Origin of the sequence: Bradyrhizobium sp. ORS 111 (assembly GCF_045571485.1) — a bacterium.
Taxonomy (GTDB): domain Bacteria; phylum Pseudomonadota; class Alphaproteobacteria; order Rhizobiales; family Xanthobacteraceae; genus Bradyrhizobium.
Genome location: NZ_CP120701.1, coordinates 2174578 through 2232248 on the forward strand (window position 1 = coordinate 2174578; position 57671 = coordinate 2232248).

Here is a 57671-nt window from a genome sequence, read left to right on the forward strand (position 1 = left end):
TTACGACGAAGCTTGGATGTTGGATCCCGAATGGCCGCCCGGCTTCCGTACGCAGGGGCCCCACTCGTCGCCTGCACGAACCGGACGTCGTCTATACTTGGTCCCTTAATCTGTTTCGTGAGGGCCGCACGGCTCCAGACGATCGGTGCGATCCTTCGTATCGCCGAAACGGCCGTTTTCGCGCTACTGGAAGAGATCGGCGTAGGCCTAGCCGAATCGTGGCAAATGGGGCAATTCGGGTTCTCACAGCGTGTCAGGAGCGCGGCGGGGCGAGCTTTTATCCTCGTTGAGCAATTCCTGTTCGGCGAGCCGCCAGAATTCTTCGTCCCGTCCCTCCGGCTTGCCCGCCTTCTCCCAGAGCTGATAGGCACGTGCCGCTACCGCTTCGTCAATCCGTCTGTTCATCAGACTACTCCTGACCACTCAACGAATGGGAACTTGATGCGTTCCTACGTTTTGGACTGGCCATTGAACGAACCGCCGGTACCAGCTCTTTGGGCGCCCAGCAGCCAGCGGAATTGGCTGGACACCGTTCACGACCAGCCGGTGCGGATCTTCCCCTTCAAGCACATCGATCATGGCACAACGCTCAATGACGCTCGGCAAGGACAACGTTACTCGGAGTGTTTTGAAGCCGACGATCGGCATCAGGGAGCGCCCGTCCATAACGATCATCTCAGCTGCGCGATGATCTCATCGCCGGGCACTGTGCAGGGCTCGATGTCGGCAACGGACGAGCGCGCCAGTTCGGGCGAGGTCTCGACTCGGCTTTTCGTTTGAGCATGCCGGAAGATGGTCTATCCCGGATGCTACCGCAAATCCGTCAGCGCGCCCGCCACTGGCCTCCAACAAGCCTCTGCTTTACGTATTCGGCCTGCTCCTTCGTCAGCTTCTCAGCGAAGCCGTCCTCGAACCGAGCTGGGCCCTTGCATTCTCGATCATAAACCATCCAGCCTGTGGCTCCTTGCCGAACGAGGAACCGAGCCTGCAGAGGTGCTGGGTCTTCCAAGATGGCCTCCAACTAGCGGGTGCAATTTGCCATCCAGCTTCCGTGCTGCCGTCCCTGGATTGACGGAATTTACCGGCTGTAGTCACGATGTTAGAGAGCTTCACAGGAATAGGAGGTCTCAACATTATGGTGCAGTTCGTCCTTTTCATCGTGGCGGGGACATCTCTGTTCAGCCTGGCCGGATCTCCTTCGCGGTCAGATCACGCGCAGGGATTGATCCAAGACTGTCGGCGGCTCTTTGGTTTTGGTCCCTAAGAACGCGTCAACCTTTCCGGCGCGCTTGCCTCGGCCATCTACCGTCCTTGCGGCGCGTCATCCATGCTCTAGAGACGATCGTTGATCAGGCAGCTTGCTTTCTGGTCGTGCAGCATGTCCCTGGACTGGCGGGTCGCGCGAAGGGCGAGGCAGGCGATTAGAACGATCGTGAGGAGCGCGTAGTACCGTCATTCCATGTATCGACCTTGGGTCTGAAGAACTGCGGGCTCGACAAGATCGGATAGGGTTGTAGCCTTTCAGGGCGCCTGACGATGACGGGATACTCGATTGCAACACCTTCGGCGCGCGTTCCTCAAGCCAGTGTTCGGCGGGCCTCATTGGAGGCAAATACCTTGAGGTATTCTCCATCACCGACTTTCTTGCTTGCATCTACATGGATCCAAACCGTTTCATCGGTCTCTCTCGCGATTGTGCCTGCCCCCAATTGGGATCTGAGCTAAACTCGTGAACGTTGCGCGGGTTCAACGTTTGCGTGAGGACGCGGGGCAGGCCTAGTCGGTCCGGTACGAGAGCCGACAGGCCCGGACTGCGAAACTCCCAAACGACCCCCGGCGGAAAGAGCGCCAAGGGTCGCCAACCTGGTTTGGGGACAGGTCTTCTCCCGGTTTAGGGGCAGGGGCAACCGAGAGCAAGGAATCGACTCTACAGGCGCAATGAGGTTCCTAATCGGGCCGCGTGCCAATTTCCCGAGTTGTCAGGGACCGAAGCCGATTTCGGCGAGCCACTGTCTCCGACCTGCCCGTCGAAGGCGGGACTCCCAGATGACAGAACCCGAGACGTTTCCGGAGAAGAAAGCCGAACGGGCGTGGGCAACGGCGCAAAAAACCATGGCGGCAAGAAGAATGGGTCCGGTCAGGCACCGACGAGAGCCCGTCGCCGTCACGAAAGGGCGGCAGGCCTGACGGAAAATGTCGGCGACCCGACCGACCGCTGAGCGTTCCAGATCTGCCAAGAAGGCTGCCAGAAATAGCGAAGCCGTGCGGCATGAAGGAAACCACAATACCGACTTGCGAAACCTGCAGCAACGGCGCGCGTTTCATCAATAAGCTTGGACGCGCCCCTTGGTGTCCGTCCGGAGTACGAAGGACTGCTGTGCTGTTTTGACAGGCTCGCAGGTAGACGCTGGCGTCGGCCATCGACTCGTCTCCCGCCACCCAAATCGTCGGGACCTGTCCATATTGTCGCACTTTCTATGATGCTCAATGCTGTCTCTTCGCGTCACGAACGGCTGAAGTCACCAATTGCGCTCCGAGGGGTCCTGAGTTCGGTTTCGGGAGCATCCCAATTTCAGTTTCGACGGGCAGGACGACAAGAAGAACTCCGATGTGGATCTCCGACGAACTGGAAGTCCCGGCTGACGATATGGGCCGCCGTCCAGAGCAGGCGACCGCCGGGACCGAATACGCGCGTTGTGCTCGTTCGAGCGTGTGAGCAACTCAAACATTCGCGAAAGCGCTGAGACGAAACTCGGCACAACGCCGGCGACTTGGCCAAAGCCGCCACAAAGCAAGTTAAGGCCGAAACGCCCTTGGCGACGCGGGGCTCTCGCAGCGCGCGAAAAGCGGGGCGCGTGCCCTGCAGTGGAAGCTTCCGCTGCGGATCGGTTGACGTCGCCGGCGCGCGGCCGCAATCAGGACTGTGCTCTGGTCGCCAGTGCAGGACTATGAGGTGAGGTACGAATCAACAAACGGGCGGTCCGCAGGGGCCAGTGAAGCAGGCGGTGAGGAAAGTTGGCAATAGCCGCGAGCGGGTGGAGCGACGTCTGGACTCCCGCATGAAGGAGCGCAGCCGCTAGTTTCTCAATCCGCGAATTCGGTCACCGCTTGGCGTCGGGATGAGCGTCAATATTCGCTCTTGCCGCAGCCAGCGCCTCCTGACTGGTTTGGTAAGTCATTGTCCGGATGGTCTGCCCGCCGGTCAGAGGCGTGATCTCGACCAACGAGCCGCCGCCTGGTTGCTCGATGTGCCTACAGCGGCTCTCCCTACAAAGGAAAAGGCCGCCAACCGAGGCGGCCTTACAAGGCCGATATCAGAAGAGCGAACGAGGCGATGAGGATTGCCGTACTGATGGCCACCACGACCAAGGCTCTTTCACTGCTGCTCTGTAAATCTTCGTCATCCATTGCAGCGAAACGGCTGGTTCGCGCATGCCGTTCCTGTCGGGAGTCGTTTTATGCGCGGGTCGAACTGAGACGGCCTATCGCCTATCGTAGAGCGATGCGGGCTACGGCCGTTTCCGCGATGTCTTTCGGCTCGCCAATGCACGTCCTGCTGGCCTCGACAACCTTGCGGGCCACCATCTCGCAAAGCGGATCGTTACGATCAACCAGGCCCATCGAGCGTAGAGCGAGGTTGAAGGCCTCGTTTAAGATCTCAATTTCTTCCGGCGTATATTTGCCGCCTTCTAGCACGCGATTGATTGGCATTGGCCGTCCCCCGGCCAGAACGTAAGTTCCGTTTGTGGCATGGATCTCCGATCAGGATCGGAGCAGTTGCCGCCCGATCGGAATTGCCGATTCCAGGCGGGCGGAGGGGAGGAAGATTGCCCACGTTCGTGGGGCATTCGCTTTGTCTGCCTTAGACTCCTTTTTTCCCAGGACGGGTTTTCGGTGAGGCCGGGGGGCGGCGGTGGTCGCCGCCCGTGATGGCCTCCTCTATTGCGTGCTGATCGCGATGCGCTTGACGCCCGCTCGCGGATTCTCGGACTTCGGCAGTGAGATGGTCAGGATGCCGTTCTTGAACGACGCCTCGGCCTTGTCCTCCTCGACGTTCTCAAGCGCAATCTGCCGCTGGAACGAGCCGTAGTAGCGCTCGCTGAAGTATCTGCCTTCATCCTTGCGTTCGCTCTTCTTCTCGCCGCGGATCGTCAGCACCCCATTCGCGATTTCGACCTGGACGTCGTTCTCGGTCATACCGGGAAGCTCGGCCGATATCGTCAGCGCCTTGTCAGTCTCGCTGAGTTCAATCCGGGGCCAGCCGAATTGCCCTTCCATCAGCGGGGACAGGCCCGTTCCGCCGAAGCCGCGGAAGACATCGTCGAACAGTCGGTTCATTTCGCGATGAAGCGTCATGAACGGATCGCGGGTGCCGCGGGCCGGCGCGAGCTCCTGGTTTCTTGACCAGGGAATGAGATCACGAACTGCCATGGTTTTCTCCTTCGTTGCATGAGCCATGGAACGCGGCCACGCACACGCGCCGCGTTCCGCTGTCGCACCTCAATTAGGTGTCAGGCCGCCTTCTGCTCGATCGGCGAGGCGAAAGCGGCGCCGCTTCCGATCTGAATCCGGCGCGGCTTCATGGCCTCCGGCACCTCGCGGACGAGGTCGATGATCAGTAGTCCGTCGCGGAAGGAGGCCTCCTTCACCTGGACATAGTCGGCGAGATTGAACACGCGCCGGAACGGACGGGCGGAGATGCCCCGGTACAGGAACTCGCCGGCCGCGTTCTCGGGCTTTCTGCCCTCGACGGCGAGTGCGTTCTGCTCGGCCGTCACTGTGATGTCGTCGGCCGCGAAGCCGGCAACCGCAAGCGAGATCCGATAGTGGTCGTCGCCGAAGCGTTCGATATTGTAGGGGGGATAGTGGTCTTCGCCTGCCTGCCGCAGCGTGCTGTCCACGAGATCGACCAAGTGATCGAAGCCGATCGTGGAGCGCCACAGGGGCGCGAAATCAAAGGTGGTCCTCATAGCCAAGTCCTCCAAAGAGCAAGATGGATACAAGGAGCGCAAGGCAGGAGTCAGAGCGGGTCCGATACCCAGCCCGGCGCCCGCGCCGGACCCGTAAAGGCGTCCGGCACACCGCTCTCGCGGCGAAAAATGAGTTAGGAAAACGCAAGGGCGTTTCAAGGGGTGCGCAAAAAAAATTGCAAGGCGGCGACGTGATCTGTCGGAAGCACCCGCCGCCGCGATGGAGTGCGCCAGGTAGCCATTCCGGCCTGAATATATTGTGCAGGGTGAGATCCTCGCTGTCTCAACACCGAAAAGGACCGTGACGCCTGTCAGGAGTAACGACCCTGCTTGATGAAGATTTACTCGCATCCGCGCTCGCCGCAACACCGTCCAGCGCTATCATCGGCTGCTGGAGACGGGCCTGTCGGACATCGAGCGCCAGTTTGTCAAACAGCGGGTGGCACTCGACGCGCCTGCTGCGATATTTCTATGAGCCGATTGGGGATGTGCTGTACGTTGAGGACGAGTATCGCAAGCCGGCTATGCTCGATTCGAACGAGCGGAAGGCGATGTGTTGACGGGCGTTCTACCTCTGGTCTGGTTTGGCGTCTGAGCGTTGGATCCGGAAAATCTTCGGTCGGAGACTTGCATCTCCTTCCCGGAGAATAGGACGCGTGCGGCAGACCGAAGGCGCCCGTTTGCCTCACCACAATCCTGCCGTCCGTTTCGGGACGCTAGCATTCTTGTGGCGGTTGTGCGGTGTTTGGAATTTCCAAGTCCATCTAGACAAAGCCGCCGGTATCGGCGGGCTCTTAAGGATCGCCGTCACCGCCGATGCCGGCAGAGCTTGACAGCGCAGATCCTTATGGCGGTCTGCCTGCGAGGCAGAACAAGATCGCCCTAATCCACTGCAGCTTACTATCGCCCACCTAACGCGGGCATCCCTCATCGCGGCCGCTAGCACCACCGCGGCTATCGCGGAACTGGAGCCCACGGTGATTCTGATTTTCTTGTTCATCGACGGGAATGCCCTTCGTCAGCTGCTCGTCAGCCAGGAGACCTATCCAGACAGGGCGCGCATTCTCGACCATATCGGAGTTGGAATATGACGGGCATTGATCGATCTGGCCAATCGCACGGTGAGGCTGCACCCGCGAACAGCGCCCGGGGATCCTCCAGCCTCGTCCCCGGGGAAGGCAGCCAATTTTTCGACGCCGCCTTGGAGCGGATGCATTCTGGGCGGCAAGATCGAGCGACACCACATGCTAGCCACCCGCCAAGTTCGGCTGTGGCCGCCCCAAGAATCGGCGAAATCAAGGCAGCGAAGCGAAAGATTGGCCGCCTGCTTGAGAACTTTGATGTCAGCCGCAATGCGGCCATGCAAGCCCAAAGCCCTGAGCAGGCGCAAGAGCTGATCGATCAAGTCGTTGGCGCAGGATCGGAAGTTCTGGACTACTACGCAAGCCTGCGGCCGGATTTGGCGCGTCGCATCCTGCCCGACGATCAGGCTCGCCGACTCCGCGACGGGACGCTGGATGCGGGGAACCAATGTAACGTCGTGGCCACCCCGATTATCTACGGCTTTGAGAAGAGCAGGAAGAAGGCGGCTGAAGTTCTCGAAGATACGCGCAAAAGTAATGCGCCGTCCCATCAGCTGAGCCGAGTCGTCGCCGGTGTGTCGAAGCACTATATCGACTGCATGGAGTGGTGGGGAAAGAAGGCATTGCGCTCGGAGCGGATGCAGTCCGTCTGTGCAGCCACCGCTGACTTACCAAGCGCCTCGCCCGAAATGCGACAGGCCGAAGAGTCTACGCTACGGCTGCATACAGGCTGGGCACTGTATACGAAGTGCATGTATCTGCAATCGCGGATTGCTCTTGCGCAGGTCTTGATTGGGCCGCTGGCGAGCACGTTCCAACCAGCCGTGCGCGAGGCCCTCGTGGGTGAGGACGGGCGGGTACGTCTGCTCGGGACCTTCATTGAGGATGTCTTTCCGGCATTCCTCTCGGCGTCCGACGCTGTTCTGAACGGCGGAGGACGGCCACTCGATGCAGAGCACTGCGCTGTCCTTGAAGGGGTCATGGAGCGGCTTTCGGAGTTTGCTTTAGGCGTGCACGGCATCGTTGTCGGTCTAAAGGATGCCGGAACGGCGGGCGACCTGCCGTTGGAACTATTGGACCAGATCGTCGAAGGTGCGTGGGTCACGGCGCACGAAGTCATGCGGCTGATGGCAGTGCAGCCAAAGACGCCAGCCATGATTGAACCGCTGGCCGAGGCTGCGATAGCGCAAAATACTGCAGCGGCTGAAGGGAGTGCAGGGCGCAGAAAGGGGAAGGGCAAGCGCGCACCGGCCGCAGGCGAGGGCAGTTCGACGGGGCGGCCCGAGCCGCAGCTCGCCAAGCCCGACGCCGGCAGGGCCCCGACAGCCAAAGTTGTCGTGCTCTCGGATCTGGGCACGAAGAAACTCGCGAGCGTGGAGGAAGCACACGCGATCGCGTCTTCGTCGGCAACCGCACACCTGGCGATGTGGCAGGCTCCACCCTCTAGGAAGGCACTGACCGGACTGCTCTCTCGATTGGACGAACTCTTGGAGTTCGACCTGCCCGGTCAGCAAAGTGCCGTCTCGCAAACCCGCCAGATGAAACCCGAAGATGCCGACCACGTCGTTGGCACCGTCATTGAGCGCCTGCAGAGGCAGGCCGCTGAGAGTGAGGCCTGTGTGGCCGCGCTGGAGGAGCTCCGTCGCAGTGGCCTCCTCACGCCTTTGCAGGTGCGCGAAGTGCACAGCAAAATAGTACGACTCAAGGCGATGTTGTCTGAGGTGCAGGGTCAAGCAAACGCTTTGAACGCGCAAAGGACGGCGATCACAGTCGATTGCATGAAAACCTATGCGTTTCCCTCGCAGAATTACCTTGAACAATTGCAAGCGGCGGGGGAGTTGGCGCCTCCGGATCAACCGCGCGCGTTGAACGGCGATCCGGGGACGTTGTTCGAGATCAAGCTGCAGCCCAAGGCGTTGCGCAACCGCGCGATGCCGAGTCCGATGTGGGTGCACATCCATACAACGCGGCCGGTATCTGCGTGGCAGTTGGCGATGCTGGGTGACGCCGACTTCGCCGCTTGCCATGTGAAGTCCCATGAACAGCGCGGCTACAATCGGCACTGGCAGAACGCGCGAGCCGCGATGGGACACGAAAACGTCGTGATCCACCGCGGCAAGCTCACACCTGCATTCTGTAGATCTTTGTTGAATAACGCAGTTGGCGCCAACCCGTGGTATCGGTCTGCCGAGGCAGAATACGCGTCGATGCGGTTCTCTCGCCTCGGGATCTAGTTACCTGGCCGTCTCGCGGCAGAGTGCCACTTGTGGGCAGCCGTGATCACAGTATCCGGCGGCTATGCCGGGCTTCGCTTGTTCGCGGCGATCTGAGTTGTCGGCGGTGCGGTCTCGGGCATCATGAGCATGGCAAAGAGCCCGGCCGCGCTGGCGACAAGCATATACCAGGCGGGCGCCAGCGCGTTCCCGGTCACGTGGATCAGCCCGGCGACGACGGGCTGAGCTGTGCCCCCAAAGATCGCTATCGCAAAGGCATAAATCGTCGCGAAGGCGCCGCCGCGAATGTTCTTGGGTAAACCTTCGACGAGACTCACATAGAAGGCGCTATACGGAATGGTTCCGATGAGGGTGAGCGCGCCGAGACCTCCAAGAAGTGCGACGGCACTGCGGCTCTCTGCGATCCACAAGAACACGGGATAAGTCATCAGCAACGCAGTGATCTGCGGCCATATCATGACGTGCCGACGTCCGGCCCGATCCGCAAGCCAACCGCCCAGCAATGCGGCAGCGATTCCGACCGCATTACTGATGAGCGTGGTGGCAAAGGCGAGAGGCGCAGAAACTTGCAGGGTGTGCAGCGCATAGGTGGTCATATACTCCGTGACGTAGGTGATAATCGTGCAGCTCGCCAAAATGACGAATCCAAGGCTCATGATGCGGCGAGCGGCAGGCGATCTCTTGACAGACTGGACGACGGGAGCCGCCGCTTCGGGGCGGTGCAACGTTTCGGGCAAGGCGCTCCGCAGCCAAAATCCGAACGGCAGCGTAGCGGCGCCGAGCAGGAGCGCGATCCGCCATCCGTACGCATTGAGCGCCTCGCTTGTCATGGTCAGGGAGAGTATTTCTCCGACAAGCGCGCCGGCCGTTGCGGCGATCTGTTGGCTGGCAGGCTGAAACGAGACAGCAAGACCGCGCCCTTCGACCGGCGCCGCCTCCAGCAAATAGGCAGTCGTCGGGCCAACTTCACCGCCCAGCGCAAAGCCCTGCACCAAACGTGCGAAAATGACCAGCAATGGAGCGGCAATTCCCACTGCCTCGTACGAGGGCGTAAGCGCCAACACTAGGATCGCCGCGCTCATCATGGCAAAGCTGATGGTCATCGCGGGCCGCCGACCGGCCCGATCCGAGTAGGAGCCGAGCACCATAGCCCCGATCGGTCTGGTCACAAAACCCGCGCCGAACGTTGCGAGCGACAACATGAGGCTGGCGAACGAGTCGCTTGCCGGGAAGAACGCCTGGCCGATCTGGATCGCGAAAAAGCTATAGGTCCCGAAGTCGTAGAATTCCAGAATATTGCCGATAGTTGCTCCCCACACGGCGCGGCCGGTCAAGCGTTCGTCTGCCGGAACCAGGACCGGCTCCGGCTTCTCCCGAGTAAATTGGCTAGCCATCCTCGATCCGTCTGAAGCTCTAGTCGCGGCCGAACATTTCGACCAGTCAGGTCGCGCGCGTTGCATTTCACTTGCTCTACACGTCGTCTAGCTTGAGGTGGCCGGGCTCGGCGTTCCGGTGCGCGACACCTGGCTGACGCATGCCAGGACGAAGCTCACGGCGATGAGTGCAACAAAAATGCCCAGCTCTTGCGCCCCATTCAGACCTTGAACCGATCGCGGCGATCGCCAGCAAAAATGAATAGGAAAGGCGCTCTAATTGTCGGGCGGGGCAGTCGTTGTGCTCCCGCGCAATGGCGAGTTTGCGACAAAATTGTTGGGCGACGAACAGGCAGCGCCTGTTTTCACACAGAAGGGCCGCCGCGTGGTTGCAGCGTTCAACTGGTGGCGCACGGTGAACGCATCGCGCGATTTGGTCCGGTTTTTGCTCCGCTGCTTGCTAGTTGCGCGCAGGCCGCCTGCTTTGTCGGGTTGGTCCGCTGCAGAATGAAGGGGCTGTGTGCGATCAAAGACCATAGGAGCTCGCATTTTTTGACGGTACCATGAAAACGATCAACCTCGCCCGGTGCCGCAGGGATCAGGCGATAATGTTCGGTCAGGCTCGGCGGGTCGCTAAGGGACAAGCGTGATGCGCCAGGGGGTGAGCTCCAGGACGTTGAAAATCAAAGTTACGAGCAATGGGGGCGCGCCTCCGTGAGTGGATTTGGTTTCATCACGGCCGACCCAAGGGGAAATAGCCTTCCTTTCGTATTGAGTTCTGCCATCAGGTCTGACCGCCAGGGCGAGCGGCCGACGTCTGGGCAATGACGGCTTTGCTTCGCTCGCGCATCTGCGTGCACGCGCGTTCGAAATTGGATGGCAAAGCACGCTCGCAATCAAACGCCTCCAATAGGAGGTGTAGTATGAAGACGAAGACAACTTACGACCATCTTGCTTGCGGATAATGCGTTGCTGAGCTCGCCCGGTAGGGCGGTTGAAACTTGCGATGTCAGCGATTCCAACGGCGTGCCGGAGCGTTCACTGCGGAATTTGGTGCAATGGGAAACAGACCATTCCCTTGCGGCGATACGGCATTGGGCCGCGGCTCAAGCCGGACTCAAACATCATCTGAAGGGAGCACTCAGGAACAGGTCACTGGAGACAAAAGGCCGACGATGGCCTTACTCAAGCGGCCAATGGGGACGCATGTCTGCAGCACAACTTAAACCAAATTGCCTCCGGCAAACTTGGAGCGCTTCACTCGGTCGTTAGGTACAGATCCTAGGATGTTCCAGAAAATCGAATACAATACTGATGCGCTCGGCAGCACGTTTGAGCGTTTGACGCGAATTGAAGCCCTCGCCCGTCGCGGAGACTCTAATGCTGAATCTCTGAAGATCGATGCCAAGGCGTTCGAGCGCGCAATAATAAGCTCATTGCAGCGTTCGGGAGACCAGCTGGTAACCAATCTTTCGTCAAAGGCAGTGAATCGCGTGCTGCGGAACGAGCGCTTGGGGGAGATTGGTCCCGCGGCGCTGATTTGTGAAGTGGTGACCGAAAAGTCTATTCGAAAAGGCTTCATCAGCGAGGCGGGCCGATACGAGCGATGCTGCCAAATCTCTCGTGTAATTGAACGAAATGGCGAGGTCGAGTTCGCAATTTTGCTCCTCCCATTTCGGACGTCAACGCCGCTGAAGAACCGTGGAACACTTCCCGACATGGGAGAGTTTTATACTCTGATGTTCCTCTACAGCTTGTCACGTGCGTGCCACGTCGCGCAGAAGAAGATGGCAAAGCTGATCGAAGATGTCGCCAAACGGGTAGGAGACGGCGCCCGCGAATGCGCTCAATCGGCTGCGACAGACGAGAAGTGCGGCGTAAAGCATCTCTTTGAAGCAGCCATCCAGGAATGTGAGAAGCTTATTAAAAACCCAAAAGAATGCGCTGCGACTCGAAAGTTCCTTCGGAAGGCTGCGGCGAATCCTCCGATCCTTCAAGTAAACCATGAACCCACTTTTGTTCGTCTACTCGTCGAGCTTGCGGTATCGTCCATTCCAATACGCAGCTGGTTCTCGTTTAAAGACGCTCCTGTCATACCGGTGCGAATTCTTGCATGTCGTGATGCCGGGCGCTATCCCTGCTTCGACACAGTTTCGTTGGAACAAATCGCTGAATATCGCGAAGTCCTATCTGATGCGTTAGAGGCATTCTCGATTGATCAACGATTCTTCCGTCTTATTGATTACGCGGAAATTAAGAAAAGCATCCAAGACACATCTGGTCACAAAGCGGCCATGCGTTACTACGCTAAACGCAAAGCTGCCTTCCTATCGGATGTCGAGAGAATTCTACCCGCTATATGGTCCACGCGCGGACGCGATGAAATGCACAAAGAACTATCCGAAATTGATGAGGAGGGAGTGTTAAGACCTCTCTTCGAGCCAATTTTATTTTCTCTCGAACATTCTTGCATATCTGATGCTGCGCGCCAAACCGGGCTGGACGAGAAGCGGCTCTACGTCGAAGCCATGCAGACAATATACCTGCCTCAGGATGATGAGAAGCTCGAGCGATTGCGTCGGCGGTTGATTGACGAATCCTTGCGGGGAGCCGCTTTATATTGCTCGGCATATGAGGCCAATACAGGTTCGAAAAATCCGGTAGGCTTCGATGATGTCGCCGCGGTGTTTCCGAATGCACTGCGTATGTCAATCCACCAAAAACCGGAATCTTCTGGCCATTTTACCGTTCACGTGAGTCCAACGAGGAAGCGTACTCCTTGGCACGGCACGGCCACCCTTACGACCGGCCGAACCCCAGATGAGACCTGTATCGCAATTGATCTAGCGGAGTACCTCGAATCAGCAGGTGCACGCGGCGTGGTCGTATGTGGCAATGAAGAAGGCTTGCTGGCTCGACACATCCGCGCCAAGCAGCCGGTCGTTTACCTATCTCCAACGATCTCTGCATCTGACGCTCAAGCGCTCGTGGAGCTCTTAGAGGGCACGTCCCTTGTTGCGAATGGATGATCAGATAAGTGGACTGAAGTGGGTCTGGGACTTACCGCTGAAGAACTCGATGAAGGCGTTATCCGGCATGATGTGGCCGATGTCCCGGTTTCCAGACTCGATCTGGCCCATTAGCGTAGACCGATCCGGGCCTCGGGCCACCGGGAGCACGCACGTGCGGGCAAGCCGTCGCACTGACATGAACTGCGAGTGCGAGGTCGTTATTTGGCCGCCCCTGCGACTAGCCCGGATGCGCTGCGAGCGTGGATCCGTAATTGTCGTGTTGCCGGCAGCTCCCTGTCGCACTGACCATGGAGGGAGAGATGCGCATCATTGGCATGGACATCCATCGCGTGGCAGCCGAGGCCGTGGCGCTGCTCGAGAGTCATCTAACCAGCTCGGCCGCATTCCCATAACCCGTGACAGCTTGGAGGCTTTCGCCAGGAAGAACTCACCCATGACGATCACGTGGTTGTCGAGGCGACCGGCAGTGCCGCGGCCGTTGTCGTAGTTCTGGCACCGTATGTCGACCGTATTGTCATAGCCAGCCCGATGCAGATGCGGTTGATCGCACGCGCGAAGGTCAAGAGGGATGCGATTGATGCTACCGGGCTCGCACAGTTGTACGCCACCGGATCTCTTCCGGAGGTCTGGGTACCCGATGAGCGCACTATGGCCCTGCGACGGCGAGTGGCGCGCCGTACGCAGCTCGTGCGTCAGCGGGTGCGCTTGAAGAACCTCATTCAGTCGATCCTTCACGCCCACCTCATTCGGCCCTGTCCGCACCTCAACCTTGGAAGGATTGGCGGTCGCAGGTGGATCGCCGCCCAGGTAGGACCTGCCGACGAGCGTGCCGCAATCAAGCGGCACCTGGCGCAGATCGACCTGGTCCAGGGGGCGTAGAAGGAGGTCGAGGCGGATATCGCGCGTGAAGCGATGTTCGATCGGGTCGTCCGGCGGCTGATGATGCTGTCGGGTGTGGATATGTCGGTGGCTTCGGGCGTGGCCGCTGCCGTCGGTGACATTCGGCGCGTTGCCGATCCGACCAGACTGGTGAGCTACCTGGGGCTAAACCCGGTTGTGAGGCAGTCTGGCGAGGGCCGCTTACCATGGCAGGATCACCAAGCAGGGCCGCCGCCAAGCTCGCGGAATGCGCGTCGAAGCAGCATGGGCTGTCGCCCGTTCGCCGGGACCGCTACGTGCATTCTTCCAGCGTGTGGCTTCACGACGCGGCAAGCACATCGCGGCAGTCGCGACGGCGCGGAAGCTTGCGATGATCATCTGGCATATGCTGACCAGTAGCGCTGATTACATCTAGACGAGGCCGGCCTGCTGGCACGCAAGTTCGGAACATCGAACTGCGCGCTGGGCTACCCACCAGCCATGCCCAGCGTGGATCGTATTATGATTACAACATCCCCCCGAAGAGGGCTGAGGAACGAGGACGCGACGCCGAGAAGGAGTATACGCGGTGGCGGGCAAAGCCGCGATCCCGACAAAGCAAGGCTTTTGCGACATGGGGCTTGTCGACAACGTCCGTGTCGGTTGGCTTGCCGGGCCGCGAGAAGTCCAGCGTGACGACGCGCTGGTAGGCCCACATGTCAAGATCGCGCGACACGAACTCGCTGCCTTGATCGAGGCGGATCGTCGCCGGGAAGCCCGCTTCCTTGCAGGCCCTTTTCCAGCACCGCAACGACGTCGGCGCCGCGGAAGGTGAACCGTGGCGCCAGCGCCGGTGAGAACCGCGACAAGATATCGATGATCGTAAGCACGCGAAGCTTGTATCCTGTTGCCACTGGTTATGGACGAAGTCCATCGCCTAGGTCTCGCTGGATCGCGTCGCCGGCTTGCGGTCATCGTGCAGCTTGGCCTTGACGAGGCGCTTGGGCGCTTTGTAGCGCAATTGCAGAGCCCAACTTGCGGTAGACGCGCCGGGTCTTGTTCTAGCCGTCGCGCCATCCTTCACGACGCAGCAGCACGTGAACGCGGCGATAGCCGTAGCGAATGCGGGCATGACAAATCTCCTTGATCTTCTGTTCGAGGGCAGCCTGTCTGGAACGACGGGACTTGTATTGGTAGGTCGAGCGGTCAAACTCCGGCGCCGCGCAGGCTCTGCGGATCGAGACCTGCCACTCGCCACAGACCTCGTCGACCAGCTTGCGCTTCCGGCCAAGCCTCATAGCCTTCGGCGGATCACGTCCTGTAGCATCTCTTTATCGAGCGACAGGTCCGCCACCAGCTTCTTCAGTTTGCCGTTCTCTCCTCGAGCTGTTTCAGCCGTCGCATCTCCGTCGGCAGCTGTCCGAAGGGGCGACGGGCAATGCGTTCAACCAAATTGCGGCCGATGGAAGAGAAGGACGCGGCCTTCGGATAGGCTTTCGGCCGTATAGGGCTGACCGTGGATCAAAAAGCGGGTCATTGGGACATCCCGGCTCGGCAGAAGGTCCAAGTTTCGGAGCATGTCGATCACGATAGGCGAAGCCTCTCGGGGGCCGTGCCTCCAGTCGTCGCCGAACAACTCTCCGAGTTCAGGCAGTTGCGGGGACGGTTGATGGCCCGATCCCGATGCGGCAGACGGCGGTGGAAGATTCGGTGCCAGCGGAGAAGGAGCGTCCCTTCGCAATTCGAACGACACGGGCGGATCAAACCCGGGTGCAAGGGCGCGGTAGATATGCTGGGTAGCCGTCCGCCCCACAAGTGCAGCGTCACCCGAAAAAGCGAGCCTGGGGTGATGAATGAGTTGAACGTCGTTGGATCCTCTCGGCCCCAACACAGCCGTGTAGCGTTCGCCGGCAATCTCATAGTTCATCACCGGATGTTCCGCAACAGGCAAGAAGTCCCACTTGCCCAACGTGGAAAGCATCATGTCGGGGGCCAGTTGCGTGCAATGGCGAAAATCCTTGGGCACGGCGAACGAAACATCAAATGTATCACCAACAGCAGGAGACCGCAGATGGATGAGCTGAACATCGCTGCGCCCACGCGGTCCTAACACGGCCGTATAGCGTTCACCGTGAATGTCGTAGGTTTTTACGCGCTGTGCTGCATCCGGTAGCAGACCCCAGCGGCCGAGCTTGGAGCGCATCATGTCCGGCGCAGGCTGTGTGCCATGGGAGAAATCCTCGGGAACGGTCAAGGACGCATCAAAGCTCTCGCTGGCTACGGCGGAGGTCGGATCAAGCGTGGCCGGGACCGCAGCATCTCGATCCATCATCCGTCCAAAGTCTTCTTCAAAGAGAGGATTCTGCGGCCGTGAGCTGGGCTGCCAGATCGCGGCATCGAAAAGATCCGCTCGAAGAACGCTTTGCACGGGCAGTTGGGTGGCTGGTCCCATCGCCGCCCAAACCTCGGATGCATCGAGACCGAGAGCAGGCACAGCGCCGTTCCGATCCGCGGCATCGAACAGCTCTCCTTGAGCGACACTTTGTGCGGGAGGGCAGGCAGCTGAGTTGGTCCCTGGCCAAAGCCCACGAGCGCCTGGTTGATTGAACGGCGTGGCTGGCAGCAGGCCCTCGCGATCTGCGGCATCGAAAAGCTCGTCCTGGGCGACACTTTGCACGGGCGAGTGGGTGGCGTAACGCATTCCCTGCCAAGGGACCGGCGCATCGAAGGTAGCGTCCGGAAGCACGCTGCTCCGATCCACAGCGTTGAAAAGCACATCCCGGGCGCCACGTTGCGCGGGAGAATGAGCGGCTAAATCCATTCCCTGCCAAGCCTGCGGAGCATTGAAATCGTCGGCCAGCATGGGGCCGTCTTGGTCTGCAGCGTCCCCCGAAGACTGCGCACGATCAAAAAGCTGCACGGGCAAATCGGCGGTAGGCTGCATTGGCAGGCGCGAGACGCCTCCTTCGCCACCCAAATTGTCCGGTCCGGCGATCGCGCGGTACTCGCTCAGCCTATTCAACGCGTAGATGACTTTCTTGTCATTCGGAAATAAAGCGTCGGCATGGCCGAGCAGCGCTTTGTCGCTGAGCTTGGCAATTGACAAAGGTCGAAGGGCTGCTGCTAGCTTCCGAAGGCAGCTAGCATAATTTCCGGCAGTCTTTGCGTCGATGGTTCGACCAAAGCCTGCTGCGGTCGCCTCTCTGATGAGCCGAGCGTCTTCCTTGGACGGACGGTAATGTGTTGCGAGAGCGCTGGCGCTCCGCTCGCGGTACTTGCTAACCAGCGACAATGCGGCAACGATGACCTTGTCTGTTGGCAGTAGCTTCTTGGAGCACTCAAGCAACGTATCGTCATCGAGCCCAGCAATCGACTGGCCAGACTGCTTCAGCGCCTCGGCCAATTTGCGAAGCCGACGGTCGTAAATTTCGACGGTGGTCGCATTCGGCGGTGGCCCTCGCTTGAGAGCAGCGCCAGAGGCTGCTTGGATGAGGCGATCGTCTTCTTCAGTGATGTCATGAAGCTCCCTATGAGGATATATCGGGCCGAGCTGTCGCGCCTCTCCCAAGTGTTGCTCAAACGCCACTTGCGGTCGTTGCGACTGTTCCACGGTGGCATCGGACGCAACGGAATCGTTATCGGCAGGATTGATCGTGTTGTATCGGTCCATGGTGCATTCAGTCCGCTGGCATCGCTTCCTCGTTCTTTCGCTACTCACGTTAGCTTTCCAAAACCTGACGTGGCCGAGCGGAAAGATAGAATGAATGATGGCCAGCAAGTGCCTTCTCCAAAGCGTAGCAGCATCGTGCGTGCCGCCAGAAAAAGCGCCAGCTGCCAAAAGAGCGTCTTCAACTGAAGATTTGAGGCATTGGCTCCTGACGATGGCGATCGCCTTGATCTCGATTGCGGCGATCACAGGGCTATGATCGCGACGACTGGGATGTCACTCGGCGGGCTTTCGAGTGGTCGGAGGTCCGGGCGGGGCGACGTATCGCTCGCGCCTTCAAATGAATTAGATATTCATTCCGGTGGCATCGGAACCGTGAATTGAGCGCACTCTTGTGCGCTCCTGACCAGTTTTCGTAGAAATGTGAGTTTTCAATGAAGCTCGCAAATTCCGCTTTCTGGTCGATGGCCGCGAGAATAGTCGCGTAACGAAGCCATTCTTATACCAAGTCGGTCATTACGTGTTCGGTTTTTGACGCCGGTGCCGACACACAGGGCAGAACGGCAGCAGCCATCGGAGCAGTCTCCGCGGCGGCCAACCTCGGGCCTCTCTCGACCTCCAACCCGCCGCAAAGCCGGCGCAGCCTCCCTCTTTCTTTTTCCGGCGGCTTTACAAAATCACGGCGAAGACACGCGTTACTTTGGGAGGCCTCGGACCGAGTTTGCAGCAAGCGGTTGAAGGTGATTGTTCCGGTGCTGATCGAGGCGATGGAACGACATGGTCAGCTAGTCGAAAATCCGGCGTGTGAAGACCGGCGTCTCCATCGAGGAGCTGGCAGAATATCCCCCGCTGTACCTTGCTCCACGCTACTCGCCATCTTCACCATCGGCTTGTTCTGTTGGCTGGTGTTCCTGTTTGCTGCTTTCGCACTACCAGCAACGGTGTGTTGATCGGAGGCCGGAAATGAGCCTGATCCCCTATTCCCAGAAAGATACGCCGCCGGGCTCGAAATACGTTGTCCCGACGGCGCCCTGTTTCAAAGCTGGACGTGCAATTCCAGCAGCGAGAGATTCAGCAAGGGATATGCCACGCGTTAACTTCGCCTGATGTGAGGGCTGGCGGGTCAGAACGTTTGCTTGCGTCAGGCTGGAACGAAGTACCGCGCGAGTGCAGTCTCGGCTCTGGCCCCAAGCCACGCAAACTCTCCTGGCGACGATAGAATCTACTGCCGAGGTCCGGGGTTCAGGCGGCCAATGAGAGCGTTTCAGGTTTGATAGAAGCGTATCCTGCATTTTGGAAATAGTTGCTGCATTCGTTGGGCTGGATGGTTGAGATAAGGCCGCCGATATGGCGGCAAATATCGTCGATCGCGAGCTTCTGGGCGGAACGCATCCAGTGCTTGATCTTGGCGAGGGTCTGTTCGATCGGATCGAGGTCTGGCGAGTATGGCGGCTGGTACCAGAGTCTGGCGGCGGCGGTTTGATCAGGCTGCGCAGGACAGCGGACTTCTGGCTGCCGAGTTGTCTGAGAGGGCAGCCAGATCGGTTCCGGAGCGAGATCGTAGCCGCAACCGGTCCTGCGGACGCTGCTGAGTACCATTGAACAGAGCAGACCAGCGCGTCTCGGGCAGGCGGGCAAAGCGAAGATCAAGGACGTCTACGACATCCAGGCATTAGGGGGCTACTACAAGATTCGGTAGATGGCTAAGGCCAACTTGAGGTCCTAGGGTCCGGCCGCCTTCCCCGCCGATCATCATCGATGAACAGAGTGAAGGCAACTGCACGTGAAGCCGCTGCCCGTAGCGCCTGCCGGTCACCTTCCGCCCTTCGACCGCTTAGAGAGTGAAGTGCCACCGTGTCCGAACAACCCTTGCCGACGCTGCCGATGTGGCGCGTCGATCACATCGAGCCCTCGCCCGAGATGTTGGCGCTACGCGCCAACGGTCCGATCCATCGCGTGCGTTTCCCGTCCGGGCACGAAGGCTGGTGGGTGACAGGCTACGACGAAGCCAAGGCGGCGCTATCCGACGCGGCGTTCCGGCCGGCGGGAATGCCGCCGGCGGCATTCACCCCGGATTCGGTGATTCTCGGCTCGCCGGGGTGGCTGGTCTCGCACGAGGGGGACGAGCATGTCCGGTTACGCACGATCGTGGCGCCGGCCTTCAGCAACCGCAGGGTAAAGCTGCTGGCGCAGCATGTCGAAGCGATCGCCGCGCAATTGTTCGAGAACCTGGCGGACCAGCGCCAGCCCGCCGACCTAAAGCGCCACGTCTCGTTTCCGCTTCCGGCCATGGTCATCAGCGCGCTGATGGGCGTGCTCTACGAGGATCACGCCTTTTTCGCCCGGCTATCCGACGAGGTGATGACGCATCAGCATGAAAGCGGCCCGCGCAGCGCGTCGCGCTTGGCCTGGGACGAACTGCGCGCCTACATTCGCGGCAAGATGCGGGACAAGCGCCAGGATCCGGGCGACGACCTGCTGACGGATCTGCTCACGGCGGTCGACCAGGGCAAGGCAACCGAGGAAGAAGCGATCGGCCTGGCGGCGGGCATGCTGGTGGCGGGGCACGAGAGCACCGTCGCGCAAATCGAATTCGGCCTGCTGGCCATGTTCCGCCATCCGCAAGAGCGCGAACGCCTGGTCGGCGATCCATCCCTGGCGGATAAGGCGGTGGAGGAAATCCTGCGCATGTACCCGCCGGGCGCGGGCTGGGACGGCATCATGCGCTATCCGAGGACCGACGTGACCATCGCGGGCGTGCATATTCCCGCGGAGAGCAAGGTGCTGGTCGGCCTGCCGGCAACGTCGTTCGATCCGCGCCATTTCGACGACCCGGAAATGTTCGACATCGGCCGCGAAGAAAAGCCGCATCTGGCGTTCTCCTACGGGCCGCACTCCTGTATCGGCGGGGCGCTGGCCAGGCTGGAACTCAAGGCGGTGTTCGGTTCGATCTTCCAGCGCTTTCCCGCGCTGCGCCTGGCCGTGGCGCCCGAAGAACTGAAGTTGCGCAAGGAGATCATCACTGGCGGGTTCGAGGAGCTCCCGGTGCTCTGGTGATGCGCGGACGCCGCCGGGGATCGCGATCTTCTCAGCGATTTGCCGGCGCGCCTGCCGTGCGCCGGTCAGACCAGCCAGCCAACAGATAACCAAGATGGACGTGCAAGAAACCACGGCAGCATGCGCCGACGCCTTCGCCGAACTGGCGTCGCCGGCGCGCATCCAGGACCCCTATCCATTCATGCGGTGGTTGCGCGAGCACGATCCGGTGCATCGCGCGGCGTCGGGCCTCTTTCTGTTGAGCCGCCACGCCGACATCTACTGGGCGCTCAAGGCAACGGGCGATGCGTTTCGGGGACCGGCGCCGGGCGAACTGGCGCGCTATTTCCCGCGTGCGGCGACCAGCCTGTCGCTCAATCTGCTGGCCTCCACGCTAGCGATGCAGGACCCACCGACGCATACGCGTCTGCGCCGGCTGATCTCACGCGATTTCACCATGGGCCAGATCGACAACCTGCGGCCGAGCATCGCGCGCATCGTCTCAGCGCGCCTGGATGGCATGGCGCCCGCGCTGGAGCGCGGGGAGGCAGTGGACCTGCATCGGGAATTCGCGCTGGCCTTGCCCATGCTGGTCTTCGCCGAACTGTTCGGCATGCCCCAGGACGACATGTTCGCCCTCGCCGCCGGCATCGGCGCCATTCTGGAAGGCCTGAGCCCGCACGCCAGCGATCCCCAGCTCGCCGCGGCGGACGCGGCCAGTGCCAGGGTGAAGGCCTACTTCGGCGGCCTCATACAGCACAAGCGCACCGATCCCCGCCACGACATCGTGTCGATGCTGGTCGGCACACACGACGATGATGCCGACATGCTGTCGGATGCGGAGTTGATCAGCATGTTGTGGGGCATGCTGCTGGGCGGCTTCGCCACCACTGCTGCGACCATCGACCATGCGGTCCTGGCGATGCTGGCGTATCCCGAACAGCGACACTGGCTGCAGGGAGACGCCGTGGGGGTGAAGGCGTTCGTCGAAGAAGTCCTGCGCTGCGACGCGCCCGCCATGTTCAGCTCCATTCCGCGTATCGCCCAGCGCGACATCGAACTGGGCGGCGTGGTGATCCCGAAGAACGCGGACGTGCGCGTGCTGATCGCGTCCGGCAATCGTGACCCGGACGCTTTCGCCGATCCCGACCGCTTCGATCCCGCGCGGTTCTACGGCACCAGTCCTGGCATGTCGACCGACGGGAAGATCATGCTGAGCTTCGGCCACGGCATCCACTTCTGCCTCGGTGCGCAACTGGCCCGAGTGCAGTTGGCCGAGAGCTTGCCGCAAATTCAGGCGCGCTTCCCCACGCTGGCATTGGCCGAGCAGCCGACGCGGGAGCCCTCCGCGTTCCTTAGGACGTTCCGCGCGCTGCCGGTGCGGCTGCGTGCGCAGGGGGCTGAGATGCGCGTCATGGTCGACCAGGATCTGTGCGGAACCAGCGGGCAGTGCGTGCTGACGCTGCCGGGCACCTTTCGCCAGCGCGAATCGGACGGCGTGGCCGAAGTGCGCGGGGCGACAGTCCCGCAGGCGCTGCACGCCGCCGTGCGGCTCGCAGCCAGCCAGTGCCCGGTCGCCGCCATTCGGGTCATCGAAAGCGATGCTGGCGATGACGAGCGCGCCAGCGCCAACAATGCGCCTTCTCCGACGAAGGCCGAGCGGCATGCCGCGAGAGACCAACGCAATCTGGAAGGACATGATGGGACGATTTGAAGGCAAGGTGGCCGTGGTGACCGGCGCCGGCGCCGGCATCGGCAAGGCATGCGCCCTCGCCATCGCGCGCGAGGGCGGCAGAGTTGTGGTCGCCGACATCGATGGCTCGGCGGCCACCGCCTGCACCGCGCAGATTGCGACCGAAGCGGGCCACGCGCTGGCTCTCGCCATCGACATCGCTGATGCGCAGGCGGTGGCAGCGCTGTTCGAGAGGGCGGAGCGGCACTTCGGTGGGGTCGACCTATTGGTGAACAACGCGAGCGCCATGCATCTGACCCCGCGCGACCGCGCAATCCTCGACCTGGATCTGGCGGTCTGGGATCAGACCATGGCGACCAATCTGCGCGGCACGTTGCTCTGCTGCCGGCAGGCCATCCCACGCATGATCGCCCGCGGCGGTGGCGCGATCGTCAACATGTCGTCGTGCCAGGGGCTTAGCGGTGACACTGCGCAGACGTCCTACGCCGCGTCGAAGGCGGCGATGAACATGCTATCGACCTCGCTCGCCACCCAGTACGGTCATGCGCAGATCCGCTGCAACGCGGTTGCGCCGGGTCTCATCATGACCGAGCGTCTCCTCGCCAAGCTGGACGAGTGCATGCAACGGCATCTGCGCCGGCACCAGCTCCTGCCGCGCGTCGGCCGCCCCGAGGACGTATCCGCGCTGGTGGCGTTCCTGCTCTCCGACGATGCTGCGTTCATCACCGGCCAGGTCGTGTGCATCGACGGCGGCATGCTGGCACATGTGCCGACATACGCCGACGGTGGCAACAGCCGCGCCGCGCGGCCTTCCGGCGAGACCGCCGAAGCGGCCGCCTCGCCGCGCTGCTGATGGACATGCTGCTCAACCCGCTGAACCGCCGGCATCGGCTGCGGCACGACATCCCCGTCCTGCCCGGCGCTTTCCCCCTGGTCGGGCATCTTCCCGCCATCGTCTGCGACTTGCCGCGCCTGCTCCGGCGCGCGGAACGGACGCTGGGCAGCCACTTCTGGCTTGATTTCGGCCCAGCCGGACAGCTGATGACCTGTCTGGATCCGGATGCGTTCGCAGTGCTCCGCCACAAGGACGTGTCCTCGGCGCTGATCGAAGACATCGCGCCCGAATTGTTTGGCGGAACGTTGGTCGCCCAGGACGGCGGCGCGCACCGGCAGGCGCGCGATGCGATCCAGGCGCCGTTCCTGCCCACGGGGCTGACCCAGGCCGGCATCGGCGAGCTGCTCGCACCTGTCATCCAGGCGCGGGTGCAGAGGTGGCGCGACCGCGGCGACGTAACCATCCTGCGCGAAACCGGCGATCTGATGCTCAAGCTCATCTTCAGCCTCATGGGAATCACCGCGCAGGATCTGCCGGGATGGCGTCGCAAGTACCGGCAACTGCTGCAGTTGATCGTCGCGCCCCCGGTCGACCTGCCCGGACTGCCCTTGCGGCGCGGCCGCGCCGCCCGCGACTGGATCGATGCGCGGTTGCGTGAGTTCGTCCGCGACGCGCGCGAACATGCCGCGCGCACCGGATTGATCACCGACATGGTGAGTGCCTTCGATCGCAGCGACGATGCGCTCTCCGACGACGTCCTGGTCGCCAATATCCGCTTGCTGTTGCTTGGTGGTCACGACACCACCGCCTCGACGATGGCCTGGATGGTGATCGAGCTGGCGCGGCAGCCTGTCCTGTGGGACGCCCTGGTCGAGGAGGCGCAACGCGTGGGCACGGTGCCGACCCGGCACGCGGACCTGGCGCAGTATCCGGTCGCCGAGGCGCTGTTCCGCGAGACGCTGCGCGTGCATCCGGCGACGCCGCTCCTGGTGCGTCGTGCACGGCGTGAATTGCAACTCGGCCACCGGCGCATTCCCACGGGCACCGATCTGTGCATCCCGATTCTGCATTTCTCGACCTCGGCGCTGCTGCACGATGAGCCTGATCAGTTTCGCCTGGCGCGATGGCTGCAACGCACCGAGCCGATCCGGCCGGTGGACATGCTGCAGTTCGGTGCCGGCCCACACCTGTGCATCGGCTACCACCTGGCATGGCTGGAACTGGTGCAGTTCAGCATCACCTTGGCGCTGACCATGCACGAGGCCGGGGCGCGGCCGCGGTTGCTGAGCGACGCCGAAAAAGGCCGGCGCTATTACCCGACGGCGCATCCGTCCATGACTATCCGCGTCGGATTCTCATGAGCTGGCATCGCAATGCCCTCTGGCGAGGCAGCGGCGCCGGCGATGCGCGGCATTGCTGCACTCGGCGTGCGCGGTGTGACGCCGACAACACCGCGGCGGCTCGCCTGTCAGGGACAAGGACATGATGCAGACCGGTTCGACGCCACAGGACGACAGAACTGGTGATTCCGCGCTCGGCGGATTGGGTGCGCAGGCGCGCGGCGCATCCACCGGGCTGCTGCCCGAAATCTGGATGCAGGACGGCGCAAAGCGGGTCGAACAGGTGCTGGCGCGTCTTCTCTGCGCCGAACATGGTGGTGAGACCGAACTGATGGCGGCGATGCGCTACGCCACCTTGCATGGCGGCAAGCGCACCCGCGCCTTGCTCTGTCTGGCTGCCGGCGCACTGGCCGACGCGCCGGCGCACATGCTCGACGACGTCGGCGCCGCCATCGAGATGATGCACGCCTGTACCCTGGTCCACGACGACCTGCCCGCGATGGACGACGACGTGCTTCGCCGCGGCCTTCCGACCGTGCACGTCAAGTTCGGCGAAGCTACTGCGATCCTGGTCGGCGATGCGCTGCAGGCGCACGCCTTCCTGACCCTGGCGAGCCTGGATGCGCCGGGCGACAACCGTATCGCGCTCGTGCGCGAACTGGCGCAGGCGGTGTCCGCCGAGGGTGCCGCAGGCGGGCAGGCCATGGATCTGTCGCTGGTTGGAAAGCACGTCGAGCTGGACAGGATCGTGGCGATGCACCGGATGAAGAGCGGAGCGCTCGTGCGCGCGTCCGTTCGCATGGGCGCGCTGTGCGCTGTCGCGGCGGATGCCGCGCACGCTGCGCTGTACTGTGCGCTCGATCGCTACAGCGCCTGTTTCGGCCTGGCCTTGCAGGTGATCGACGACATTCTCGACGTGACAGCGGATACCGCGACGCTGGGCAAGACCCCCGGCAAGGACGCGGCGGCGCAGAAGCCGACCTGCGCGTCGATCATGGGAGTTAAGGCCGCACGCCAGTTCGCGCTGGATCTGTTGCGCGATGCCGGGGAGGCCATCGCGCCGCTGGGGCCGGGTGCGGAACGGTTGGCGCAAATCTTACAGCGGGCCCAGGCGTATCTGTTCAAGCACGCGCCATGCACATGAGCGCGCCCGTCCGCATGGAGACGCCCCTGTGCCGCGGCGATCGGCTGGCGGCAGCGGTGCATGCTGCACTGTGTCCGAGTCCGCCGCGCCGATCGAAGCGGTTGCCCAGCATGGCCCTCCGGGCCCACGCGGCGCGCTGCGCGCAAGCCTATGCGGCGGACCGGTGCCAGCATCGGGCGCCTCGCCGCGCCGGAGCAGGGCGGCCGTCCGGCGCTGCCTATGCGAGGGCCCTGCGGCGACATGCGCGGCGTCTGCCCGATCCCGGCTCTCGTCAACCGTTTGCAGAAGGAACATCCCGCGTGAACGCGCTGTCCGAACAGATCCTTTCGGAATTGCGCCGCCTGCTGAGCGAAATGAGCGATGGCGGCAGGGTCGGTCCATCCGTCTACGATACGGCGCGAGCGCTGCGGTTCCACGGCACCGTCGCCGATCGGCAGGATGCATACGCGTGGCTCATCGCGCAGCAACAGGATGACGGCGGATGGGGAAGCGCGGACTTCCCGCTGTTCCGCCATGCGCCCACGTGGGCGGCGTTGCTGGCATTGCAACGTGCCGATCCTCTTCCCGGCGCCGCCGACGCGGTTAAGGCTGCAACCTGGTTCCTCCAGCGCCAGCCCGATCCCTACGCGCATGCGGTGCCGGAAGATGCGCCAATCGGCGCGGAGCTGATCCTGCCGCAGTTTTGCGGCGAGGCCTCATCCTTGCGGGGCGGCCAGGCGTTTCCGCGCCACTCTGCGCTGTTGCCGTTGCGGCAAGCGCGCCTCGCCAAGCTTGGGGCGGAGGCGAGGTTGCCGAGCGGCCATCCGTTGCTGCACTCCTGGGAAGCATGGGGGACGTCACCGAGCACCGCATGCCCGGATGAGGACGGCAGCATCGGCATCAGTCCGGCGGCCACTGCAGCGTGGCGTGCGCGCGCCGTGGCACAGGGGAGTACGCCGCAGGTCGGGCGCGCCGACGCCTATCTGCAGGCGGCATCGCGGGCGACGCGCAGCGGCATCGAGGGTGTCGTTCCCAATGTCTGGCCGATCAATGTGTTCGAGCCATGCTGGTCGCTGTACACCCTGCATCTGGCCGGGCTGTTCGCGCATCCCGCGCTCGCCGAGGCGGTGCGCGTGATCGTCGCGCAGCTCGACGCCCGCCTGGGCGTGCGCGGTCTCGGCCCGGCCTTACACTTCGCGGCCGATGCGGACGACACCGCCGTTGCGTTGTGCGTCCTGCGCCTTGCAGGCCGCGACCCGGCGGTCGATGCCTTGCGCCATTTCGAAAGCGGCGAGGTGTTCGTCACGTTCCCCGGCGAGCGCAATGCCTCGGTGTCGACCAACATCCATGCCCTGCATGCGTTGCGACTGTTGGGAAAGCCCGCCGCGGGCACCAGCGCCTATGTCGAGGCCAATCGCAATCCGCACGGTCTATGGGACAACGAAAAATGGCACGTTTCGTGGCTGTATCCCACCGCGCATGCGGTCGCTGCGCTGGCGCAAGGCAAGCCCCAGTGGCGCGACGAGCGCGCGCTGGCGACGCTGCTGCAGGCGCAGCGCGTCGACGGCGGCTGGGGCGCCGGTCGCGCGTCCACATTCGAGGAAACCGCCTATGCGCTGTTCGCGTTGAATGTGATGGACGGGAGCGAAGAGCCGACAGGCCGCCGGCGCATCGCGCAGGCGGTGGCGCGTGCGCTGGAGTGGATGCTCGCCCGCCACGCGGCGCATGCATTGCCGCAGACGCCGCTGTGGATCGGCAAGGAACTGTATTGCCCCACCCGGATCGTGCGCGTGGCCGAACTCGCCGGCTTGTGGCTGGCGCTTCGTTGGGAGCGGCGCGTCCTCGCCGAAGGAGCAGGAGCGGCGCCATGATGAAGACCGAACGCGCGCTGCAGCAGGTGCTGGAGTGGGGCCGTTCCCTGACCGGGTTCGCCGACGAGCACGCCGTGGAAGCGGTCAGGGGTGGCCAGTACATCCTGCAGCGCATCCAGTCGAGCCTGCGCGACACCAGCGCCCGCACCGGCCGCGATCCGCAGGACGAAACGCTGATCGTGACGTTCTATCGCGAACTGGCGCTTTTGTTCTGGCTCGACGATTGCAACGACCTCGGCCTGATCGCGCCGGAGCAGCTCGCCGCGGTCGAGCAGGCGCTGGGGCAGGGCGTGCCGTGCGCGCTCCCCGGATTCGAGGAGTGCGCTGTGCTGCGCGCTTCGCTCGCCGCGCTCGCCTACGATCGTCGCGACTATGCTCAGCTTCTCGACGATACCCGGTGCTACTGCGCGGCGCTGCGCGCCGGACGCGCGCAGGCGGCAGGGGCGGAACGCTGGTCGTACGCCGAGTACCTGCACAACGGCATCGATTCGATCGGCTACGCGAACGTGCTCTGTTGCCTGTCGTTGCTGTGGGGGCTGGACATGGCGACCTTGCGCGCGCGTCCGGCGTTTCGCCAGGTCCTGCGGCTCATTTGCGCGATAGGGCGCCTGCAGAACGATCTGCATGGACGCGACAAGGACAGGTCGGCCGGCGAGGCTGGCAACGCGGCGATCCTGCTATTGCAGCGCTATCCGGCTATGCCAGTGATGGAGTTCCTCAACGACGAGCTGGCCGGTCATACGCGCATGCTGCACCGGATGATGGCGGAAGAATGCTTTCCCGCGCCGTGGGGATCGTTGATCGAGGCCATGGCGGCCATCCGCGCGCAATATTACCAGACCTCGACCGGCCGCTACCGCAGCGACGCTGCGGGGGAAGGCGAGCGTGCGCCGGCCTGAACGCCGGCAGGCGGCGGCATGCGCGCGCTGCCGTCTGTCCGATCCGACGCAGCGCCGTCGCCCGATGCGACGTATGGAGCGAGCATGAGCGAGACCGCCCTGAGCCGGCGCAAGGACCACCATCTGGACATCGTGCTGGATCAGAGCACGCGCCGGGCACGATCGCCGCCGGCATGGCGAAGCGACACGAGCTGACGAATGCGCAGTGGCGGGGGGTGGCTCCTTTTGCAAGGAGAGCGGTCCCGGACGCAGTGCGGCCGACAAACGCCTGTGTGTGAATGCCTGCCTCTAAGTGCCGCGCTCGCGCCGGAAGCGCAGGAACAACTTGCCTTCGCCGACATCATTCTCGTCAACAAGGTCGACCTCGTCGATGCGTGCGGCCTCGCAACGGTCGAACGACGCATCGAAACATCAACCCATAAGAGCTGCCTCGTGGTTAGAAGACGGGCCTGTCATGACCGTGTGAAGGGCGGGACTAAGGAACCGATCCTTCAGAAGGCCATGGCGATACGACGTCTTAAAGCTGACACACGCCGCGTACTTTTCGCGGGCGGCGAGGCTCGGAAGGTTGAACGGAAGCGCGAGAACGACTTCACCAATTCGGCGTGACCTTGATGCCGTTCTAAGTGTCGACATCATCGAAGATCGAACGAGAACTTGGAGTCGCGACTTCTCCGCTGCTTCGATTGTAATAGTCGCCGTAATCGGGTTCTTCCGATCCCCGGGTCTCGAGAGTAGTGATCGCCTCGTCGACGGCTGCAAGAACGCGCTCGACGCGGGAAACCACGTCCAGGTCGTCCGCCATTGCGGTTTTGAACGCCGACAGTGCGCTCCTGAACGGTTCAAAGTAGTCGCCCGGGGTCTCGCGCGAAGAATAATTGTCTTTCCAATTTTCTATGTCGATGTCGACGAACGGAAGTAGCTAATCGCGGAAATCGGCAAGAATATCCTCTATCTCCTCCTGTTTTACGAACGAGATGATGCGACGGTCGAGAAATCCCGCATCAGGTGTCTAGATAGCAAATTTTCGGACGGTTGAGGCATGCACAGGCCAATGCCGAGGCCATCAAAGAGGCACAACGCGGCGGCATCGCCCTCGCGAAGGCGACAGCAGGTGAGACGAAGTACCGGGGGCGCAAGCCCAGCTACACGCGCGATCAACTGAGCCTTGTTTCGGACATGCTCAGCCGGAGCGCACGGATTGGAGAGATTGCAAGGAGCACCGGACTGAGCCGTCAGGCGATCTATCGTATCAAAGCTGATCCTGCATCGGCTGAGGCTGCTCTCACGAGCTGGGCTGGGCGACCGGCCGGTCTGCGGCTATAGTACTTTTCAGGCCCGATCAGTGTTTTCCGCGTCGGTGCATGAGGGGGTGGGCCATGGATGATGTAGTGAAGCTGGTGAACTTGCCGTGGGCGACACTTGTAACCCTCGCGAGCGGGTATGCTGCGTACTACATCGCCAATGTAGGCGTGAGGGATCACCACAAACCCATCGACGTGGCCTTTTCGACCCTCGTATTCGGGTTCTTCTCGGCGTTCGCGTATGCGGTCTGCCGCAGACGATACGGTGCCGACCTGTTGGCGGCTTCGGTCTTCGCCTTTGGGGCCGCTCTCGTGATCGGGGCGTCGTGGAGCCTGTTCGGCAGAGCAACGTTCGAGCGCCTATTGCGAAGATCGCAGGTTAGTCTTTCGGACGATCTTCCGAGCGCTTGGATGGCGAGCAAAGACCTACGCTACGCAACTTTCGGTCAAACTCAAGGATGGCTCTTGGGTCAAATGCGAGGACCTGAACGTCTTCACCGAGTGTCCGAACGGACCGTGCGTTCTCGGCGCTAAGGGCGACGTTCTAATGTACGTCACCCACATCAAGAGCCCAAGCGACGAGGACTTCGAGCCATGCACCGGACTGATCGACAAGGAGTGGGGAGATGAGGTGACCTACATCCCCGCCGATCAGATCATGATGATTGACTTCAGACGCCGAAAGAAGTGATCACTTCTTCTTCGGGCTCGGCGGCGGTGTGCTTGGCCTCTCGTTAGTAGTCGGAATGTGGTTGCCCTGCACTTCACGTCCGGTTTGCGGAACGAAGTTCTTCTTGATCGTTTCGGAGGTGTGGTTCCTCTGTGCGGGTGACGGTGTCGGTATCTGTGGCTTCTTCTCAGTCATCGGTCAGTTTCTCGGTTGGAATGGAAAGGTGAAAATCGGATCGAACTTGCCGTCCGTCAAAAAGCCTACACGCCAGCCGGCAAACACAAGGGCTCTCGCATGCGCTGGCGGCCTCTCCAACGCGCCGCTACGAAAATTGAAAGTGTAGTAGTCGCCCAAGTTCAGGTAAGCACGCATGTAGAACTCGCCGGCAGCACTGATGATTGCTCCAGGGACAGACTGGTTGTCTGCTATGCTGGAGAGATCGCCTCTCATCACGGCCCGAGGGAAGCTGACGATCAGGTCATTCGGCAAGCCACCGACCGCGAGCGATACGGGTCGGCCGTGCTTTTCAGAGGAGAATACGATCGCGCTCTTGGTGTGGCCGTCAGTGACGCACATCCCGAAGACTGGTTCACTGCGCCTCGCCATGAAGAACCCGCCGAGCGGAAGATCGTCGAAACCGCAGCCCACGCCGGGAAGGTCGATATCCATCGCAAATTACCTCAAAATGACGAGCTACAATCGCACGGGAACGGGAGCAGATCGCAACTTGGGCGGGCATACAAGGGAATTGGCGGACGTGTTCTGGTTGTCCACCGAACTCATGACTTGATCACTTCGGGCGTTTACTCAGCCGCGTCAAGAATGCGCGATTCTTGGGCTATTTGGTAGCGCCGCAGCTTGCAAACCTCGGCGTACAGACCTGCGGGATCGCCGTATACTCGCTCGTCTACACGCTCGCCAGCGTGGTCGGTGATCATGCGTCGCTTTTCCTGATCCAGTCCATGCTTTCGGCTCTTTGTGCTGAAGCGATGCCGCCAGCCGTGGTTCGGTGCGACACGCTTATCGGAGACGATACCCCGCACGAACTCCCCGAGCCGGTTCTTCAATGCCCGCAGCTTACCCTGCACTTCCGCATTCTTGGCGACAGTCAGGAATAGATAGCCTTTGGCCGACGACGTAACGAACTCGATGAAGCCCAACTCGATGAGATGGGGATGCAGCGGCACCTCCCGCGCCTCCTTGTTCTTCACCGGGCCAGCCTCTGGCGTGATCGTCGCCACCCAGTGATCACCCTCGCGGCGAACGTCTCGCGCCGGAGCTGTGCCATCTCGCCAATCCGAGCGCCGCCGTAAGCGCACAGCCAAGGAAGCCACCGCTTTGCCGCAGCAGTCTTTGCGTGCTCTTGCGCAGCCCCACTGAGCGCCTTGGCTTGCCTCGCTTTGGCTTCCCGAGGATCGTGGGTCCGTAGCGACACCTTGATTGTAGCGGTGCGGCCGACCTGCACCGCCGCATTTCTCATTCCCCACGGGGACGCGCAGCACCAAGCCGACCGCCTTGTCGATCAGATCAGCGGGAACGCGCTTTCGGAGGTAATGAACGGATGAGCCGTCGCGGCAGTTCGGAGAGGCCATTCGCAGAAGCATTGTGTACCGTCTCTGTGTACCAGTTGAGACGGTCGATCACCCTTGAATAACAAGGACTTCAGCGAAACCAACAACATCGCGGAGCGATGGTGCCCAGGAAAGGATTGGGGGACGATCCGTCAAACTGCAGCAAAAACAGCCACTTGCCTCTGCGCCAAGTGCGACGCTTGTACCACTGGACTGTGCTCGTGTCGACCCTGCTCTGATCGCCAACCCAGACGCACGGCCGGGGCAGCGAGACTGCGCCTGAAAGAGCGGCTTGGGACAGTCTGGCCTGGCTCGGCTCACTTCGTCCGAACGGTCTTCGCGCTCGCACCCTTCAGGATCTCGGCGATCCTCTCGGAATCCTCGCCAAGGAAGTCGACCGACACCCTGAGCGACCCCTCCAACTTTCTGGTGTTCCTCCGGCTCCGGCGCGGTCTTGGCCTCGGTGCCCGCAGGACGCGTCCCGGCCGAGTTCGTGCCGCCGGCGGGCTGAACGAAAACATCGCTTCGCGGCACGCCGCACTCCCGCATTCGAAGCCTCGCGCTGCATCGATGTATTTCCGTCACCGCCATGCGATCAGTATTCGCTCCTGGCCTGCAGGAAAGGCAGGATTCCCGGCCTGGCCAACGCGTGCCGACGGCCTGTCGCACGACGACAATTGACCAGCGTCACATCGGCCAGATCGAAGAAGCCGCCGTCGCGCACGGCCTGGCAAGCCTGTGCCACCTGGATCGCGGCCGCGGCGGCCGCGGTCGAAGGCACTGCAAGGCTGCGGCCGGCGATGGTGACGGCGGCGCATCGATCGATGCGACCAGCATCGACGAGCTCCTGAAGGGGCGGGTCGAGAGGCATTTCCGGTCGGGAGTCGGGTTCGGGCCACGCCTGCTTCGGCGAGCGCGTCCCCGGAAAGCCGTGGGTGCGAATGTCGAAAATCTCCGAAGGCGTGGCGCCGAGGCCGGCATCGAGCACGAGGTTGAAGTTCGAACCCGCCGCGGCGTGCCGCGCCGCCAGTTGTCCACTCCGACGCCAAGCCCGACTCTTCGGTCGAACGTTTCGTGCCCTCGACGAATCTGCTTTCGATTATCGTTGTCCGGAAACCGCGCTTCTCCCCCCACACCGCTGCGCTGCAGGCCTTCTTGCGGCCGATCCAACCCGGCTTGGTCAGGACCTGAATGGCGACATGGCAATTTTAGATTGAGCATCACGCATTTCGCGTGTATCTTGGTTGCCTTCATTTCGTGCTAGCTGTCTTTCGAATGACGCAGAATTTTTTGAGGATTGCAGTTACGGTTTTGAGCTGAGGTGATTGAAGAGTCCGGATCGCCAATCGTGTTCGAGCGATCGCGCTCGGTTTTGATTGATCCGGCATCATCGTCCGGGTCGCGAGCGCCGGCTCGATCCATTTGAGAAAGCGCAGGTGGTGAGCCGGCGAATTTCGCCGCGCGATACGCGGCGTATGCACAGATGAATCGCGAGACGATGAATGTTCGATTTTCAGCGCGCCAGAAACATATCTGAAACGGCATCGAATCAAGTCCACGATATCCTGCCCACGCTTGCGAATGAGATACCGGAATGTCGGTATTTGCCCGTTGCAAGACTTTGTAACGAAAGGAGGTGAATAAGATGGCAGAAGCGATCAAGAGTGCGATTGATATTCTTTCCGCCAAGTCCGTCACACAAGTGATGACAGAAGCCGTCACAAGAGACGTGACAGCCTCGGCGACAAAGAGCGCGACACTGGCTTTGACATCCGTCTTGCAGACAGCGTCCGTGACACAGAGCGTTACAGCCAGCGTTACACAATCCATGACACAGGGCTTCACACAGGCGTTGACACAGGCGCTGACACAGGCGTTGGCCACAATGGCCAAGCTGCCTGAGCTGGCTCTGACACTCGCTACAGAGATGTCAAACACACTGGCGGGCATGTTGCCGACCCGCGTGTCCGAAGCCCTGACATCGGAAGCTGTGACAGCTGCGATTCGTCGCTAGTCATCTTAGCCGCGGCGGATCGATCAGCCGTTATCGACAGGCCAAGGCGCAACAGACGAGATCGATCCGAGCGCCGATGGATCGACTCAAGAACAAGTCGAACGGTGCATCACCGCGCCAAGGTTGCACCGTTATCGCCTAACAAAGGCGAACTCCACCAGTTGCGGAAGTTTCGCCGCGAAGATCAATGCTCTGGAACTATACGCCCATAGCTCAATGGAAACGAGACGAGGCAAGAACATTCGGGTCGCTTCAACAATTTGGCCAGCTTTCGATGACTGGGCCCCACCCATGCTAGCTGGGTATCGAAGTCATCGTTGAGGGAACTCGCAGCTGGCGCGGCGCAATGCTGGAAGACTCGAAGCCTATTTCGACGCCAAGTCTCCAAGAGCCACGGTCTTGTAAACCGTAGATGCGGGTTCGAGTCCCGCTGGGCGTGCCAACATCGACGTAGTTCGCCACTGGCTGTGGAGTCGACGAGGATGTCTGTCCCGAGAGTAAAGTCGAGGACGCCATATGTGGAAGCGCCGCACCCGCTCGAGATTGCGGGCTGCCGGGCACTCGTTGGAGAGACTGTTACCCTCCACGGCTTTCTCGCGGATATTAGGCGATACCCGAAGGTCACCTTCCTGTCGCTCCGCGACCGTACCGGCGCGATCCAGATCGTATGCAAGCGACAGGATTTGCTGGAAGAAGTCCACTCACTGACCCGCAACAGCGCGATTCGTGTCAACGGCATCATTAAGGCCGGGCGCGGCGAGGAGATCGAACTCGAGGCGTTAGGTATTGCGGTGCTCACCGTAGCCGAGCCATGCGCGCTCCGCGAAGCATCAGCTAGGTCTCCCGCAATGCGGTTCCTGACGATGCGTGAACCGCGTGAGCAACTTATTTGCGCGGTCCGAACCACGCTGCTCAATGTGCTGCGCGGGACGCTGCTAGAGCAGGGGTATCGCGAGATCCAAACACCGAAGATCACCGCCGCTGGAAGCGAGTCGGGAGCGGCTGTGTTCAATCTCAGTTTTTTCGGAGAACCCGCCTGCCTCGTGCAGTCCCCCCAGTTCTACATGCAAATGGCGATGGCTGCCGGGTTTGGCCGCGTGTTCGAGATCGGTCCGGTCTTCCGCGCAGAGCCGTCGCAGACAAACCGGCACGCGGCCGAATTTTCCTGTCTCGACGTCGAACTGTCCTGGATCTCCTCGCATCACGACCTGATGGACGTCGAGGAGAGCCTGCTTTGCGGACTACTGGAGGAACTCGCGCGGCTCCATGGTCACGATATCGAGCGCCAGTTCGAAATACCGGTGAGCCGCATCGATGCGCCGATTCCGCGCATCTCGTTCGAAGAGGCGCTGTCGATAGCGCGCAACGGTTCACTCGCGCTCCGCACCGATCGACTGTCGCCTCAGGACGAGCAAATCATTTGCAAGAAGCTGAGCCAGCGTACTGGCTCCGACTTCGTGTTTATCACCGATTATCCGGCGGACGACCGGCCTTTCTACACGATGCGCGACGATGGCTCGCGCAAGGCGAGCCGCAGCTTCGATCTGCTCTGGCGCGGCGTGGAGATCACCTCGGGATGTCAGCGCGAGCATCGCTTCGGCAATCTAGCGACGCAAATCGAGACTGCTGGCATCGACGAGGAAACGCGAGCCCGCTATCTGGCTCCGTTCTACCTGACGATGTTCCGGCACGGCTGCCCGCCACATGGCGGCTTTGGCGTGGGCATCGATCGTTTCCTGTTCATGCTCCTCGGCTGTTCCTCCATCGCCGATGTCTCGTTCGTCTTCCGCGGACCGGAGGGCTTGATGCCATGACGGCTCAAAGTCCGCTCGCGAACAGGAGAGGTCCGATCCAAAGGGCACTGGCCGCGCACGTGGCGGCGCGCTTCGATCTCCCGTTGGCCGTCGGTGTTGCTGCGCGATCACCCCTTGGCTGCCGCGCGATCCGCATACAGCCTGTCGCCACCACCCCAGAGCGGTCGAGACAATTGTGCCGCGAAATGCATGGCTGGCTGACCCGGCAGCACTGGATCGCCGGCGCGATTGCAGCGCCAACCTGCGTCTATGTCCGACCGGACGATGAATGGTTGCTGAGCTCGTCAGTTCTACCGGGCGACGCCGCCGCCTTCGCGGTCACCTCGTCCGCGGTGCACACCGTCCCTCCAGCATGGAGCGACGTCAGGACGTTGCACGATTGGCGCGTTCTGCATGTCGGCCGCGCGGTGCGACGCCTGGTCCCGCTCGACGTAGGCTCGAGCGGCAACTCTCCTTCCAGACCTCTCACCGTGGGGGCAGGCCGGCGCGACGACGCTGGGCTCATTGCGGTTGCACCGGTCGATGTCGAAAATGGCGCCATGAAGGCAAGCAACGCCGGCGTGGTCACGCCGGATGACGTGTTGCTTGCCATTCGATCCATCGCACGTCGCGCCGACGATGCGGGCAGCCGCACGCTCGAGCGCGAGGCGGATCTCGCGCTCGCCTTCATTGTTGGTCGCGTGCCGCGTCTGGATCACGTACGGATCAGCCTGCAGCGCATTCAGAGCGACGTCGCGGCCTGCATGTCGATCGTAAGCGCCTTGACCGGACGGGTAGACGGGCCGCCAGGGATTCAAATCCACAAGAAGGCTGGCGGCGACGATCCTGCCGAACTTGCGATCGAACTCGACCTGCTCGGGGTTGCTCTGGATCAAGCGGCGGAGCGGCTCGATCCTGCGCCCTTGCTTCGATATGTCCATGCGCTGTCGCGGCGCATGCTTGATTCCAGCCCGTTTCTCCGCCGCGACGTCGCTTCGGCGGCTCGCGCAGCGCTGCATGCAGCCCTGAGCCATGCCGGTTGCCTCGAGGCCGACGCCTCCGCTCTTTCCGCAACATCCCAACCATGGAGCTAGATGATGTCGACCGAATTTGATGCTGCCTACACGTGGACCGCGGACGTGCTCGCTTCGCTGCGTCACTCGCTCAGCCGCGGCAAGTTCGACGAGATCCTTCCCGCCATCCTGTCCGACCGTTACGAACCCGGAGCGAGGCACAGCATCGCGGTCCTTGGCGACCGAACACGGCCGCAGGTGTCCAAGGGTCCTGACGGCGTCGTCGTCCGAGGCGCGGAGTTCTACTATCTCCCGGTTAGCCATTGCGTCGAGAAGCAGCTGTCGCTGGAATACCTTGATCGCGTGTACTGCGTGGCGCCTTGCGTTCGCCTGTTGATGGCCGGTGAGGACATTTCCCGGCGGCATCTTTACAGCTTCTTCCAGGTCGAGATCGAGTGGAAGACGACTGATGCCGATGATGTCTACACCGCCATCGAGACCCTGCTGCAGGATTTCTCCACGGATCTGTTGGCACGGCGCCGCGCCCGCGGCGAATTGCCGGAGGAAGCCGAGCGCCGGATCGCCCAGCTCGGCCGGGTGCCATATGAGCGACTGCCGTTCGCCGCGGCGCGACAGCGGGTCCAACATGTCGGAGGCGCAAGCAATCCTCATGCGGCCGGCGATCTCACCCATTCCGAGGAGACCGCATTGTCCAATGCGGCCGATGCACCGTTCTGGCTGACCGAGTATCCGGAGGGTGTTCGGGACTCATTGTATCTCCGGACTCCGAACGGGCTGTTTGCCACCTACGATCTGATCCTGCCGCACGGATATGGCGAGGTCGCAACCGGTGGTCTGCGTCCGGACTCCGCGGACGCGATTCTCGCCCAGGCGCGCACTCTCGGTGAGGAACCGCATCCGCACTACGCCGACTGGAAACGTCGCACTGCCATCCAGACCGGCGGCCTCGGCTTCGGCCTCGAACGCCTCGTTCGCTACTGCGCCGGGGCTGAAAGCATTCTCGATTTGCGGGTGGCGCACGACCAGGGGCCGAACGCCAAGATCGTCCCCCGGTTTGCAGCCGCTGCGGAGTAACGGCCATGGATATCGCGCGGGCGCTCGAAGTGGCGGATTTCGAACGAGCGGCGGAGGCATTAATGGCGCCGCAGTACTGGGCGTACCTAGCCGGCGGCGCGGGCAACGGTGGCGCGGTCCGCGCCAATAGCGATGCTTTTGGCCAGGTCAGCCTCGTGCCGCGCATAGCGACGGAGGATTGCTCCTCGCCGGCAACCAGCCGCAGGCTTTTCGGCCGCATCCTAACGATGCCCGTGTTGCTGGCGCCGACCAGTCCGCAACGCCTCTTTCATGAAGACGCCGAGCTCGCCTGCGCGCGCGCTGCCAGAGCCGCCGGAACACTCATGGTCGTCAGCACCGACAGCCATTTCGGGATGGACCAGATTGCCGCGGCCGCCGGCGGCGCCTGGTGGCTCCAGCTTTACGCCTACCAATCGCGCGAACATGTCGAACGCCTCGTCAGGATGGCGGAGCAGCATGGTGCAGAAGCTCTCGTCGTCACCATGGATGCACATTTTGCCGCGCGCCGCCTCGGCACCGAACGCGCAGGATTCGTGACGCCGGCATTCGTCGACTTCGGCATCATGCGCAGCATCGGTGTCGAAGGCAAACCGGGCGCGGGCCATGCGAGGATCGCCCGATTGCCGCTGACCTGGAAGGATGTCGAGTGGCTGCGCCGCCTGACGCGGATCCCGATCCTGCTCAAGGGCGTTCTGCATCCGGACGATGCACGGCGGGCCGTCGAAACCGGCGCTGACGGCATCGTCATCTCCAATCACGGAGGACGTCAGCTCGAGGCGGCAAGCGGGACGCTGAATGCCCTCGCCGACATCGCGCCTGCGGTACCCGGCCAGTTTCTGCTCCTACTCGACGGAGGCGTCCGCTGCGGAAGCGACGTCGTGAAGGCGCTTGCGCTAGGTGCACGCGCCGTGTGCATCGGCCGCCCCTATCTGTGGGGCCTTCATCTGGCCGGCGAACAGGGTGTGGCAGCTGTGCTGGCGCTGCTTGCGGCCGAGCTCAGGGGCACCCTTCAACAGTTGAATCTGCCGGGTATTGACGCCATCGACGCGTCGATCGTGCGTCCCGCGTATTCGCCGCGCTTCTGGTCCGGCTACAGATCCATGGAGGTACATAGCTATGCGTAGTTCGGCCAGTTTGTTTCGAAACCCCGCGTCGTCGCCCATCTATTTCACGCGAGGCGTGCCGCCATCTGAGGCAATTCCTTCGGAGGAGCTCGGTGTCATCGCGCGCAGTCTCGTCGACCGGCCGCCGCAGCAGCTCTTCCAGTACGCGCCTTCGAACGGATATCTCGGCGACCGCGTGTTGCGCGCCGCCATCGGCGAGGCAAACCGGGTGAGCCCGGATGAGGTCTTCATTGGAAACGGCTCGCTCCAGGTGCTCGACCTACTCGCCGCAATACTCGTCAAGCCCGAGCGTAGCACGGTCTTGGTCGAGCAACCGACCTATGACCGTTCGATACGCATCTTCGGCCGGCACGGCGCACGGGTAGTCGGCGTTCCCCTGCAGGGCGACGGCATCGACATTGCGATGTTGGCTGAGCAGATGAAGCGCCTTCGAGCGGCAGCGCTCTACCTGATCCCGGACTTCCAGAATCCGGCCGGAATTACCACGAGTCTTGTCAAACGTCGGCAGATCTTGGACTTGGCCGCCGAGTTCGACGTTCTCGTCATCGAGGACACGCCCTATCGCGAACTGCGCTTCGAAGGTGTTGCCCAGCCGCTGTTCAAGGATATTGCGGGACGCGCCCGTGTCGTCACAATCGGCTCCCTGAGCAAGACGCTGAGCCCCGGATTGCGGATCGGCTACGCGATCGGCTCGGGGGCCCTCATGCGACAACTCGCCGAGCTGGCGACCGACACCTACCTGTCGCCCGCCCCGATCTGCCAGTCGATTGCAGCGGAGTGCTTCCGCGCCGGCTTGGTCGAACGGAATATCGTGCGGGTGTGCGACCTGATCCGGCCGAAATGGGCGGCGGCGATCGGCGGTGCCTCCGAGATCTTCGGCCGCGACTGCATGTGCCTGCCACAGGGTGGCTACTTCCTCGGCATTACCGTGAATTCCGATCTTTCGGAGCCCGCTTTCATCGCCAGTGCATCGACGGCCGGTGTGATCATGACACCAGGCTCCGCGTTCTTCCCATCCGAGGGGCAGCCGGGAAGCGGGACGCTGTTCCTGCGTCTGCCGTTTCACGCGCTCGACCCGGGCGATTTCAGATCCGGCCTCGAGATCCTGCAGAACATCCTGGCAAACGGACGGCAGCGTTCGCGAGGCGCGGACTTGGAGGCTTCCAATGGCAAGTTTACTGGGTAGCGAACTCGAGTGTCGCACAGCAGGGGCGTTGGGCGGTCACTTGGCGGTTTACTGCGAGCCGCGCGCGAACGCAGCCTCACTGCCCTTGCTGTTGCACCCATCGCTCCGCAACGCGGGTACGGCGCATGAAGCGTTCATGGAGGCGGATCCCGATCGCGATCCCAAGCGCTGGGAAAGCGGCGCCGCGGCCAGGTTGCAACGAATGCTTGGGCAATCGCAGATCGGAGAGATCGCAACCGCCTTGCAGCGCGATGATGTGATCCACCTGCGCGGGCTTCCGAGGGATCCGATATCGCCTCCGACACCTTATGAAGGCGATCCTGACATGTCGTCGCTGCGCCTGACGCTGGCCAATGTGGTCGGTGTGATGGCCGTGCTAGGTCTGCAGGCATTCTCCTACGATTGCGAGAACGACGGCCGCATCGTTCGTCACGTCTGCCCGCGTCTTGCCGCGACCGGCGAGGCAAGTTCGCAAGGTTGGGCAAAGGAGTTGCTGTGGCATGCCGATGGCGCCTATCGCGCTATCGGCGACGAGCGCAACGCCGTCAGGTCGCCGGCGCCGCGGTGGCTGTGCTGGGCCGTCATCCATGATTCGCCGTCGATCCCGATTACATTCGTAAGGCTGGTCGATGTTCTCGCGAGTCTCGATCCGGCGACAGTTGAGGCGCTACTGCAGCCGCAGTTCGTGGTGGGCGCTCCCGATTCATTCCGCGATCGAACCGAGGCCCGCTCGGTGCCAATCCTGGTGCGGGACGGCAAAGGCGGCTTCTACTCCCGCTACAACCAGGCCCTTTGTCGCGGGACAACGGCTGCCGCATGTGCATCACTGGAAGTCATGGCGCGCGCGTTGGCCGACAGGAGGCTGGTCCACCACCTCCCGATCGAGACCGGCGATATCGTCATCCTGGACAACTGGCGGACTTTGCACATGCGTCCCGATTTCCAACCGCGCTGGGACGGCCGCGACCGCTGGCTCCTGCGCATCTACGGTGCCGAAGGTGGTACGTCTGCCGTTCGTGCGCGAGAGCATTTCCCATATTGTTGGAGGTAAAGCCATGCGTGCAGAAGCTCCCGTGAAGCTACGCCTAGCATCGGTTTCGAGACTTCAGGTCACCACTCCCCAGGAATGCCCCAGCGAAAGCGCGATCCCGGCCATCAACATCCGTCTATTCGGCACCTTCAGCCTGGGCGTCGGCGGCAACCGCGTCGACATCTCGGCGCGGCTGGCGGCGATCCTGGCGTATCTGGCGCGCCGGTCGGGCAGCGAGATTCCGCGTGATCGCCTCGCGGGACTATATTGGGGACGCATGCCCGGCGAGCAGGCGCGACGCAACGTTCGCGTAGCACTGTTCCGGATCAACCAGTTGCTGCATTCCGCACACCCGGCCGTGCCTGCGAGACTGATTCAATCCTTCGGCAATTTCGTCAGCCTGCCCCGACGTTCCTTTCTGCATATCGATGCCAACGAATTTGAGACCGTCTTCGACGATTGCTGTTCGCACCCGGAGATACTCGCCGCCGACTTGCTGAGGGTGCAGCGCGTTGTCGAGCTCTACAGGGAAGATCTGTTGCCCGACCTCGACGAAAGCTGGATCATTGAGGAGCGGGAAAGCCTGCGCTCGAAATATCTGTCGGCGCTGAAGTTCCTCATCCTCGCCTGCCTCAACGAGAACGACCGCAGGAGCGCCCTCTATTGGTGCGAGCGCGCGATGAAGGTTGACATTGGCGATGAGGAGACTACGGCGCTTGCTATGAAGATCGCTTCGCAAATGGGCAACCGATCGCACGCCGTAAAGACTTTCCGCGCGCTCGCACTGGTGCTGCGCCGTGAATTCGGCATTGCACCCTCTGCCGAAATGGTCGACCTGCTGCGGGGGCTCACGTCGGATCCGCCGAATCCTATCAGCTTCGAGATTGACGTCGGCGCGATAAAGCGCAGCTTCTTCGGGTACGCCAAACGCCCGGTACGGTGAGATGTCGGGTCCAATAGATGCCGCTGAAGCGGAGTTCAATGCAATGCCGTGCCTGTCGCCATCGTCGCGAGGCATGAGCTCCCTACTTCGCTCGCTTTCACAAATCGATCGGTGCGATTCGCAGTGCTCCAATCGGTATGCCCCTTGCGCAATATGAAGTCTGCTTCGTCAGACAACCTAGCGATATCCGCCTTACGAGCATTCCGACGGATGAAACAAGGAGTACCCTGCGCACAGTCGGACTGGATCAAGCGCGTGGTTCGAAAGCGGACGGCATTGTCGCCGGGGTAATTGCTTCTTGGCGACGTCAGTTGAGAGCAACCGCAGCTGGTCAACGAAACAGAATTGCAATTTGTGCCGGCCGTCACGGATCGCGAGGACCGGCACCCCCGCTTTCGATGCCGGCACACTCGCCAGCCGGCATGCAGCTAGCTATCCGCTGCAGATTTGGCCCCGACGCCACGACCGAACGCGAGCGACGGCCGACGCATCCGCGCCTTCACAGGAGGCGTCAATCACCAGCGGCCTGAAAGGCCCAGCTCACTGCATCCTTTGCGTCGTGATCGTCGACAAATGCTGCCCGTTGGGATTCCTGTAACGATTAGCGAGGCTTTGGAATAACGAAGCCATCTCGTCCGGATCTGATCGAACGGTAAATTCTCCATAGTTAGGATCGAAAAGCGTGGTCCTTCCATTCGAGGCCGACGTCGCCACTGTGTGTGCGCCGCCTTCGGCGAAATACAAGCTGAGCAAATGATTTGATCCATCTTCGTTGATTTCGTTCACCATCCGCTTGATGTTCGAAGACTTGCCGAATGCGAATCTCTTCTCTTCTCCAGCCGGTTCCAAGCCTGCGTCCTCCAACATGGTATTTTGTGCCTGAAGGTCGGCCTGAGAAGATCCTGCTCCCCTCCTCCGCAACAAATCCTTGAGAGTTTGATATTGCTGCTGCCGTTCAGCCGCTGAGGCATGCGTTCCCGATCCGGGTGTGAGCGCACTCATTCGGGTAGATGGGCTGTTGTTAAGATGGCGGAACCATTCCGCAGTCAGCCCAACGCAGATGCCGTCCACATTCGCATCACGCAGGCCGGCCGTTCTGTACTCGAACAAGGAGGTGGCCGAACTCTCTGAAGAGGATGTACTGGGGTCGGAGGCGCTAGAAGTGTGAACGTTTGCATCCGAGGTATGTGGCTTGCTGCAGCAGGCTCCCATCTTGTCAGGCAATTCCCCCGGTTGTGAGCTCCACTGAGGCGCGAGATCTGCAACTATCTTCGTAAATCTGCCGCTATCCACCGACTGGCTCGGTTCGTCAGCTTGTCTAACGCGTGTGGATAAGCCACTGATTCGATCATACATGACGATTCACCTTTCTGTGCTGCGCTAGTATCTACGCATCAATTCGGGCTGCTTAGGCCCTGCTGCGAGGATACCCAGACAAGCTGATGGCGAGCTGACGGGCAGCTGTCGTCCGGCTTGAAAAACGTCCTTTGTCGGACTTCTGACAATGTCTGATGTGGCGCGGCGGAGCGCTGTGCCAGATCCTCCCGCGCGCAGGCTGCCAGATTCCGGAACGTCACCGACAGGCTATCGCTGCGATGCTCTCGCGGCATGCCCTGCCGGGGACGGGGACGCCATGGCGATCCTGAACAAGCTGGTGCGAGCAGCCGGACTTCAGTCGGCACTGGTTGGTCCCGGGGGGACTTTCTTACCATCTTATGGCTTTCGCCACCAATGCCGTCGCGCGTTGGCGAGACTCATGATCGCTGGATACCGGCGAGACGAACGCTCGCCGGGATTATGTCCGTTCGATCATCGATGCAGTCGATGGCGAGGCCATCAGGATCATCGGCAGCAAGGATGTCCCGCAAGCAGCCACCGCCCGCAGACAGACCGAGAATGAAAATGTTCGCGGTTTTGTGCGCAAATGGCGCGCCCGACACGATACGTGACCTTCACCTTCTGAGGGGCACTCAAACTCAGGCGGAAAAGCGCAGCGCCTCCCAAAGGCGCTGCGGCTTCTATGCAAGGGCAAAGATAAGTCTGCTCATTATCCACGCTTTAGCCCTCCAGCGACCCAATGAAAGTAACCCGCTAGGCTTCTGTTGCGACATCGTCGTACCAGTGTTGCCGGTGCTCGCTGTCCTTGTCGTATCCTTGCTCCTCGGTTGGCGCTAGGTGATTTCAAAATCCTCAACGCCAGCGCGTTGGAGCTACCGCTCTGGAACACGTAGCCCATGCGCCGGCGCGAGCGAACCGGATCGACGTTACGGACGTCCTTGCGTTCCAGCATGAGGCGGCCGCTGCGGATCGAGCAGGCGGTTGACGAGCCACAGCAAGGTGGATTTGCCGGAGCCGGATGCGCCGACGATCCCCAGGAATTCCGCCGCGGCAACATCGAGCTGGACATCGTCGACGGCCACGACGCGTTCGGCGTCATGACAGTTGGTAAAGCTCTTCCCGACATGGGCGCAAGCGGTCAGGGTGCGAGTGCCATGGTTGGACTGGACCACTGCGCTAGTGTCGCAAATCCAAAGCTCGCTTTATTCTGCGGGAAGCACCTTCGCGACTCTACGCGGATTTAGGACCCGCTGAGCGGACATACAGCCGTGGAGTATCCAGGGCGCGATTATGGCTCGCCATCGAGGCAATAGAAGGCAGCGGCCTTACAGTCATGGCGCGCCAGTTGCTCCACTCGCCAACTTTTGTAGCTGAGGATGGCGATTGCGACGGAGGCAAGGACCGCTCCGCCGACAATCTTGGTTGTGTCCGCGCCTCTGAACGAATTAGCGGCCAAAGCGACGGCCAGGGCCGACACCAAGAGATAAATACCGCGAGATTCGAACATCCTAGTCGTTCTTTTCTCCAGTACTATTGATCTAGAAAATTGAGCCATGGAGAACAGCTAGAGTCGACCTACGGCCCGGGCCATGGCAGAGAACTCAGCGTCAAAGGTGGCGATGCGCCGGTCCAGTTCCTTCCCAGCGTATGTGCATATCTCCGAGCAGGAACGTCATGCGCCGGCTCAACGTGCCGGAGCCGCAATCCAGCAGTCCGCCGAGCAAGGTGGCGTAGTCGAGCGTGGCCCTGCGCCACGATGTGCCTACGCTCTAGCAGAAGGCTCCCGATCTGGTTCGTCAATGACGTGCGTTCGGCGACCAGGCGGTCGCGCGCCCGATGCAGCGTCTGAACGTCAAGCTGCTCCTCGCGTTCAACGAAGCGCACGATGGGGCGGGTCGCAGCTTCAGCGATAGCCTCGGCATCGCGATGGTCGTTCTTCTGGGCCTTGACGTAAGGGCGCACATACTCCGGCGACAGCAGCCGAACCTTGTGCCCAACGCCGCCAGCCACCGCCCCGTATGATGGGCGCCGCAGCATGCTTCGATCGCCATTGTGCAGGCGCCAGCTTGCGGCGAACGCGATCACCCCGTCGCGACGCATCCGCCGCCGCACAACGATGGTCCCGCGCTCGTCCAACCCGACGACACTGCAGCTGTGCTTGCCCAGGTCGATGCCAAGGATCACTATGGTCCGTTCCCTCTATTTCTGAACACCGACATCCTATACCGACGTCGGCGGGAGGGGCGGGCCATCCATAAAGGGCGCGCGACCAGGCTCTGGGGCGTTCCAGAGGCGGATTAACCCACCGAGGTCCACACGCTCGCCGACGCGCGGGCGGCCACTCAGGGTGATAATCACCCCCGGTCAGCAGTGCGAAATCACCGCGGCACCCGAACTCCTCGAGGGCGTCGTGGCCCATCATGTCCTCGCCGACAAATGATGCGCTAACAGATCGTGACATTGACAAATGCAAGCGGACTTTGATACCTTTACGTTTCTTTTAGGCACTAGAAGATACGAAAACAGATCATGGAGCGGAACTCAGAAGCAATCAAACAGCTAGGACGGCTCCTCCGGGACGCAAGAAAGCAAGTGGGCCTGACCCAAGGGCAGGTGGCCGAACGCGCGGGCATTTCTCGACCGCGATACCGCGATATTGAGTTGGGCGACGCCGCTGCACGGGCGACCACGCTGATTAACGTCGCGCGCGCGCTCGGCATGGAGCTGATGCTGATCCCACAGGCGACGGTACCCGGCGTCAATGCACTCCTTCGTCCATCCGAAGACGAAGATCGGCCGGCATTCACTACCGACATGGATGATGATGATGAGCACCCGGGTCCGCGCCCCTGACACCATTCAGTCGCTGGACGTGTTCCTTCAAGAACTCAAGGTTGGAACGCTCGTGCGCACGCCGGGTGATTTCAATGCGTTCAGTCTGGATCCGACCTATCGAGCTATGGCGCGGCCCCCGATATTGAGCCTCTCGTTCCGCTCCGCTGATGGCGGCCTTCGTAAAGATCCGAAGCCCGCAGCACACATACTGCCGGCATTCTTCGCGAACATGCTGCCCGAGGACAAGCTTCGCGAGGCGATGGAAAAGCACCACGCGGGCACAGTGAGGCAAGGAAACGATTTCGACCTCCTGGCGGCGCTTGGCGAGGACCTGCCAGGCGCGGTGCGTGTCGTGCCGAGCGACGGCAGCACAACGATAGCGGTTCAAGAAAACCCACATGAGATCAAAGCTCGGTTCTCCTTAGCGGGAGTTCAGATGAAGCTTTCTGTGATGAAAAACACGGACAAGGGCCGACTGACTTTGCCCATCGGCGACGAGCAAGGTCAGTACATCGCAAAATTCCCTTCGGCCAACCTTATCGGATTGTCGGAAAACGAGTTCGCCATTTTGGCAATGTCCGAAATCCTCGGAATGGATGTGCCCGAGCGCGAGCTTGTCGATAAATCCGATTTCGAGGGAATTCCCGAAGAATTCAATACTCTGTCGACCGGCAAGGTCTTGCTGGTGAAGCGTTTCGACCGGCGGCCGGAAGGCGCCCGAATTCACATCGAAGATTTCGCTCAGGTCTTTGGCCGGCAGCCATCCAAAAAATATGATGCCGCATCATACCACGACATCGCCTCAGCGCTGAACGTGGCGGTTTCGACCGACGCCGCACTCGAATTCGTTCGTCGACTGGCCCTTGCCGCGCTCGTCGGCAATGGCGACATGCACTTGAAGAACTGGTCCACAATATACCCGGGTGACGGTTGCACCCCGGCTATCGCCCCCGTTTATGACGTCCTATCGACCACTGCTTACTTTCCGAAGGACGATATGGCCCTCTCTCTCGGAGGAGAGAAGTCTTTCAAAGCGCTTACTCCGGACTGCTGGCGCAAGTTCGCCAACCGCGCGCGTCTACCCGAACCGGCGGTCATCTCGGCTGTCGAGGAAGTCGTATCGTCGCTAAACGACCATTGGTGGAATCTCCCAGAGCGGGATGTCGTTCCGGCCGCCGTTCTCAAATTGATCGATGCTAAAATTGAAGAAATGAGCCCGATTCTAGATCCCGTCCACTTTCCAAGGCCTTCCCTATCTAACTCCTAAGCTTGGCGTTCCTCGGCTCTAGTCCGCGGGCTCGCCGATTGCGCTTCTGAACGCTCCGTGTACGTCGCGTCGGCCCGGCGGATTCTGTTGTAGTCGTCTCCGCCGGTTTGCATCTTTCACCTCGTTCTCTGAAGTCGGCGACCGCGACGGTCGTATCAAAGATGCCTTCTGTCGTATCGCCATCGCAAAAGGCAATCGCGATTGCCCGAGATATTCGTCCCGCTAGCTTCGGTATGCTTGTGTTTTGGAGTGATCCTAGTCACTCCGGCAAAGGCGCAAACTATCTGGACCTGGACCACCAACCAATAAGCTCAGCATTGAGCGTCAACAGCTTTGACCGGGATACAGGCCCAATCTCCGGCACTTGCACGAATGACCTGCCACTGCGTAGTCCCACCAATGCCGATCCTAAGACGCGCTTCGGTGTTCCGATCTGGCCAGCCGGCGTCGTCGGATCTTTGGCACACCACGATACAGTCGTAGCCGCCGCTATGGCAGCGACGAAAAGGATTGCAGCTCTCGGCATCGATATTGAGCCTAATGAACCTCTGCCGGAGAACCTGATCGAATTGATCGCCACCCGCACGTTTTCGCTCGAGCTAGTTATTTCCAAGAATGTAATCGGGTTGGCGTATTCACGGCCGAGTAAAGTGGACGGGGCCGACTACCCAATCAACCTCCGAGGGCTGAGATCGTCAATCGAAGATGGCGAAGTTGTCTTTGTTTTTGGCGGTCAGCCCTTCAGCCTTGAACCCGCAGTTGCTGACGTGGCGGCAAGGTCGATCAAGTCGCCGCGATTGGTGGACGCCTTGACAAAGACGAAGACTGCCTGCGCAGCTGCAAAACTCTGACAAGTTTGAGGCTTGTAGCATCGCTGTTCTAAGTTGACTGGAGTGCATCGGGCCCGCAAGTTCCCGACTTCGAGAAATTGATCGCGGCCGTCAGCTTTTGGTCAGGCAATGGGGTTAATCAGCCGCTGCCTGAAAGGTGCCTGGGCAGCCGCACGAAGTTCCTTCACGGGTCATGCTCGATCAGGTGGAAGGGCAATGTCGTAGCGTTTGACGAACACGTATCGCACCTCGCGCGCCACGTTTGATCGGCAGCGCGTTGATAGACCAATCACATATCTAGGTGTCCAAATGCCGCATGAATATCGCAGCCTTAGTGTTATCGTTCGCTCCCCGTCGGGCGCGAAGGGCGATACCGGCGAGATAGCGGAAGGACAATACAAGGTCGAGGATGGATACGTGCTGCTTAACAAGTTCAAAGATAGTGGCGTTGCGTATCAGGCCGCCCTTGGCGACGACGATGATCCCACCGCGGTCGCGAAACGACTCTTGAAATCCTGGTGGCAGGCGCAGGACGTTTCGGGCGGGAGCCTGGAGCCGCCTAAGCGGATTGCTTGAGCCTATCTTGGCGCGCTCCGGACCGGCACGCCGTGTGGCTGGACCGCACCTGGCGCAAATGAATCCGCGATGGCCGCCGTTCCTGAGGGCGCTCTAATGGTCCAATATGCCGTCACGGCAGACGATGCCGATATCTATCTGTCATTCGCCGCCGAGCTTGCGGATTCGGTCAGGCCCATCGTGCTGTCCTATTTCCGCACGCCGCTGGATGTCCTCGCCAAGTCTGATGCCAGCCCGGTGACGATCGCCGATCAAGCCGTTGAGTTGCGTCTCAGGGAAAGGATCGAGGCGCGCTTTCCGGAGCATGGCATCATCGGCGAGGAGATCGGAGCCAAGCCCGGCGGAGCGTTCACGTGGATCGTCGACCCGATCGACGGCACCAAGAGCTTTATCAGCGGCTTTCCCTTGTTCGGCACGCTGATCGCGTTGACCTATCAGCAGCGACCATTCTGCGGCCTGATCGACGTCCCCTTTACGAGTGAGCGGTGGATGGCGAAGCCCGGCGTGGCGTGGTTCGGCGATGGATTGGCACGGACCAGCGCATGCGAGAGCGCCACCGACGCGCGTTTCTACACCACATCGCCTGACATGTTCCGCAAAGGCGAGATGGAGCCATTCGAGCGGCTATCGCGAGCTGCACGGATGCGCCGTTTCGGCGGCGATTGCTACGTCTATGGCCTGCTTGCGTCGGGACACTGCGACATCGTTCTCGAAGCGGGGCTTCAGCCATATGACTACATGGCACTGGTGCCGATCGTGCAGGGCGCCGGCGGCTGCATCACCGATTGGGAGGGATGCCCGCTCTCGATTCGCTCGGAAGGGCGCATCTTGGCAACCGCAACTCCGCGGCTTCATGCCGAAGCGCTCGCCTTGATCCAGGGATAACCACCGATCCTGCCCTACAGGACAACCATCAAAGTGACGGTCTTCGGCTTTGCCGACCTCAGGGATCTCATGACCAAGGCGACGCCCGAGCGGTCGAGCGATCAGCTTGTCGGCTTCGCCGCTGACGGTCCGGCCGAGCGGCTTGCGGCCCAGATGGCGCTGGCCGATTTGCCGCTCACGAACTGATCCGGCCGATACTAACGGCGCCTGACCTTGGATCGACATGATCCGGCGGTCTTTGCGATCGTCTCATCGCTCACTGTCGGCGAATTCCGCGAATGGCTGCTGAAGCCCGAAACCGGCCAACAGCAGCTTGAGGCGGTGGCGCCGGCCTGACGCCTGAAATGGTCGCTGCGGTCTCGAAGATCATGCGATTACAGGATCTGATCTCGGTGGCGTCGAAACGGGAAGTGGTCACGACATTTCGCTCGACGATCCGGCTCATGGGACGGCTTTCGACGGGCAATCCAACCACCCAACCGATGATGCCTATGGCATTGCCACGTTGGCCGTCGATGGGCTCGGTGACGCAGTGATCGGGGTCAATCCAGCTACCGATACGGTGGATGACTATATCCGGATCGTTTCTCTGCTGGACCAATTGCGCAGCCGCCTATCGATCCCGACGCAAACCTGCTGTCTGGCCGTGTGACGACGGCCTTGAAGGCCGTCGCAGCGAACGCGCCTGTCCATATGCAATGGCGAGTTCGCGACAAGGTTGGCGGGCGCCGAACAGCTGGTGCCTGCTTTCACACACAAGGGCTGCCGCGCGTGCATGGTGCGTTCGGCCCGTTGCACGTGTGCGCAAGCGTGAGGGGATTGGCCCGGCTTTTGCTCCACTGCCGCCCGATTGCGTGCAGGATGCTGTTTTGTCGGGAGTCTCCCCTGCGGAATACAGGACCTTCATGCGATCGGAGATAATAGGAGCTCGCATTGTTGACGGTACCGTGGAAACGACCGACGCCGCGCCGGCGACGCAGGCATCAGGCGGTGATATCCGCTCATCGCGAGCCGCAGCTTAGCGGTTTGCAAATGGCAAGCGTGATGCGTCCAGAGTCTGAGCTCCAGGAAGTTGCTGTCAAAGACATCGGAGATAGCAACGACGCGCCTCTTGGATCTCGATCCATCAAGGTCGCCACAGAGGAGCGGCCGCTTTGATATTGCGGCGCTGCCGTCAGGTTATGGCCGCGAAGGCTCGCGGCCAATGTTTGACCAATGACGGCCGCGCTTCGCTCGCGCATCAGCGCGCACTCGCGCCCGAAGATGGACGACATAGCACACCTGCAACCAAAGCTCTGAAATAGAACGTGTAGTATGAGAACGAAGACGATCACAATCACCGTGCTGGCGGTTCTCGCGTTGCTCGGCTCGCCCAGCAGGGCCGTTGAAATTTACGATGTCGGTGATTCGAGCGGTGTGCCGTTCATGCGGGTCCGCATACTCAGTGCCGACGAGGCCGATCCGGGATCTTCATCGCGCAATTTGTCCCGTTGGGAGATAGATCAGGTGCTTACCGGGATTCAGTATTGGGCTGAAATCATCAAGGTCATCCCTGGTCAATCGCCAGCGATTATTAGTATCAGCGCGAACTACGATAACAATGCCTGGGGCATGTCTCCTTCTCATGGAGCCGGCACGAAGGTGCAGGCTGCGCTCACCGGTCAGGATCCGGGCGAACTTGAATCTGGTGCTCATGGCGCGATCGGCATCGGCCAGATGGGATTTTCACCGCACACTTACATCCCGTCCCAAGTGTCTATGACACCGAGCACAAACCTTTCAGCCGTTAGCGTGCACGAGAACGCGCATCTGCTCGGCATGACGGGTGCTGACTTCATTGGTCGTGCCGGCGGGCTGTATTTTCCCGAAACGATAAATCGGTGGACGAGTCATTTGTACGATGACAATGGCAAACAGGCTCAGCCGGGGCAGGCGATTCATTGTTCCCAATGCCCGAACCAGCCAGCTGCCGACGTTTTCGATCTGCGACGTGATCAAGGCTATTTCAAAGGGGAGCATGTGAGCGAAGTGATGGCCGGTGCCATGCCAGGTATTCCGCTGCGATCGAAGGACAGCATGACGCACAGCGAACTAAAGAACAGTTTGATGAGCCATCAGCGATACCGGAACTACACCGCCCTGATGGAAGCGGAGATCGCCGCGTTTCAAGATATAGGTTACAGTATCGATCGGCGCAATTTGTTCGGGTACTCCATCTATGGAAACGGCCAGAATCTGGTAAACGACAATCCCTTCTTCGCTCGCAAAGCCGACCGCACCGCCTATCTGCCAGATACATACAACACGGCCACGCGCGGACTCGGACTGCACGTCTATGGCAGCCACAACACTCTGCTCCAGAGCGCCGACCTGCTTTCGAAAGGAGCAGGGGGGGCCGGCATCCGCGTCGACGGCGAAAACAATCACATCATGGTTCCGCCCGGAACCCGCGTGTACGCCGACGGCGCCTATGGGCGCGGCGTCATGTTCGCCTATGGTAAGGATCACACACTGACTCAGCGTGGCGACGTGCAGGCTCTCGGCGAGCATGGCATCGCGGCAAGTTTCGACTTTGGCAACAATGTGTTGGGCAATGACCGTGAATATCGTGGCTCGTACATTCACACGATTGGCAATAGTCCGGCGCCGATGCTGAACGAAATCGACGGTCCGCTCGTCAGCACGTATGATCTGACCGGGCGCCTAGCCGGTAGTTATGCCGCGATGTACATGTCGAACAATGGTTATGTGGGCCAGATCAATGTGATGCGTGGCGCAACATTGTCAGGGGACATCCTGTCTGATTACGCCCAGCCTGACGAGAACGGTTCTCCGCGCCTGACCAAATTAACCTTCGGCATGGCGCCTGACGCGAATGGTCATTCCACGGGACGGCCCGACGCAAGCTTTGCAATCCGCTATGAAGGAAACATCGTTGGACGCAACAACCTATCGCTGGAGCTGTCTGGTGGCGCCGTGCTGTTTACCGGCAATCACGAAGTGTACGGCGCAACCGTCGCGCAAGGCGCAACCTTGTCCGGCAACGGCAGTTATCTCCTCAATACCAATGGCCGCTTCACCAATAATGGCGCGGTCGCGCCGCTCATCGATGGTCTTGACAACAGCATCACGGTGAATGGCGACTATCTGCAAACCTCGACCGGTCGCTTACAGGTTGCGGTGAACGATATCGGTGCGTTCAGCCGCCTCGTGGTGAGCGGCAATGCGACGCTCGACGGTGCGCTCGCGATCACGCCCCTGCGTGGCTGGTATGGCAACGATTTTAGCGTTTCCTCTAATCGATGGTTGAATGCAACAAATCTGACGGGTTCGTTCACGAACGTGACGGCATCGCTGCAATCGCCAACCTTGCTGGCGAGCGCTACAGCCCAGGGCGACAATACCTACGCGTTGACACTCTCCCGCCCAACCGATGCCTATTCGCGTTATGGGGCTGATGCCAGCAGCCGCCAGGTGGGCGCGGCGCTCGACCGAGTAGCTGGCAACGCTGCTCTGGGACTGCACCCGCTCGTCGCGGCGCTCGACTTCTCCGCCTCCGACGGCACGGTGGTGACATCTGCGCTGGGTCAGCTTTCGCCGTCCGTCTATGCGTCGGAGAAGGGCAGGCGTGTCAATGACAGCTTCTATGCACGTTCGGCAGTCTATAACCGTCTCGAACAGGCGTTTGGCGGGGCGCCGTCGTCGCCGATGGCGGTGATGGGTTATGGTGCCGGGCAGAGGACAGGCGGCAATTCTGCCTCTGCCATCGGTGCTATCGGCGCTGCTTCCCTTGACCTGCCGTCCTATGACTTGCAGCCTTATGCAGCGTGGGGTTCTACCTTTGGCGGATGGGCGACCCAATCAGGTGATCGCAATGCTGCAAGCACCAGATCCAGCATTAGCGGCGTCATGACCGGTATCGACGCGTCGGTACTTGACGACTGGCGTTTCGGTGTATTTGCAGGCTATAGCCGTTCTACTTTCAACGCTAGCGGTCGTTCGTCGTCGGGCCGCAGCGACAATTACACGTTCGGCACCTATGCCGGCACCGAGTGGACCGTTCCAGAAGGGGCCATCGCCTTCCGCTCAGGTCTTGCCTATACATGGCACGATCTTGAGATGAGCCGCAATGTTAGGTTCCCGGGGTTCAATGACAATCTGATCTCGGATTACGATGCAGGCACTTTCCAGATTTTCGGAGAGCTGGGCTACAAGGTCCATGTCGGCAACGGGTCGGTGATCGAGCCTTATGCCAATCTCGCCCATGTTCGTGTCGCGACGGATGGTTTTAGCGAGAGGGGTTTGGGCGGAGCGGCGCTAAATATTCAAGCTAACACGATGGAAACGACGCTCTCCACCCTCGGCGTCTACGCGACCAGGCGTTTTCAACTTGGCCAAATCGCCACGACTGCCCGAGCCGATATTGGTTGGCGCCATGCCGTTGGTGATCGCATTCCACTGTCGACGGCCAGCTTTGCTGCCGGGTCCAGCGCTTTTGCAGCTTCGGGCTTATCCATCGGCAAGGACGTGGCACTCGTTGAATCGGGTCTGGACTTCCAGCTTTCCAGCAATAGCACCCTTGGCATCGCCTACCAGGGCCAGTTTGGCTCCGGCATTACCCAGAACGGACTCAATGCCATCTTCAGCGCGAAGTTCTGATGCGCATGGTCAATCGATTTTTCGCCAGGCGCGCGACACGCAGTGGAGTCATGTTGGTTACCATCCAGATATCGTCGACAAAAAACGCCGCCGGCGATTCGGGGCTAGGCTGCATGAACGAAGCGCTGGCTGTCCAGGCGCGATGCCCGTGGGAATCCAGGGTCTGCGGCGGACAGACCTATGCCGCCGATGCATGGCATTTCAGGGGCCAGAAATTGCTCATGGCGAGCTGACTTGCCTGAGCCAGGCGCCCATTCGCCCGACACGAAGGAGAAACGCAATGAATCAGCGGGATGTAGCCGAAGTCAATCTTCACGACTTACAGGTATCGGATCCGCTGATTGGGAACTTCCAGCAAGTGGTGATTGAAGTGGCGATTCCCTATCAATGGGACACGCTGAACGATCGCAATCCCGAAGTAACACCGAGCCACGCGGTCGAAAATTTCCGTATTGCCGCCGGACGTTCGAAGGGTGAGTTCTACGGCACGGTTCTTCAGGACAGCGATGTCGCAAAATAGTTGGAGGCCGTTGCCTGGTCGCTGTGCCAGACGCCCGATCCGGACCTGGAGAAAGCCGCCGACGAGCTGATTGAATTGATTGCGGCCGCGCAATGCGGCGACGGCTATCTCAACACTTATTTCATGCTAAAGGGCCCTCAGGAGCGCTGGAGCAATCTCGCCGAATGTCACGAGCTCTACTATGCCGGCCACTTGATTGAAGCCGGCGTCGCTTTCTTTGTGGCTGGAGGCAAACGACGCCTGCTTGAGGTCGTTTGCAGGCTTGCTGACCACGTCTGCACGGTTTTCGGCCCTGAGCGTGATCAGTTACACGGTTATGATGGTCATCCAGAAATCGAACTTGCGTTAACGCGCCTCTACGAAGTGACGCAGGAACGGCGATATCTGACGCTCGCCAATTATTTGGTGGAGCAACGTGGCACAGAGCCGCACTTCTATGACATCGAATACGAGAAGCGGCGGCAATCCGGCCACGTCAAATCATACGGCCCGCCCCTGGGCGGTGCGCAATAAAGCCTACAGCCAGGCGCACCTGCCAGTTTCGAAACAGCGGATCGCAACCAGTCATGCGGTTCGATTTGTATACCTCATGACCGCGGTCGCTCACCTCGCGTCTAAATCAGAATGAGCAACAACGCCAGGCTTGCCTGAGGCTATGGCAAAACATGGTGCAGCGGCAGATCTATATTACCGGAGGTATCGGCTCGCAAAGCCTGGGCGAAGCGTTCAGCTGCGATTGCGATCTGCCGAACGATACTGCACATGCGGAAAGCTGCGCGTCGATTGGTCTGATGATGTTCGCGCGCCGTAGGCTGGAGATGGAAGCGGACGGCCGCTAAGCCGATGTGATGGAGCGCGCACGCTAGAATATTTTTACGCTAACCCGCTCGAAACCCATCCGAAAACGCTGAGGTCCAATGGCATTTACAGTCATGTCGCGCCGGTGCGGCAGCGCTGGTTTGGCTGCGCGTGCTGTCCGCCGAACATTGCGCGCCTTTTCACATCCATTGCACACTACATCTATACGCCACGCGCTGACGCGTTCTACATCAATCTCTACATTGGCAATAGCGTGGCACTATCGGTCGGTGGGCATACGTTGCGGTTGCTGATGAGCGGAAACTATCCCTGGAAGGGCGCGGTGTTAATCGCTGTGGAATCTGCACAGCCGATTGCCCACACGCTTGCTCTGCGCCTGCCGGAATGGTGCAGCGCAACGCAGGCGAGCCTGAACGGAAGGATGACTTCGATTTCGGGCCGGAAAGCGCCTCCTGGTGAACGGTGGGAAATTCAACCAAGCCTATCAAATCACCATACCGGAGGACCTAAATGGCGTTCGCTGAAGCCTCTACAGCACGGATGGCGATTTCGCCCCGCTCAAGGACCTGGTCGCACTCGCAGACGGGCACGATGCATTCCTGATGGTGGCTGAAGCTCATGCCACGGGGAGGGACGAGGGCTCACCGCGCCCTACGAGACGTTCGAAAATCTCCTGGTCGTCCATACCTGCGGCAAGGCGCTGGGTGCTGCTAGGAGCGCTTGTTCCCGCCTCCGGTGTGCTCCGTCATGATCAATCGTTGCCGTCCGTTCATTTTCGCCACCGTGCCCTCACCGTTGATGGCCGTCACCATAGAGAGGCACTATTGATCCTGCAGCAGGAGCCCGAGCGTCAGCAACGGCTAGCCGAGCTGGTCGCCGTTCACGCATCGGGCGATCGTTGCGCGCGGTGAGCGAAGTCCTCGGGACTCGCGGATCGTGCCATACGACAACGCGCGCGCGATGAAGCTTACCGTTGCATTGCAAGTTCGCGGCTCTGATGTCCGCGAAAATCCAGCCACCAACAGTGCCTGCGGGCACGGCCCGTTGGCGGATTTCACTGACACTCAATGTCGCCGAGGGTGGCATGCGTGGAAATGCTCGATATTCTATCGCGCGATTTGGCTGGCCGACCTCGTCGGACCGTATCGGCAAGCGGATTTTTTGCGATAACAAGGATGGAACCTCTTGGAATACGAGAGGGGTCAAAGATGAGCGGGGCGATCCGTGCTGTGTCGTCTTGCTGAATAGCAACGTTTAGCCTGCACGCGTCTCCGTCCGAAAGCGGACGGGCGTCATGCATACAGCCCGCCACCCCTGTTACGAACCTGACATTGCGTGTCCCGAAAACACGCGCGTCTACCGCTGCGCGCAGTGGCCCAAATCCTGCACGCTAGGTGGCCGTACGCTCGAGCCGGTCGTGAGACGCCGGAGTTGCAGGACAATGGAATCGCAAGGCTATGGGCTTCGGGAGTCACCTAGTCCGAAGCTTCTTAACCTCATTTCCACTGCGGCTTCGTTCGCCTTGCGATCGTAGCTGTCCGTATGGCTTTGGAGAGAGGAGTAATTATGCAATCCGCGTCAAGTGAGAACGGATCGATCAAGATCGTCGCCCCTGAGGACCGCTCGAGGGTCATCGCCGTTCTCACGACAGCCTTTACGATGTGTCCACTGCTGAGATGGTTATATCCCGAGCCAGAGCGTTACTTGCGCCATTTCGTCGGCTTCCTTGAGTATTACGCCGGTGATCCGTACACGGATCGAAGTGGCGCGTGTTTCGAGGACGGCGTTAAAGGTGCGCTTCTGTGGCTAACCGACAAAGTGCACCGCGATGACGCGCGCATGATGAAGTACTTGCTCGGGAGCGTTCCAGAGTACAGACGAACGGAAACTGAAAGGATATTCGAAGAGTTCGGCAAGTATCACCCTACGGAGCCGTACTGGTATTTCACCATGCTGGGCATCGATCCCATGCACCAGCGGTCCGGGTGGGGAGGCCTTCTCTACCGATACGGTCTTGCCATCCTGGATGAAGCGAATGGATTGGCGTTTACAGAAGCCACCAGCCTTCGCTCGGCACGCCTATATGAACGCCTGGGATGGAAGATCGTGGGTGAGGTTCAGGTCGGCAGTTCGCCGCCGTTTTTCCCGATGCTCCGCCGTCCTTCTTGAGAGGGAGCGCCGGTTGG

At 61.1% G+C, this 57671-nt stretch carries 49 protein-coding genes, 1 tRNA gene and 4 pseudogenes; 38 read left to right on the plus strand and 16 right to left on the minus strand.

Annotation, left to right across the window (positions count from 1 at the left end; translation table 11 throughout):
* Positions 1–243: 243 nt before the first annotated feature.
* Positions 244–405 (minus strand): DUF2934 domain-containing protein, encoded by a 162-nt coding sequence (locus P6U30_RS09980; protein WP_280973359.1) that lies wholly within the window; start codon positions 403–405, stop codon positions 244–246.
* A gap of 63 nt (positions 406–468) precedes the next feature.
* On the opposite strand from P6U30_RS09980, the gene P6U30_RS09985 reads away from it, so the two are divergent.
* Positions 469–780 (plus strand): hypothetical protein, encoded by a 312-nt coding sequence (locus P6U30_RS09985; protein WP_280990708.1) that lies wholly within the window; start codon positions 469–471, stop codon positions 778–780.
* A 2709-nt stretch (positions 781–3489) separates the two neighbouring features.
* On the opposite strand, the gene P6U30_RS09990 is transcribed toward P6U30_RS09985, so the two are convergent.
* The 3 genes from P6U30_RS09990 to P6U30_RS10000 all read right to left on the minus strand — a co-directional run bounded on the left by P6U30_RS09990 (position 3490) and on the right by P6U30_RS10000 (position 4970).
* Positions 3490–3711 carry a hypothetical protein gene (locus P6U30_RS09990; RefSeq protein WP_280973357.1) on the minus strand — a complete coding sequence of 74 codons (222 nt, stop codon included), beginning with the start codon at positions 3709–3711 and terminating at the stop codon, positions 3490–3492.
* A 228-nt stretch (positions 3712–3939) separates the two neighbouring features.
* A complete protein-coding gene (locus P6U30_RS09995; protein WP_280973356.1) occupies positions 3940–4431 on the minus strand; it encodes an Hsp20/alpha crystallin family protein in 492 nt (163 codons plus the stop codon).
* 80 nt (positions 4432–4511) lie between these two features.
* A complete protein-coding gene (locus tag P6U30_RS10000; RefSeq protein WP_280973355.1) occupies positions 4512–4970 on the minus strand; it encodes an Hsp20 family protein in 459 nt (152 codons plus the stop codon).
* Positions 4971–6057: 1087 nt separating this feature from the next.
* Between P6U30_RS10000 and P6U30_RS10005 the strand changes: the two genes are divergently transcribed.
* Complete coding sequence (locus P6U30_RS10005; protein WP_280973354.1) at positions 6058–8286, plus strand: hypothetical protein; 2229 nt, start codon at positions 6058–6060, stop codon at positions 8284–8286.
* A 62-nt stretch (positions 8287–8348) separates the two neighbouring features.
* On the opposite strand, the gene P6U30_RS10010 is transcribed toward P6U30_RS10005, so the two are convergent.
* Positions 8349–9680: an MFS transporter gene (locus tag P6U30_RS10010; RefSeq protein ID WP_280973353.1), complete on the minus strand. Its 1332-nt coding sequence runs from the start codon at positions 9678–9680 to the stop codon at positions 8349–8351.
* A 1265-nt stretch (positions 9681–10945) separates the two neighbouring features.
* Here P6U30_RS10010 and P6U30_RS10015 point away from each other — a divergent pair.
* From P6U30_RS10015 to P6U30_RS10025, 3 genes are all read left to right on the plus strand, one after another.
* Positions 10946–12688 carry an L-tyrosine/L-tryptophan isonitrile synthase family protein gene (locus tag P6U30_RS10015; protein WP_280973352.1) on the plus strand — a complete coding sequence of 581 codons (1743 nt, stop codon included), beginning with the start codon at positions 10946–10948 and terminating at the stop codon, positions 12686–12688.
* 447 nt (positions 12689–13135) lie between these two features.
* Positions 13136–13570, plus strand: coding sequence for a transposase (locus tag P6U30_RS10020; protein ID WP_280973351.1), 435 nt, complete (start codon positions 13136–13138; stop codon positions 13568–13570).
* Between the two features lie 81 nt (positions 13571–13651).
* Positions 13652–13969, plus strand: coding sequence for a transposase (locus tag P6U30_RS10025; RefSeq protein WP_407152474.1), 318 nt, complete (start codon positions 13652–13654; stop codon positions 13967–13969).
* 223 nt (positions 13970–14192) lie between these two features.
* Here P6U30_RS10025 and P6U30_RS10030 read toward each other — a convergent pair.
* The 3 genes and pseudogenes from P6U30_RS10030 to P6U30_RS10040 form a co-directional block, all read right to left on the minus strand.
* A pseudogene (locus tag P6U30_RS10030) lies at positions 14193–14971 on the minus strand (DDE-type integrase/transposase/recombinase); the annotation flags it as partial.
* 22 nt (positions 14972–14993) lie between these two features.
* Positions 14994–17465 (minus strand): hypothetical protein, encoded by a 2472-nt coding sequence (locus P6U30_RS10035; protein WP_280973349.1) that lies wholly within the window; start codon positions 17463–17465, stop codon positions 14994–14996.
* A 993-nt stretch (positions 17466–18458) separates the two neighbouring features.
* A pseudogene (locus tag P6U30_RS10040) lies at positions 18459–18736 on the minus strand (transposase); the annotation flags it as partial.
* A gap of 334 nt (positions 18737–19070) precedes the next feature.
* Between P6U30_RS10040 and P6U30_RS10045 the strand changes: the two are divergent.
* The 8 genes from P6U30_RS10045 (at position 19071) to P6U30_RS10080 (ending at position 28622) form a co-directional block, all read left to right on the plus strand.
* Positions 19071–20273: a cytochrome P450 gene (locus P6U30_RS10045; protein WP_407151079.1), complete on the plus strand. Its 1203-nt coding sequence runs from the start codon at positions 19071–19073 to the stop codon at positions 20271–20273.
* Positions 20274–20367: 94 nt separating this feature from the next.
* A complete protein-coding gene (locus P6U30_RS10050) occupies positions 20368–21966 on the plus strand; it encodes a cytochrome P450 (protein WP_407151080.1) in 1599 nt (532 codons plus the stop codon).
* The gene (locus P6U30_RS10055) at positions 21953–22798 is read left to right on the plus strand and encodes an SDR family oxidoreductase (protein ID WP_407151081.1); all 846 of its coding nucleotides are present in this window, start codon (positions 21953–21955) and stop codon (positions 22796–22798) included. Before P6U30_RS10050 ends, P6U30_RS10055 begins: the two co-directional genes overlap by 14 nt.
* Positions 22798–24141 (plus strand): cytochrome P450, encoded by a 1344-nt coding sequence (locus P6U30_RS10060; RefSeq protein WP_407169077.1) that lies wholly within the window; start codon positions 22798–22800, stop codon positions 24139–24141. Before P6U30_RS10055 ends, P6U30_RS10060 begins: the two co-directional genes overlap by 1 nt.
* Before the next feature lie 124 nt (positions 24142–24265).
* Complete coding sequence (locus P6U30_RS10065) at positions 24266–25264, plus strand: polyprenyl synthetase family protein (protein ID WP_407170411.1); 999 nt, start codon at positions 24266–24268, stop codon at positions 25262–25264.
* A gap of 299 nt (positions 25265–25563) precedes the next feature.
* Positions 25564–27114 carry a hypothetical protein gene (locus P6U30_RS10070; RefSeq protein WP_407169078.1) on the plus strand — a complete coding sequence of 517 codons (1551 nt, stop codon included), beginning with the start codon at positions 25564–25566 and terminating at the stop codon, positions 27112–27114.
* Entirely contained in the window at positions 27111–28013 is a 903-nt protein-coding gene (locus P6U30_RS10075; protein WP_407169079.1) for a terpene synthase family protein, read from the plus strand. The genes P6U30_RS10070 and P6U30_RS10075 overlap by 4 nt, the downstream gene beginning before the upstream one ends.
* A 270-nt stretch (positions 28014–28283) precedes the next feature.
* Positions 28284–28622, plus strand: a complete 339-nt coding sequence (locus tag P6U30_RS10080; RefSeq protein ID WP_407169080.1) for a GTP-binding protein — start codon at positions 28284–28286, stop codon at positions 28620–28622.
* A 13-nt stretch (positions 28623–28635) separates the two neighbouring features.
* Here P6U30_RS10080 and P6U30_RS10085 read toward each other — a convergent pair whose 3' ends face one another.
* Complete coding sequence (locus P6U30_RS10085; protein WP_280973343.1) at positions 28636–28818, minus strand: hypothetical protein; 183 nt, start codon at positions 28816–28818, stop codon at positions 28636–28638.
* 374 nt (positions 28819–29192) lie between these two features.
* Here P6U30_RS10085 and P6U30_RS10090 point away from each other — a divergent pair, with 374 nt between their 5' ends.
* Positions 29193–29339, plus strand: a complete 147-nt coding sequence (locus tag P6U30_RS10090; protein ID WP_407170412.1) for a hypothetical protein — start codon at positions 29193–29195, stop codon at positions 29337–29339.
* 525 nt (positions 29340–29864) lie between these two features.
* On the plus strand, positions 29865–30008 hold the full coding sequence (locus P6U30_RS10095) for a hypothetical protein (RefSeq protein ID WP_407169081.1): 144 nt from the start codon (positions 29865–29867) through the stop codon (positions 30006–30008).
* A gap of 177 nt (positions 30009–30185) precedes the next feature.
* Here the strand turns inward: P6U30_RS10095 and P6U30_RS10100 are convergent, their stop codons facing one another.
* The 4 genes from P6U30_RS10100 to P6U30_RS10115 form a co-directional block, all read right to left on the minus strand.
* On the minus strand, positions 30186–30656 hold the full coding sequence (locus tag P6U30_RS10100; protein ID WP_407169082.1) for a hypothetical protein: 471 nt from the start codon (positions 30654–30656) through the stop codon (positions 30186–30188).
* Between the two features lie 134 nt (positions 30657–30790).
* Complete coding sequence (locus P6U30_RS10105; protein WP_407151084.1) at positions 30791–31228, minus strand: hypothetical protein; 438 nt, start codon at positions 31226–31228, stop codon at positions 30791–30793.
* A gap of 925 nt (positions 31229–32153) precedes the next feature.
* Positions 32154–32546, minus strand: coding sequence for a hypothetical protein (locus tag P6U30_RS10110; RefSeq protein WP_407169083.1), 393 nt, complete (start codon positions 32544–32546; stop codon positions 32154–32156).
* Positions 32547–32818: 272 nt separating this feature from the next.
* The gene (locus tag P6U30_RS10115) at positions 32819–33103 is read right to left on the minus strand and encodes a hypothetical protein (RefSeq protein ID WP_280973336.1); all 285 of its coding nucleotides are present in this window, start codon (positions 33101–33103) and stop codon (positions 32819–32821) included.
* Positions 33104–33203: 100 nt separating this feature from the next.
* Here P6U30_RS10115 and P6U30_RS10120 point away from each other — a divergent pair, with 100 nt between their 5' ends.
* The 9 genes from P6U30_RS10120 (at position 33204) to P6U30_RS10160 (ending at position 41756) form a co-directional block, all read left to right on the plus strand.
* Positions 33204–33572 carry a hypothetical protein gene (locus P6U30_RS10120; protein WP_280973335.1) on the plus strand — a complete coding sequence of 123 codons (369 nt, stop codon included), beginning with the start codon at positions 33204–33206 and terminating at the stop codon, positions 33570–33572.
* Positions 33573–33945: 373 nt separating this feature from the next.
* Positions 33946–34014: transfer RNA gene (locus P6U30_RS10125), tRNA-Thr, on the plus strand.
* A gap of 76 nt (positions 34015–34090) precedes the next feature.
* Positions 34091–35386: an aspartate--tRNA(Asn) ligase gene (gene aspS / locus P6U30_RS10130; RefSeq protein WP_280973334.1), complete on the plus strand. Its 1296-nt coding sequence runs from the start codon at positions 34091–34093 to the stop codon at positions 35384–35386.
* A gap of 59 nt (positions 35387–35445) precedes the next feature.
* Positions 35446–36459: a hypothetical protein gene (locus P6U30_RS10135; RefSeq protein ID WP_280973332.1), complete on the plus strand. Its 1014-nt coding sequence runs from the start codon at positions 35446–35448 to the stop codon at positions 36457–36459.
* A 3-nt stretch (positions 36460–36462) separates the two neighbouring features.
* A complete protein-coding gene (locus tag P6U30_RS10140) occupies positions 36463–37473 on the plus strand; it encodes an amino acid--tRNA ligase-related protein (protein WP_280973331.1) in 1011 nt (336 codons plus the stop codon).
* Between the two features lie 5 nt (positions 37474–37478).
* Positions 37479–38597 (plus strand): alpha-hydroxy acid oxidase, encoded by a 1119-nt coding sequence (locus P6U30_RS10145; protein ID WP_280973330.1) that lies wholly within the window; start codon positions 37479–37481, stop codon positions 38595–38597.
* Between the two features lie 178 nt (positions 38598–38775).
* Complete coding sequence (locus P6U30_RS10150; protein ID WP_280990706.1) at positions 38776–39783, plus strand: PLP-dependent aminotransferase family protein; 1008 nt, start codon at positions 38776–38778, stop codon at positions 39781–39783.
* A 325-nt stretch (positions 39784–40108) separates the two neighbouring features.
* Positions 40109–40834: a TauD/TfdA family dioxygenase gene (locus P6U30_RS10155; RefSeq protein WP_407169084.1), complete on the plus strand. Its 726-nt coding sequence runs from the start codon at positions 40109–40111 to the stop codon at positions 40832–40834.
* 4 nt (positions 40835–40838) lie between these two features.
* Positions 40839–41756 carry a BTAD domain-containing putative transcriptional regulator gene (locus tag P6U30_RS10160; RefSeq protein WP_280973327.1) on the plus strand — a complete coding sequence of 306 codons (918 nt, stop codon included), beginning with the start codon at positions 40839–40841 and terminating at the stop codon, positions 41754–41756.
* A 540-nt stretch (positions 41757–42296) separates the two neighbouring features.
* Here the strand turns inward: P6U30_RS10160 and P6U30_RS10165 are convergent.
* The 3 genes from P6U30_RS10165 to P6U30_RS10175 all read right to left on the minus strand — a co-directional run bounded on the left by P6U30_RS10165 (position 42297) and on the right by P6U30_RS10175 (position 45278).
* On the minus strand, positions 42297–42866 hold the full coding sequence (locus P6U30_RS10165) for a YopT-type cysteine protease domain-containing protein (RefSeq protein WP_280973326.1): 570 nt from the start codon (positions 42864–42866) through the stop codon (positions 42297–42299).
* Between the two features lie 1154 nt (positions 42867–44020).
* A complete protein-coding gene (locus P6U30_RS10170; RefSeq protein ID WP_280973325.1) occupies positions 44021–44176 on the minus strand; it encodes an ATP-binding cassette domain-containing protein in 156 nt (51 codons plus the stop codon).
* A gap of 493 nt (positions 44177–44669) precedes the next feature.
* Positions 44670–45278, minus strand: coding sequence for a transposase (locus P6U30_RS10175; RefSeq protein WP_407151087.1), 609 nt, complete (start codon positions 45276–45278; stop codon positions 44670–44672).
* Between the two features lie 345 nt (positions 45279–45623).
* On the opposite strand from P6U30_RS10175, the gene P6U30_RS10180 reads away from it, so the two are divergent.
* From P6U30_RS10180 to P6U30_RS10245, 14 genes and pseudogenes are all read left to right on the plus strand, one after another.
* Positions 45624–45947, plus strand: coding sequence for a helix-turn-helix domain-containing protein (locus P6U30_RS10180; protein ID WP_280973323.1), 324 nt, complete (start codon positions 45624–45626; stop codon positions 45945–45947).
* A complete protein-coding gene (locus tag P6U30_RS10185; protein WP_280973322.1) occupies positions 45922–47196 on the plus strand; it encodes a type II toxin-antitoxin system HipA family toxin in 1275 nt (424 codons plus the stop codon). Before P6U30_RS10180 ends, P6U30_RS10185 begins: the two co-directional genes overlap by 26 nt.
* Before the next feature lie 161 nt (positions 47197–47357).
* Entirely contained in the window at positions 47358–48047 is a 690-nt protein-coding gene (locus tag P6U30_RS10190) for a hypothetical protein (RefSeq protein WP_407151088.1), read from the plus strand.
* A 288-nt stretch (positions 48048–48335) separates the two neighbouring features.
* Entirely contained in the window at positions 48336–48602 is a 267-nt protein-coding gene (locus P6U30_RS10195) for a hypothetical protein (protein WP_280973320.1), read from the plus strand.
* 96 nt (positions 48603–48698) lie between these two features.
* On the plus strand, positions 48699–49487 hold the full coding sequence (gene hisN, locus P6U30_RS10200) for a histidinol-phosphatase (protein WP_280978218.1): 789 nt from the start codon (positions 48699–48701) through the stop codon (positions 49485–49487).
* 69 nt (positions 49488–49556) lie between these two features.
* Positions 49557–50139 (plus strand): annotated as a pseudogene (gene eutB / locus P6U30_RS10205) (ethanolamine ammonia-lyase subunit EutB).
* 662 nt (positions 50140–50801) lie between these two features.
* On the plus strand, positions 50802–54146 hold the full coding sequence (locus P6U30_RS10210; protein ID WP_280973319.1) for an autotransporter domain-containing protein: 3345 nt from the start codon (positions 50802–50804) through the stop codon (positions 54144–54146).
* On the plus strand, positions 54146–54379 hold the full coding sequence (locus tag P6U30_RS10215; RefSeq protein WP_280973318.1) for a hypothetical protein: 234 nt from the start codon (positions 54146–54148) through the stop codon (positions 54377–54379). Before P6U30_RS10210 ends, P6U30_RS10215 begins: the two co-directional genes overlap by 1 nt.
* 47 nt (positions 54380–54426) lie before the next feature.
* Positions 54427–54666 carry a hypothetical protein gene (locus P6U30_RS10220; protein WP_280973317.1) on the plus strand — a complete coding sequence of 80 codons (240 nt, stop codon included), beginning with the start codon at positions 54427–54429 and terminating at the stop codon, positions 54664–54666.
* Positions 54667–55179, plus strand: coding sequence for a beta-L-arabinofuranosidase domain-containing protein (locus P6U30_RS10225; RefSeq protein ID WP_407169085.1), 513 nt, complete (start codon positions 54667–54669; stop codon positions 55177–55179).
* Between the two features lie 152 nt (positions 55180–55331).
* Positions 55332–55505: a beta-L-arabinofuranosidase domain-containing protein gene (locus P6U30_RS10230; protein ID WP_407169086.1), complete on the plus strand. Its 174-nt coding sequence runs from the start codon at positions 55332–55334 to the stop codon at positions 55503–55505.
* A gap of 83 nt (positions 55506–55588) precedes the next feature.
* Positions 55589–56098, plus strand: a complete 510-nt coding sequence (locus P6U30_RS10235) for a hypothetical protein (RefSeq protein WP_407170413.1) — start codon at positions 55589–55591, stop codon at positions 56096–56098.
* A pseudogene (locus P6U30_RS10240) lies at positions 56010–56729 on the plus strand (aminotransferase class I/II-fold pyridoxal phosphate-dependent enzyme); the annotation flags it as partial. The gene P6U30_RS10235 and the pseudogene P6U30_RS10240, both read left to right, overlap by 89 nt.
* Positions 56730–57051: 322 nt before the next feature.
* Entirely contained in the window at positions 57052–57654 is a 603-nt protein-coding gene (locus P6U30_RS10245) for a GNAT family N-acetyltransferase (protein WP_407169087.1), read from the plus strand.
* Positions 57655–57671: the final 17 nt, after the last annotated feature.

Coding starts and splice junctions, on each gene's coding strand:
- P6U30_RS10000 (WP_280973355.1), bottom strand. CDS start 4,970: ATGAGGACCACCTTTGATTTCGCGCCCCTGTGGCGCTCCACGATCGGC.
- P6U30_RS09995 (WP_280973356.1), bottom strand. CDS start 4,431: ATGGCAGTTCGTGATCTCATTCCCTGGTCAAGAAACCAGGAGCTCGCG.
- P6U30_RS10120 (WP_280973335.1), top strand. CDS start 33,204: ATGGCAGAAGCGATCAAGAGTGCGATTGATATTCTTTCCGCCAAGTCC.
- P6U30_RS10085 (WP_280973343.1), bottom strand. CDS start 28,818: ATGGCGGACGACCTGGACGTGGTTTCCCGCGTCGAGCGCGTTCTTGCA.
- P6U30_RS10215 (WP_280973318.1), top strand. CDS start 54,146: ATGCGCATGGTCAATCGATTTTTCGCCAGGCGCGCGACACGCAGTGGA.
- P6U30_RS10210 (WP_280973319.1), top strand. CDS start 50,802: ATGAGAACGAAGACGATCACAATCACCGTGCTGGCGGTTCTCGCGTTG.
- P6U30_RS10050 (WP_407151080.1), top strand. CDS start 20,368: ATGGACGTGCAAGAAACCACGGCAGCATGCGCCGACGCCTTCGCCGAA.
- P6U30_RS10060 (WP_407169077.1), top strand. CDS start 22,798: ATGGACATGCTGCTCAACCCGCTGAACCGCCGGCATCGGCTGCGGCAC.
- P6U30_RS10140 (WP_280973331.1), top strand. CDS start 36,463: ATGTCGACCGAATTTGATGCTGCCTACACGTGGACCGCGGACGTGCTC.
- P6U30_RS10055 (WP_407151081.1), top strand. CDS start 21,953: ATGGGACGATTTGAAGGCAAGGTGGCCGTGGTGACCGGCGCCGGCGCC.
- P6U30_RS09990 (WP_280973357.1), bottom strand. CDS start 3,711: ATGCCAATCAATCGCGTGCTAGAAGGCGGCAAATATACGCCGGAAGAA.
- P6U30_RS10015 (WP_280973352.1), top strand. CDS start 10,946: ATGTTCCAGAAAATCGAATACAATACTGATGCGCTCGGCAGCACGTTT.
- P6U30_RS10195 (WP_280973320.1), top strand. CDS start 48,336: ATGCCGCATGAATATCGCAGCCTTAGTGTTATCGTTCGCTCCCCGTCG.
- P6U30_RS10005 (WP_280973354.1), top strand. CDS start 6,058: ATGACGGGCATTGATCGATCTGGCCAATCGCACGGTGAGGCTGCACCC.
- P6U30_RS09980 (WP_280973359.1), bottom strand. CDS start 405: ATGAACAGACGGATTGACGAAGCGGTAGCGGCACGTGCCTATCAGCTC.
- P6U30_RS10090 (WP_407170412.1), top strand. CDS start 29,193: ATGCTCAGCCGGAGCGCACGGATTGGAGAGATTGCAAGGAGCACCGGA.
- P6U30_RS10095 (WP_407169081.1), top strand. CDS start 29,865: ATGTACGTCACCCACATCAAGAGCCCAAGCGACGAGGACTTCGAGCCA.
- P6U30_RS10075 (WP_407169079.1), top strand. CDS start 27,111: ATGATGAAGACCGAACGCGCGCTGCAGCAGGTGCTGGAGTGGGGCCGT.
- P6U30_RS10180 (WP_280973323.1), top strand. CDS start 45,624: ATGGAGCGGAACTCAGAAGCAATCAAACAGCTAGGACGGCTCCTCCGG.
- P6U30_RS10100 (WP_407169082.1), bottom strand. CDS start 30,656: ATGGATATCGACCTTCCCGGCGTGGGCTGCGGTTTCGACGATCTTCCG.
- P6U30_RS10245 (WP_407169087.1), top strand. CDS start 57,052: ATGCAATCCGCGTCAAGTGAGAACGGATCGATCAAGATCGTCGCCCCT.
- P6U30_RS10230 (WP_407169086.1), top strand. CDS start 55,332: ATGGTGCAGCGGCAGATCTATATTACCGGAGGTATCGGCTCGCAAAGC.
- P6U30_RS10025 (WP_407152474.1), top strand. CDS start 13,652: ATGTCGGTGGCTTCGGGCGTGGCCGCTGCCGTCGGTGACATTCGGCGC.
- P6U30_RS10185 (WP_280973322.1), top strand. CDS start 45,922: ATGAGCACCCGGGTCCGCGCCCCTGACACCATTCAGTCGCTGGACGTG.
- hisN (WP_280978218.1), top strand. CDS start 48,699: ATGGTCCAATATGCCGTCACGGCAGACGATGCCGATATCTATCTGTCA.
- P6U30_RS10010 (WP_280973353.1), bottom strand. CDS start 9,680: ATGGCTAGCCAATTTACTCGGGAGAAGCCGGAGCCGGTCCTGGTTCCG.
- P6U30_RS10115 (WP_280973336.1), bottom strand. CDS start 33,103: ATGCCGTTTCAGATATGTTTCTGGCGCGCTGAAAATCGAACATTCATC.
- P6U30_RS10065 (WP_407170411.1), top strand. CDS start 24,266: ATGCAGACCGGTTCGACGCCACAGGACGACAGAACTGGTGATTCCGCG.
- P6U30_RS10220 (WP_280973317.1), top strand. CDS start 54,427: ATGAATCAGCGGGATGTAGCCGAAGTCAATCTTCACGACTTACAGGTA.
- P6U30_RS10155 (WP_407169084.1), top strand. CDS start 40,109: ATGTCGTCGCTGCGCCTGACGCTGGCCAATGTGGTCGGTGTGATGGCC.
- P6U30_RS10190 (WP_407151088.1), top strand. CDS start 47,358: ATGCCTTCTGTCGTATCGCCATCGCAAAAGGCAATCGCGATTGCCCGA.
- P6U30_RS10145 (WP_280973330.1), top strand. CDS start 37,479: ATGGATATCGCGCGGGCGCTCGAAGTGGCGGATTTCGAACGAGCGGCG.
- P6U30_RS10160 (WP_280973327.1), top strand. CDS start 40,839: ATGCGTGCAGAAGCTCCCGTGAAGCTACGCCTAGCATCGGTTTCGAGA.